Consider the following 45,447-nt stretch of genomic DNA (forward strand, 5'->3'; position numbering starts at 1 on the left):
GTTCGAGCCCAGTATCGCCCATGACAAAGGCCCCGGAAACGGGGCCTTTTTCGTGCTTGTGGGGCCAATTCGTGGGGCCAATTGTCGATCTGCCGGCCGTGGCGGGGGCGATGCCTCAGCTCTCGCGAAGCTTGGCGGCGATGGCCTGCATCTCGTCGGTGACCTCGCCTGCTGCCAATGCGCAGCGCAGCACCACTGCCCCGTCCGGGGATCTGCAGAAACTCTGTGGCATGAAACAGCAGCGCTGGCAAATCGTTGGCGGCCCAGTACCCCAGCCTCGTCTTGCCGACAGCGAGCGATACCTTCACATCGTCGAACGCGGCCCCGTTCGAGCGAGCGTGGAGTTTGAGTTCTCGGGCACGGTGATGGCTTGCGCACCGGAACTTCTCGCCTCGCCCATTGGTGATGCCGTACGCACGAGGGGCGCGGCGATCATCGAGGCTCATGCCACGGACGCTCAGCTCCCGGCTCGGATCAAGATCGGCACGTCGGGAATCCGGTTCCTCGCATGATTCGTACAGCGATGTTCGTAGAGACCATCGGCGACCTCAGCGCTCACGAGTCGGCTATCGAGCGGCATCTTGCGGAGCGTGGTGCCGAGTCCCATGGCGGAGGGGTTGCTTTTGGTATCGAGTCGATCTCGCTTGCCACGACCCAGGCGGCCGGCGACCTAGTCCGTTACTCGTCTGTCTTGCTGGTACAGATCCACGCCTAACGTGACGGCACCTTAGATCGGGCCGCGATGGCTTGCCCAGTGGTGCCGACATTGGCTCGCGTAGGCCAATCTGAGCGCAACGTGAATTCCTGACGTCGCCTCAGAGCGCCTCACCCGCCTGCAAGCACGGGTCGAATTACGGGCGCGACCGAGCTAGGCCGGGCCGGGCACTTGTCGTCATCCGAGCCGAATACAGTCGCTAGATGACGAGCCCGTTGATTGCAGCGATTGACGACCTTGCTAACGCAGTGGCGAAAGGGCGCCTCGACAAAGGCAATGAGGCGGCTTTTAGGTGGGCTACGGCGCTGGCTCAGGAAGTCAACCGACCCGAGGACAAGATCATCGAAGGAGGAACCAGCGGCTCGCATCTCGTGCTGTACCGGGTCGTAGGTGTCGATTGGCACCATTGGTCGTCAGGGGAGTCAATTGGTCCGACGACGTTGCATCTCTTCCGATCGTGGGTGAACCATCGCCATGACATCGACCCCCGAAGTGCCGGGCTTGTTGGTGTTCACCCCGCCCGCGCTCAACCTTGGTACCGCGTGGATCAAGGCGTTGAACCTCAGATGGTCTCCGAAGATTGGGTCATCGACGTGGCGGCCGAGGCGCCAAGACTCATGGAAGCGTGGGGGCTATGAGACCGCCAGCCTTCCGGCTCGGCCAGCGCATCGGCCCATGGGAGCTGTCGTCCTTTCTCGGGAGTGGAGGCAACGCTGAGGTCTGGGAGGCAGGACGCGTGGAGGATGCTGACGCGCCGCCGCTGGCGCTAAAGATCTTGAAGCAGCGTCGTGTGGACAGTGAGCCGTACGAGCGGTTCCGCCGCGAAGCTGAATTCCAGGCGTCTCTGGGCGCGCGTAGCGGCGTGCTTCCACTCCTCGAAATGTCCCTGCCATCCCAGCTGGAGAAGGGAGAACGTGCGTGGTTGGCGATGCCTATCGCCACACCCGTAACGGACGCACTCGAAGGCGCGCCGTTGAATGTGCTTGTCGAAGCTGGTGCGCGCTTCGCCACGACGCTTGCAGACATTGCTGACGAGTTCGATGCTGCGCACCGTGACGTCAAACCGGGCAACCTGTATGCCTATGCCGACGATTGGTGCGTTGGTGACTTTGGGCTCGTCGATCTGCCAAACGAGCAGGCGTTGACAGCCGAGGGAGAGACCATCGGGCCGTTGTACTTCCTCGCTCCTGAGGTTTTGCTACGGCAATCCAGCGTGGACTACTTCGCTGCCGATGTGTGGTCGCTGGCTAAGACGCTCTGGGTGTTAGCCGTCGGCCAGCGCTGGCCGTTGCAGACAGAGCATCGGGCCGATCAAGTGGGTCTGCGTGTCGCTGACCTTCGCCCTCATCCCAAGGCATTGCTGCTTGACCGAATCTTGGAGCAATGCACGACCATCGACTCAACCCGGCGGCTTTCCATGCGCGAGTTCGCTGCTGAACTGCGAACCTGGAGTGCCGTGATATCGGATCCTGGCCAGCCATCGTTCGATCTGTCTGAACTCGGAGCGAGGCTGCGACAGCGCCTTGCCTCCGAAGTTAATGCGCGTGAGACGCGCGAGTGGCAGCTCGAGCAGGCATACAACCTCCGAAGTGCGCTCGACGCGCGTCTCGAACCGCTCCATGTCCAGCTTCAGGGCAATTACGACGCCGTCGAGATCGCGACATACGACACCCTTGTCAACAACATCTTGAAGAGTATGGAAGCCGCAGGACGTCCGGAGGTGCTCTGGGCGGAGCCTGTGGCCGATCGCATCGTCACCGGCCCAGACTTCAACCCGTTTGTCTTCTACGTGGGCTGGATAGTCGAGCTACTCGATGACGGTAACGTGCGTCTGGCTGGTGTCATCGGATACGGCTGGGAACGTGCCGCTGGTGACGAGATGATGCTTGTAGATGAACGTGTTGCACCTGTCGGAAGCCTTCAGGCAGACCAGGCCGTCAATGCTTTCGCTGACGAGTTACTTGGCCTGGTGCCAGATTGGCTAGGGCGATTCATTGAACGGCTGCCACGCGGTTAGCACGGGCCCGGCGCCGTTGTCCTGCAACTATCGACGCCTGTGCTCCGGTGGGGCCAACTGTGGGGCCAATCTGAGCGCAGCGGCCGTACCTGATGTCACCTCAGGACACCTCACCGCCGCGAAGAACCGCGCGCTCACGGCTCGGCTCCGTGTTCGAGCCCAGTATCGCCCATGACAAAAGGCCCAGGAAACGGGGCCTTTTCGTGCTCGTGGGCCAATACGTGAGGCGACAACCGCCCTGCAAGCTTCGTCGCAACGCCGCTCCCATCTGCGGACGACGTGACCGCCGCGGGCGCCGGCGAGCAGCTCCGCTGACCGATGCGCCGGCTAGGGGTTGATGATCGCCCGCACGGCACCCGGCGACAGGGGCGGCGTCTTGCTGTGCACAAGGCGATGGCAGTTCGCGCAGACGACGGCGAAGTCCACCTTGTAGCTCAGCTTCCGCGGACCGGCGTCGAGCGGGGAGAACGGCTCAAGATGGTGCGCGTCGATGCAACGCTTTCCCAGCTCGCCGAGCTCTGCCACGAACGCTCGTGAGCAGATCTCACAGGTCCAGTCCTTGTGCTCCTTCGCCTTCCGAGCGATGACGCTGTTGCGCCCTTCGGCCCGCAGGTGCCAGCGGTAGCGCTTGGCCTCCGTGCCGCTTCGCGCTTCGTCTGGAGCATCGGTGCTGGCCTCGGCGTCTTCCTCATCGAGCCTCTCGATCGTCTGGCGGTAGAGGCTCAAGAACCGCTGAAGGTCTGCCACCAGAAGCGCGTCGTGCGGCATGGCGTTGGCGGGCATCCAACGGCCGACGATGTTCCCGGCCTCATAGTTGATGGTCCGCTGAGCGTTCCCACCGAGATCGAGAGGGGCGGTCTCGAGGTCGGTGATGGCGGTCGCGTCGAGGAACCTCCGGAATCGCTCGGCCTGGGCCAGCAGACGACTGCGTCCACCGGACCCTGTCACGGCTTGCATGAGCGTCAGCGCGACACCTGCGCCATCTTTGCGGAAGAGGTAGGCCAGATAGTGCCCCTTCTGCGCCGTCTCTGTGACACGACGGTCAAAGACGCTGATCCAGGGCGTTTCGGCCCAGGCGAAGTTCTGCTGGCCAGCGCTGCCGGCGACCTTGTAGATCGCCTCGTCACCAAGGATGCGGCGAAGCGTTGCCGGCAGGGTGTGGACCACGAGCCGCTGCAGCGGGTCAGCGGCGTCGGTGGCAGCTGTTGAGCGTGGAGCAGCTGCCAGGGCGCAGGCCTGTTGGAGCTGATCACGAAATGGCGAGGCGTTCGCGAGCCGGACGACTGTCGGCAGCCCGGACACGTCCGTCCCGGGCAGCGATGCGAGGACAGCCCCGATGAACGAGCTGCGGCGGTAGCGCCCGAACGTCTCAGGCGTGATTCGCACCTCGCCATCAGACGACAGGAGGTCGAGACCCTCCTGCACCTTCGCAATGGGCACCGGCTCACCCGCAGGTGAGGTCGTCGTACCGACGATGACGTTGGGGCCGTCAACACGGAGGACGATGTTGGGCGCATCGCGACCAGGGGTTGTGATGGTTGTACCTACGAGCTCTGAGATGACCCGATGAGCGTCGAACGTCCGAGGCATGGCCGCTGAGCTTAGGGCGTGGGAAGAGGCGTGCTTCAGGTGTGAGCAGGGGTGCTGCACATGCCAATGGCTTGGTCGTCTGACTCCGCGCCGCCTAACCTCTCCGCCCGTGTCGCCCTCCGTCGCCCTCGGACTGCTGCTCGCGCTCTGCTGCTCGGTCGTCGCCCTGCTGGGCTTCCTGTTCAAGCAGCGCGGCGCCGTCACCGCGCCCGCGGTCCAGTGGCGCCATCCCGTCCGCTCGACCGGCGCGCTGTTCGCCAACCGCTGGTGGACGCTGGGCATCGTCGTCGCCACGGGCGCCTGGGTCTTCCATGTGGCCGCGCTGTCGCTCGCGCCGATCAGTCTCGTGCAATCGGTCATCGCCGGTGGGCTGGTCCTTCTCACACCGCTGGCGGGTCGCGTCTTCAAACTCCCCGTCACCACGCGCGACTGGATCGGCGTCGCCGTCACGGCGGCGGGCCTCGCGCTGCTGGCCGCCACGCTCGGCAACTCCGGTGAGAGCGCGCATCGCTCCTTCGAAGCGCCGACGCTCTGGCTCTACGTCGGGATCCTCACCGTCGCCGCGCTCGCAGCCTGCGCCGCGGTCGTCAACGACACCCGCCGTGCCGGCCCGGTTCTCGCGCTCGCCGCCGGCCTCCTCTGGGGCGGCAGCGACGTGACGATCAAGGCCGCGTCGGGCGACCTCATCGACCGCTGGCTGCTCGCGCTCCTCACGCCCGAGGTGGCGGCGATCACGATCCTGTCGCTCGTCGGGCTCGTCGTCAGCGCGCGCTCGCTGCAACTCGGCCCGGCGGTCGCGGTCATCGCGATCACGAGCGCCGCGGCCAACGTCGTGACCATCGCCGCGGGGCCGATCGTCTTCTCCGAGCCGTTGCCGGACGGCACCGTCGCGCTCGTCGCCCGCCTCGTCGGCTTCACGGCCGTGATCGCGGGTGCCGTCCTCACGCCGGGGCCGGAAGTCGAAGAGGCGCTCGCGCCGGAACCTGAACCCGCGCCCGCCTGACGACCCACGCACGCCACCAACTGGACGTCGACACCCGCATCGTCCTCCCGTCCAGTCCGAATTCAGTCACCCGTACCCTCGCCGGTCATGCGCAGGCTCATCGCCCCGCTGGCGCTCGCTGCTGCCCTCGGCACAGCGGGCCCGGCATCCGCCGCGATCACGGTCGCCAAGACCGCCGCGGACACCATCACCGTCACCTCGACTGCGGAGACGCCGGCCGACACCATCGGCTACAAGCTGACCGCCGGCAAGCTCGGGATCGACCGGACCGCGGGGGAGAGCCTGGCGCCCGGCCTCGGCTGCACCGGCAACGGCAACAACGTGACCTGCGCGGTCGACTTCATCACCCGCCTCGTCATCAACCTGGGTCCCGGCGACGACCAGATCGTCGCCAACCCGACCATCCCCATCGGCATGCACGCCGAGATCCACGGCGGTCCCGGCCGCGACACGCTGCGCGGGGCCGACGCCAGCAACGACCTGCTCTTCGGCGACGAGGGCGACGATGTCCTAGACGGTGGCTTCGGCGACGACAAGCTCGACGGCGGCTCCGGTGACGACGCGCTGACCGCCAACCTCGGCGTCGACACCTACCGCGGTGGCAGCGGCATCGACGCGCTGAGCTACGCGGCCTACACGTCACCCGTCCGGGTGACGATCGGCGCGGGCGGTGCGGACGACGGCTCGGTCGGAGAGACCGACGACGTCGGCGCTGACATCGAGCGCGTCGACGGCGGCACCGGCGACGACACGCTGATCGGCTCGGTCGGCAACGACCTGCTCTACGGCAACGCCGGCAACGACACCATCGACGGAGGCGGGGGCGCCGACCTGCTGGTCGGCGGGGCCGACAACGACACGATCGCCGCACGCGACGGTGTCGCCGATCTGATCTCCTGCGGCGACGGCGTCGACGCTGTGACCACCGACCAGCTTGACGCCTCGGACTCGTGCGAGTCGGTGCAGAGCGAGACGGTGGCGCTCGGCGGTGGCGGGCCCAACACGGCCGCGACGACCGACGCCGACGGCGACGGCAGCCCGGTGGGCCCCGACTGCGACGACCACGACAAGGCCGTCCACCCCGGTGCGACCGAGATCCCCGCCAACGGCAAGGACGACAACTGCGACGGATTGGCGGCTTCGCTGCTCCTGCCGACGTTCACGCTGACGACCGCCCAGACCGCGGGGACCAAGACCACCATCTTCCGCAAGCTCGCGCTGGCCGGGGCGCCCGCCGGCGCGACCGTGACGCTCACATGCAAGACCCCCAAGAAGGCCAAAGGCTGCCCGTTTGCGAACAAGAGCGCGAAGGCGCGGGCGAGCAAGATGGTGTCCTTCGCCTCCGCGCTCAAGACCGCCAAGCTGCCCGTCGGGACGGTCCTGGAGCTGCGGGCCGAGGCCGGCGCTGCGACCGCGATCCGCGTCGAGCGGCTCACGATCCGCGCGGGCAAGGCGCCCAAGCGTCAGACCAGCTGCGTCAACCCGGTGACCAAGGCGACGCTGCCGAGCTGCTGAGCAAGCTCGGTGCGCCGCCCGACGTCAGCTGGACGACGCCGCCCGCCTGCTGAGCAGCAGCGCGCGGGCGCCGGCTACGTCGGCGGGCGTGAACCAGGGCGTGTCGTCGTCGTGGCGGCGCGTGCACAAGCGCACGGTCAAGCCATATAACAACCGAGCCGCGCCGAGCTCGTCCAACGGACCGGTGACGAGCGCGAGATCCAACCGCGGGTCATCCGCAAGCCCGAGCTCCTCGGCCAGCGCCGAGATCCGCGCGGCGGCCTCCTCGGCATCGAAGGTCGACGCGTCGACGGCGATCGTGACGTCGTCGAGATCGGCGAGCGCCGCCGCGCACGCCCCCAGGACGTCCGGATCGCGGACGACGTCATCGGCGTCGAGGCAGGCGACGAGCGGCCGCGCACCGCGCAGGGGGTAGGGGCCGATGCCGTCGGGCAGCGCCGCGCGTACCGCGCTGAGCACCCCGCGGGCCGCCCCGGAGAAGGGGTCGGCCGCCGCGGCACGCACCGCGGTTGCGAGAGATATGTGGAGATCTCGAGTGTCGAGCGACGACTGAACCGGCATATGTGCGGTTGATTCGTCCCTCGATGCCGAGGGCATGGGTGGCGACGATGAGGTAGCACCGACGAACTGCGCCTGTGCGTCAGCTGCCAGATCCTGCGCCGCGCGGGCGTCGTCCTCCGTCACGTCAACCAGCGCCACGAACGGCGTCCCCGCCACCTCCAGCGCCTCGCTCGCCAGCCGCGCAAACGCGTCCCAGCACTGCTCAAGCTCCCTGACCGTCATCTCCTCCGCCCGCACCCGGCGCAGGAACCACCGTTGCAGCGCCAAGCCCTTGCGCAACTCGCGCAGCTTCGCGGGCCCCTCGGCCCCGAGCGACATGTTGGTGGCGTGGAAGCGGTAGAGCGTCCGCGGGATCGGCAGGTAGGCGATCTCCGAGAATTGCGCCGCCCGCGCCGCCAGCCACCAGTCCGCCCACGCCATCTCGTCCGGAATGGGGAAGAGGACGTTGCGCAGCGTCCCGCGCACCACGATGGACGAACCCGTCACGAGGTTCTCGCGCAGGAACGTCGACAGCCCGTGCCCGGTCGGCGGCCGCGCGTCCGACAACCACGACTCCTGCAGCACCGCGCCGTCAGCGTCGATCACCCGCATGTCCGTGTAGACGAGCCCGACCTCCGGACGCTCCGCGAAGACCGACGCCTGTGCCACCAACTTGCCCGCCGGCCACGCGTCATCAGCATCGAGGATCGCCAGCAGATCGGCCTCGACCGCCACCCGTTCGGCCGCCGCACGGTTGACCGCGGCGACCGAGCCGCGGTTCTCCTGGCGCACCAAGGTCACCCGACCGGGATGGTCGTCGGCGATCCCTGCCACCACCGCGGCCGTCGCGTCGGCCGAGCCGTCATCAACCACGACAACATGCAGCCGGTCGGCCGGGTAATCCTGCGCCAGCGCTGACCGCACCGCCTGTCCGACGAACGGCTCGGCGTCATAGGCGGCAACCAGGACCGCGACGCTGGGCAACGCGTTGGACATCACCTACACGAGCGCCGTGAGCAGCCGCTGCACGTCATCCTCGTCATTCCACGCACCAACCGACGCGCGCAAGCGCCCGGTCCCCGGGAGGTTGCGGATCGTCACCCCGGCGGCCTGCAGACGATCGCGCACCGCAACCGCCGCTTCGTCGCCACCCTCCACCGTCCAAGAGACAAGCGTCGTCTCGCCACGTGGCAACACAGCAAAGCCGGCAGCAGCGAGCGACGACGCCAACGACGCCGCCAACCCGATCGCTCGCTCTTGCACCGCGGCCAACCCCGGCTCGGCGAGGATGTCGAACGCCGCCGTGGCCGCCGCGATCGTGGCGAGATCCTGCGAGGCCATGTCGTAGCGCAGCGCGTTCTCGACGAGCCCGGACGCCAGGCCCACGTCGTGGTCGGCGACCCCGCGATAGCCCGGCGCCGGCGCGGCGATCCGCCCTGCGAACTCCGGCGCGATCCACAGCATCCCGCAGCCGACCGGCCCGCAGAGCCACTTCTGGCCCGAGCCCGCGTAGGCCGCCACGCCGAGCGCGCCGACGTCGACCGGCACCGCACCAACGCCCTGAGCCCCATCGAGCAGCACCGGGATGTCGCGCCCGCGAGCGGCGGCCACGATGGCCGCCATCGGCGCGACCGCCCCGCTGTGCCACGACACATGCGAGCACGCGATCAACTTGGTGTTCTCGCTCACCGCCTCCGGGATCTCGGCCAGCGGTACGGCCCGCACCGTCACACCCCGTTGCAGCCGGGCGGCGATCAGCGGCCCCTGCAGGCCCGGGTGCTCGTCATCGGCGGTGACGATCTCGTCGCCGGGGCCGAGCGCCAGTCCGGCGACGACGCGCCCGCACCCGTCGCTCGTACCCGCCGTCAGCGCGACGTCCTCCGGCCGCGCGGCGCCCAGCAGGCCCGCGTAGCGCTCCCGCAGCTGATCGGACATCGGCATCAGCCGCTCGTAGAACGCGCCGCTGCGACCCTCCTCGATCCCGAACCGCCACGCCTCGGCCGCAGCGCGCTGCGCGGCGGCCGGCAGTGGCCCGCAGGTGCCGGCGTTGAGGTACGCGGTGCGCTCCAGGACCGGAAAGGCGGCGCGCAGGCGGGCAGCGTCCATGCACCGCACCTTACGAGAGCACCCGGCGGGGTGGGCGGGCTGGCATCCCTGCCAGCGGGCAGGACCGCCCGCCGCGGCGCGCTCGGACGTTCTCCTAGGATGGGCCCCATGAAGGTCACCCTCCCGGACGGCAAGGAGCTCGAGCTCGCCGACGGCGCCACTGGCGCCGACGCAGCGGCCTCGATCGGACCGGGGCTCGCGAAGGCGGCCCTCGCGGTGAAGGTCGACGGGACGACGCAGGACCTCTCCCAGCCGCTGCCTGACGGTGCGGTGCTGGAGATCATCACCGACCGGTCCGGCGAGGACGCGCTGGAGCTGATCCGCCACGACACGGCCCACGTGCTGGCCGCGGCGATGATGGAGCTCTACCCGGGCGTGAAGATCTCGATCGGCCCGGCGATCGAGAACGGCTTCTACTACGACTTCGACTTCCCGGAGGGCGCGCAGTTCACCGACGCGGACTTCGAGCGCGTCGAGGCCAAGATGAAGGAGCACGTCGCCGCCGACGAGGCCTTCGTCCGCGAGGTCGTCTCGGTGCCCGACGCGCTGGAGCGCTTCCGCGACCAGGGCCAGGACTACAAGGTCGAGCTGATCGAGGACCTGGTCAAGAACGAAGGCGTCGACACGGTCAGCCTCTATACCAACGGGCCGTTCACCGATCTGTGTCGCGGACCGCACGCGCCGACCACCAAGCGGATCGGCGCGTTCAAGCTGCAGTCGGTCGCCGGCGCCTACTGGCGCGGCGACTCCGACCGTCAGATGCTCACCCGCGTCTACGGCACCGCGTTCTTCAAGCAGAAGGAGCTCGACGCCTACCTCCACATGCTCGAGGAGGCCCGCGCGCGCGACCACCGCCGCCTGGGCAAGGATCTCGGACTGTTCACGTTCTCTGACCTGGCGCCCGGCATGCCGCTCTGGCAGCCCCCGGGCATGACGATCTGGAACGCGCTGACCGAGCTGTGGCGGACCGAGAACCGCCAGCGCGGCTACCAGGAGGTTAAGACGCCGATCCTCTGGGACGTCGAGCTGTTCAAGGCCAGCGGCCACTGGCAGAACTACCGCGACAACATGTACTTCACGGACATCGAGGACCGGCCGATGGCGCTCAAGCCCATGAACTGCCCGGGCCACGTCCAGCTCTTCAAGGACGTGCGGCGCTCCTACCGGGAGCTGCCGATCCGCTTCAGCGAGCAGGGCCTGGTCCATCGCCACGAGCCCAGCGGCACGCTGCACGGCCTGATGCGCGTCCGCCACATCACCCAGGACGACGCCCACATCTTCTGCACCGAAGAGCAGATCGAGGACGAGGTCGTCGGCTGCCTGGACTTCGGCTTCGACCTCTACCGGCTGTTCGGCTTCGAGCCCAAGCTGGAGCTCTCGACGCGGCCCGCCAAGCGCTTGGGCTCTGATGAGACCTGGGACCAGGCCGAACAAGCACTGGAGAACGCCCTCAAGCGCCAGGGTCTGGACTACGAGATCAACGCCGGCGACGGCGCCTTCTACGGGCCGAAGATCGACCTGCACATGCGCGACTCGCTGGGCCGCTCGTGGCAGCTGGGCACCGTCCAGCTCGACTACCAGATGCCCGAGCACCTGGATGCCACCTACATCGGCAGCGACAACGGGCTGCACCGCCCGGTGATGATCCACCGTGCGTTGTTGGGGTCCTTCGAGCGCTTCATCGGCATCCTCATCGAGCACTACGCCGGCGAGTTCCCGCTCTGGCTGACCCCGTCCCAGGCGATCGTGCTGACGATCGCCAGCCGCCACGAGGACGCTGCTCGCACGGCCACTGACGCACTCCGGGCCGCCGGCCTGCGCGTCAAGCTCGACGACCGCGTCGAGTCGGTCAACCGCAAGATCCGCGAGGCGGAGCTGGCGAAGATCCCCTACATGTTGATCGTCGGCGACCGCGAGGCCGAGACGGGCTCGGTCTCCGTCCGCCGCCACCGCGGCGGCAACGAGGGGACCTTCACCGTCGAGGAGTTCGTCGCGCGCATCGCGTCCGAGATCGCGGCCGAGCGCGACGCCGAGCCGGTGCTCAGCCCGCAGGCCTAGCCAGTCGCGCGGCGCTGCAGCCGCCGCGTGCGCAGCACGGCGACGGCGACGGTCCCGGGGGCCACGGCGGCGACCGCGATGGCGATGGGCGTCGCCGCGCCCGGACGGCCGATGACGCTCATGGTGATCGCAGCCAGGGGGAAGGCGCCCGCGAGCGCGAGGCGCGGATCGGTGGGCAGCAGGACCGCCGCGGCCATGAAGGTCGAGAGCGCCGCCAGCCAGACGAAGGCGACCAGCAAGCCGTTCTGCTCCCATGGCGGCGGGCCCAGCACGGCCGCCAGCGCAACGGGCAGCGCCAGCCATGCGAGGCGTCGCGCGTCAGGTCGCCGGCGCCGGGGCGCGGCGATCAGCACGGCAAAGCAGGCGACCGGCACGATCGTGGCCAGCAGCGCCTCGCTGACCGAGATGTCGTGCAGCAACGCTGGCGTGCGCGTCGCGATCCACACCAGCGCGCCGATCCCACCGAGACGGTCGAAGCCAACCAGCACGAGCCCTAGGACGACCGCCAGCAGCGCGATCGACCACGGCGCCAGCAGCGCGTCCTGCTCGCCGCGGACCCGCTGGCCGAGCAGCGTGGCGAGGTCCAGCGTGAGGGTCCACGCGGCGGCCAGGCACGCGCCGTCGGCGATCAGGCGCGCCGGGCCGACCCGCGCGGTGTGCACGGCGCGGACGCGCAGGCCGGCTCGGACGAGGTCGGTGATCTCGCGCGCGAAGTGCCATACCCGGCGACCGTCGGTCGCATCGAGCACCGTCGCGCGCAGCTCGTCGCCGCGTGCGTCGCGGAACGCCGGCGGATAGGCCGTCAGCGCCATGCACGTCACGCCGTCGCGTGTCATCGCGCTGCCACCCGCGCGGTGGCGCGCAGCCGTCGCGACACCGTCCGGGATGCGTGCGCCAACCGCTGGGCTTCGGCGTCCAGCGCGGTGCGGCCGGCGGGGGTGAGCGCGTAGTCGCGGCGCTGGCGACCGCCCTCGACGTAGGGCTCGCCGGCGGTGATCAGCCCGCCCTCCAGCGCCCGGTCCAGCAGCGCATAGAGCGTGCCGGTCGACAGGCGAACCGCGCCGTCGGACAGCTCAGCTGCGCGGCGGACGATCGCGTAGCCATGCAACGGCCCATCGATCAGGGCGGCCAGGGCGAAGTAGCTCGGCGTGCGGAACTCCATCCGCCCGATTATATGTCGATCATCGACAGGTCGTCAAGCGCGCGTGCCGGCCTTCGTGGCCAGCAGCGCGTCGTCGGCGATCGCCAGCAGGCGGCTGCCGCTCTGCCCGGTGGCGTGCTCGGCGGTGCCGATCGTGATGCCGATGGCCGTGCCGTCGGGGGCAAAGCAGCGGGCCGCGATGGCCATCGCGACGCGGGCGGCCACTTCCTGGGCCTCGGCGAGATCGGCCTCGGCCAGCAGGATCACGAACTCGTCACCGCCCCACCGGAAGCAGCTGTCGGGCGCGCGGACGACGTCGCGCATGACGGCGGCGACGTGCTGCAGGATGCGATCGCCGCCGTGGTGGCCGAAGCGGTCGTTGATCTGCTTGAAGTTGTCCAGGTCGCCCACGAGCGCCGCCAACGGGCGGGCGGTGCGGGCGGCCAGCGCCACCTGGGCGACGAGCGCTTCGTCCAGCGCGCGGCGGTTGCCCAGACCGGTGAGCGCGTCGACGCGGGCGAGCTCGTCGGCCTCGACGCGCTCGTCGACCAGCGTGCGGCGGATGCGCCGCATCCGCTCGGCATGGATCGCGCACACGCAGGCCAGCGTCCAGACGATCCCGATCGTCGCGATGTCCTGCACCACCACACTCGCATGGGTGCTGTAGAGGCTCGGCAGGAAGACGACCGTGGCATCGACGCCGGCGATGACAGCCAGGCGCAGCGGCGGTAGGACGGTCGCCGACCACAGCACGGAGAGGATCAGCAGCTGGGCGTAGGCGGGCTCGCCGTCGGTGAGCCACTGCAGCGCGGCCAGCATGACCGGCCCAGACAGCCCGGTGGCCATCAGCTGGTTGGTGCGCATCGTGCGCCGGTTGAGGATCATCGCCAGCCCGCTCACGAACGAGAGCAGGATGAGCATCGCGGCCGGCAGCCAACCGCCGTGGCCGGGCGCGTCCGGCGGGTCGAAGGTCAGCATCACGGCCGCCAGGACGCCGGCGCAGCAGAACAGGAATCCCGCCAGGTGGCCGGCGCGACGCTGATCGATCAGCGCGTAGTGGTCTGGGGCCTCACGAAGGGCCCGGACAGCCTGTCGCGCGCGTGTGCGGGCAGGGGGCGTGAGCAAGCGGGTTGCCACGTCCCGGATGGTCGGCATCCCAGGACGGTCCTGAAGGTCCGCGGACGACGGGTGGCGGATGCGTGGACGATCCGTCTATACTCGGTGTCGTTGACTTGCATCACGACATGGTCGGCGCCGCGGTCTTGATGACCCGCCGACAGAACAGCTAGTGCCGGTTCCGAGACGGTTCGACCGGCGCCCGCCCGAGCGGGACACGACGCGCGTCAACGAGCGCATCCGTGTACCCGAAGTCCGGGTCATTGGCGATGACGGCCAGCAGATCGGCGTCATGAAGACCGATGAGGCCCTGCGCTACGCGCAGGAGCGTGATCTCGATCTGGTCGAGGTGGCCGCCGAAGCGCGTCCGCCCGTCTGCCGGGTCCTGGACTATTCGAAGTACAAGTACGAGCAGGCCCAGAAGGTCAAGGCCGCCAAGAAGCACCAGCAGCAGATCGTCATCCGGGAGATCAAGTTCCGGCCGAAGATCGCGCAGCACGACTACGACACCAAGAAGGGTCACGTCGAGCGGTTCCTGCGCCACAAGGACAAGGTGAAGATCACCATCATGTTCCGTGGCCGCGAGGTGACGCACCCCGAGCGGGGGCGCATGATCCTGGACCGTCTGGCCGAGGAGCTCGCCGAGCTTGCGATCATCGAGCAGCGTCCGAACCTGGACGGTCGCAACATGACGATGATGCTCGGTCCCTCCAAGGCCGTGCTCGCCGGCACGATCGACGGCGGCACGGCGCCGCCGGCTGAGGCAGAGGCCGAAGCACCGGAGAACGGTGAGTCCGAGGCCGCCACGGCCCCGACCGAAGCCGCCGCTGCCGAGGTCACCGAAGAAGAAGCTCCCGTCGAGGCTGCACCCGCGGCTGCCGACGACGAAGCGCCCGCCGCTTCCTAGCGGCGACGACGCTCAGCTTGCAGCGAGCCCGAGGCGGTGTGCGACTGCCGCCGCCTCGGTTCGACTGCGCACGTCCAGCTTGGCCAGAATCCGCGAGACGTGGACGCTGGCCGTCTTCTCGGCCATGAAGAGCTCGGCGCCGATCTCGCGGTTGGTCGCGCCGCGCGCGACGAGCGTGAGGACCTGCCGCTCGCGCGGCGTGAGGCCGAAGGGGTCGAGGTCGTCCTGGGCGTCCGGCGGTGCACCGCCGGCGGCGCTCGCGCCGTTGCCATCGGGCTCCAGCGTCAGCCGTGCCCGCGCGATCAACCCCTCCAGCTCATCGACCAGCCAGACCGCGCCGATCCGCCGCGCGCCCGCCAGCGCGATCCCCGCCGCCTCGGCCGCGCTGTCGCGTCGCCCGCGCGCCAGGCACGCCTCGGCCGCGTGGCGCTGTGCGGCGGCGACCAGCAGCGGCCGCTCGCGCGCCGTCCACGCATCGGCCGCGGCGCTCCATGCCTCGCCCGGATCGTCGCCGGTCGCGCGCAGATGGTGGGCGACCGCCGTGGCCGCGTAGGCCGTCTCCATCGGTCGTCCCGCCGCCGCGGCGGCTTGCGCGCGCGAGAGCATGATCGCGGCGCGGGCGATCGCGTCGGTCTCTGCGTCGGCGTCGCCGAGGTCGCGCGCCCGCTGGGCCAGGTCGGCCTCGATCGCCACGCCCGTGGCGGCCAGCCGCGCGAGCCGGACCGTGTCGTCGCTGCAGAACTCCAGGCGCTCGAGCGCGCTCTCAACGGCCTCGCGCGCGCAGACCGGATGGCCGCTGCGGCGATCCAGCTCGGCGCGCAGCACGCCGGCGACGGCGACGAACTGCGGCTCCAACGAGTCGACCAGCAGCGCCTCGGCCTCTTCGATCGACGTCCGCGCGACCGCGTCGTCGCCCCGTCCCAGCGCCAGCTCGGCGCGGCGCAGCTCGACGTTGACGCGGCTGTTGCCGCTCGTGCGGCCCGTGGTGCGCAGGTAGGCCGCGGCGGCGTCGTACTCACCGGCGTCGATCGCCAGCTCGGCGGCGAAGGTCGGCACCCACGCGCCGCCCGGCACGTTGCCGTGAATCGCCGTCATCGCCTCGTCGATGACGGCCTTGGCCTCGGCCGGCCGGCCGGACAGGTGCAGGGCGTCGGCGAGGTTGACGTAGGAGACTGACAGCAGGACGTAGTCGTTCTTGGCCCGTGCGATCGCCGCCGCCTCGCGCAGGTTGGCCACGCCGCCCTCGTGATCGTCGGTCATGATCTGCGCGAGCCCGAAGTTGTTATAGGTCTCGCAGCGGAGGATCTCACCGTCGTGGGTGTCGGGCAGCTGGGGGAGGACCTCCTCGGCGAGCGCGATCGTCTCGGCGTAGCGCGACTGCAGCGTCGCGAGCTTCATGCGCGAGATCGTCAGGCTGATGCGCTGGGTCTGCGGCGCGTCGTCGGCGAGCAGCCGGCGGGCGAGATCGAGCGACTTGCGGCTGGCCTCCCCGCGGCCCAGGCCCCATTCGGCCATGGCGCGCTGCTGCAAGAGCAGCGGGACGCGGCGGTCGTCGGTGTCGGCCGCGCGCGCCTCGCGCAGCGCCTGGTTGAGGAGCGTGACGCGCCGCGCGTCGTCGGTGTTGCGGTGCGCGCGGGCGGTGCGCACTAGCAGGTCGATGTGGTCGAGGTGGTCGCCGTCGGTCAGCGCGTCAGGCTCGACGACGCGCTCCCAGAGCTCCAGCGCGCGCTCCAGCAGCTGGGCGGCGTCGGCTTCTGCGTGGGCGGCGGTTGCCGCGTCGGCCGCGCGGATCGCCGAGCGCAGCGCCTCGGGCTGGTCGCCGGAGCGGTGGAAGTGGTGGGCGATGGCCGACGCGAGCCCAGGGCCGCCGTCGCCGGGCAGCCGCGCTTCTAGAGCACGGGCGACCGCGCGGTGCAGCTCAGAGCGCTCGCCGGGGAGCAGGTCGTCGTAGACGACCTCGCGCAGCAGCACGTGGCGGAAGGTGTAGCGGTCGCTGTCGTCGACGGCGACGACGTGGCCGGCGATGGCGTCGCGCAGCGCCGTGCGCAGCGCGGTGTCGTCGAGGACCTCGAGCTCTTCCAGGAGCGCGTGGTCGGCGGGCTGGGCGACCGAGAGCGTGCGGACGACCTCTTGGGCCGATTGCGGCAGCCGCTCGACGCGGACCATCAGCGCGTCGCTGAGGCTTGGCGGCAACGGTCCGGGCCCGGCGGCCAGCAGCTCCTCGATGAAGAGCGCGTTGCCGTCGCTGCGGCGCACCAGCCGGTCGACCTGCTCGGGTGACGGCTCGTGGCCGGTGACCTCGTGGGCCATCGCCTTGATGTCGGCCGGCAGCAGCCCCCGGAGCTCGATCCGGCGCGCCTGGGGCGTGCGCTCCAGGACGGCGAGCAGCGGACGCAGCGGATGGCGGCGGTGCAGCTCGTCGGGGCGGTAGCTGAGGGCGATCAGGACGCGCTCGTCGGCGAGGTTGCGGCCGAGGAAGGAGAGGAAGTCGCGGGTCGAGCGGTCGGCCCAGTGGACGTCTTCGATGATCAGGACGACGGGCGCGTCGCGGCTGAGGCGGTCGATGGCGGTCAGCAGCGCCTCGAAGAGCCGCGACTGGGCTTGGCCGTCGGACTCGTTGCGCTGGTGATCGCCGGCGCTTGAGCCGTCGTTGCCATCGCCATTTGCCAGGCCTGGCAGCAGCGCGGCCAGCTCGTGGCGCGCGGCCGCTGGAAGCTCCAGCAGCGCTGGGTCCTCGGCGCGGACCAGCGGCCGCAGCGCGCCGACCAGCGGCGCATAAGGCAGCTCGCCGTCGCCGAGCTCGACGCACTCGCCGCTGAGCACGCGCGCGCCGTCCTCACGCGCTTGGCGTGCCAGCTCGCTCAGCAGTCGCGACTTCCCGACACCGGACTCGCCGGCCACGAACGCCAGCGTTGGACGGCACGCGTCGGCCTCGCGCACGGCCTCCACGAGCGTCGCGAGCTCGTCGTCGCGGCCGATCAGGCGGCTGCTGATGGTGGAGGCGGCCACATCGCTAGCCTACGGGGCGAGCCAGACCGCGCGTTCGCGCATGTCCTACTACACTGGCTCGCTCCGCCATGCCGAAGATGAAGACCCATTCGGGCGCCAAGAAGCGCTTCAAGCTGACCGCCAAGGGCAAGGTCAAGGCTCGTCACGCCTTCACGAGCCACATCCTCGAGAAGAAGTCGCCGAAGCACAAGCGGCACCTCGGCAAGGATTTCGTCCTGTCGCCCCATGACCAGCCGCGCGTCAAGACCCTCTTGGGAGCGAAGAAGAAGTGACCCGCGTCAAGCGCTCCGTCAACGCCAAGAAGAAGCGTCGCAAGACGCTGGAGCTCACCAAGGGCTTCCGCGGCGAGGCGAACTCCAACTACAAGCGCGCGAAGGAGGCCTTGACCAAGGCCGACTCCTACGCGTACCGCGACCGCCGCAACCGCAAGCGCGACTTCCGCCGCCTGTGGATCACGCGCATCAACGCGGCCGCGCGGTTGAACGGCCTCTCCTACGGCGAGTTCATCCACGGCCTCAAGCTGGCCGAGATCGACCTGGACCGCAAGGTCCTGGCCGACATCGCCGTGCGCGATCCCGAGACGTTCCGACGCTTTGCCGAAGCCGCCCGTGAGGCGTCGGCAGCCGCTGCGTAGCGACTCCGCCGACATCAAGCCTTACAGGGCGCCGCTCCTCTCCAGGACGGCGCCCTTTCTTTTGCCCGTTTGCCCGCCAGACCGTGATCACCTCCCACCACAACCCGCTCTTGAAGGACATCCGCCGCCTTGCCGCGCGGCGCGAGCGCGGGCGGTTCGTGGCCGAGGGCGAGGATCTGCTGGCGGCGGCTGAGCAAGCGGGTTGGAGCCCGGTCCATCTCCTGCGTGCGGGCGTGGAGGTCAGCGAGGACGCGCTGGCCAAGGTGTCGTCCTTGGGCTCGGGCACGCGCGCGCTGGCGGTCTTCGAGGAGCGTTGGGCGCCGGCACCTGTCGGGCCGCTGTGCGTCGCGCTGTGGGGCGTCAAGGACCCCGGCAACGTCGGCACCGTGCTGCGCGCGGCGCTGGCCTTCGGCGTCGACTCGGTGGTCCTCGGACCCGGCACCGCCGACCCTTATGGGCCCAAGGCGGTGCGGGCGTCGATGGGCGCGATCTTCGCGGTCTCGGTTGCGCGCGCGGCGTCGATCGAGGAGCTGCCGGGCGTGCGCATCGCGCTGGACGCGCGGCGGGGGGAGCCGCTGCGGGGGCCGGCCGGAGGAGACGTCTCGCTGGTGGTCGGTGCTGAGCGTGCCGGTCTGGCACAGGATGTCCTGGACGCCTGCGACCGTGCCGCCCACATTCCGATCGCCAACGAGTCGTTGAACGCCGCGATGGCCGCCACGCTGGCGGTCTATGAGTTGACTAGGGTCACGGACCCGGAGGCCCCGTGCTGACACGCATCGAAGAGATCCACGACGAGGGCCTCGCCGCGATCGACGCGGCGGCCTCGACCGAGCAGCTGGAAGAGCTGCGGGTGCGGCTGCTCGGGCGCAAGGCCGAGCTGCCGAACCTGCTGCGCGGCGTCGGCGAGCTGGAGCCCGCTGAGCGCGGTCAGGTCGGCAAGCGCGCCAACGAGGTCCGCAAGGCGCTGGAGGCGCGGCTGAGCGCGGCCGTCGAGCGCCTCGATGCCTCTGAGCTCGACGCCAAGCTGATCACCGACCGCGTCGACGTCACGCTGCCCGGCGACCCGCTGCAGCCGGTCGGCCGGCTGCACCTCATCACCCAGACGTGGCGGGAGCTCGAGGACGTCTTCGTCGGCCTCGGCTTCACGGTCATGGAGGGCAACGAGGTCGAGACCGTCCGCTACAACTTCGACGCGCTCAACCACGATCCGACGCACCCGGCGCGCGGCAAGACCGACACCTTCTACGTCACCGACGACACCGTCCTGCGCACGCACACCTCGCCGATGCAAGTGCGCGCGATGGAGGCGCACCCGCCGCCGCTGTATGTCGTCATTCCCGGGCGCGTGTACCGCAGGGACAGCGATGCGACGCACACCCCGCAGTTCCATCAAGTCGAAGGCCTTGCGGTCGACGAGGACATCACCCTGGCCGACCTGAAGGGCACGCTGCTGGAGTTCTCTCGCGCGATCTTCGGCGATGAGCGCGACGTGCGCCTGCGCGGCCACTTCTTCCCGTTCACCGAACCGTCGGTCGAGGTCGACGTCTCGTGCTTCAACTGCAACAACGGCTGGATGAAGGACGGCTCACGCTGCCCGCTGTGTCGCGGCGAGGGCTGGATCGAGATCCTGGGCGCCGGTGAGGTGGACCCCAACGTGTACTCCTACGTCGATGACGACCGCTATGACCCCGAGAAGGTCCAGGGCTTCGCCTGGGGGATGGGGATCGAGCGCATCGCCTTCCTCAAGCACGGCGTGAGCGACCTGCGGTTGTTCTATGAGAACGACCTGCGCTTCCTGGAGCAGTTCGGATGAGGGTCCCGTACTCCTGGTTGCGCGAGTACTGCGCGCCGGACATCACGCTGGAGGCGCTCGAGCAGCGGCTGACGCTGTCGGGCACCAAGGTGGAGGCCATCCACCATCACGGCGTCGGTTCGGCTGAGGGCTTTGTCGTCGGCAAGGTGCTGACCTGCGGCAAGCACCCGGATGCCGACCGGCTGAACGTCACGACGGTCGACGTGGGCGATGGCGAAGCGCCCCAGCAGATCGTCTGTGGTGCGCCGAATGTGGCTGCTGGACAGACGGTCGCCGTGGCGCGGCCCGGCGCGACGATGCCCGACGGCATGAAGCTCAAGAAGGCCAAGCTGCGCGGCGTCGAGTCGCTGGGGATGATCCTGTCTGAGGACGAGGTCGGCCTGGCGAGCGACCGCGCAGGCGGGATCATGGTGCTCGACGACGCGCTGACCGCTGGCACGCCGCTGGTCGATGTGCTGCCGATCTTCGACGAGGTCATCGAGTTCGAGATCACGCCGAACCGACCTGATTGCCTTGGCATCTACGGGCTGGCGCGCGAGGTGCACGCCGCGACCGAGGCGCCGCTGGCGCCGGCGCCGTGGGCCGATGACCTCGGCACGCCCGGGTACGTCCCGGGCGCGCACATCCGGATCGAGGCGCCGGATCTGTGCCCGCGCTTCACCGCGCGCGTCTTCGAGAACGTCACGATCGGGCCCTCGCCACGTTGGCTGAAGGCGCGCCTGATCGCCGCCGGCATGCGGCCGATCAGCAACGTCGTCGACATCACCAACTACGTGATGCTGCTCACCGGCCACCCGCTGCACGCGTTCGACCTCGACAAGGTCGCGGGCGGCGAGCTCACCGTGCGGCGCGCGACCGACGGCGAGCAGGTCGAGACGCTCGACGGCCAGACGCGGACGCTCGACAGCGAGATGCTGGTCATCGAGGACGCTGACGGCCCGACGTCGATCGCCGGCGTCATGGGCGGCGCGCGCTCCGAGGTGCAGGACGGCACCACGCGTGTGCTGATGGAGGTCGCCTCCTGGATCGGCCCCAACATCCATCGCACCTCCAACATCCTGGGGTTGCGCAGCGAGGCCTCCGGGCGCTTCGAGAAGGGCCTGGCGCCCGAGCAGGCGATGGACGCGCAGACCGCCGCGACCAAGTTGATGATCGAGCTGACGGGCGCGACGGTGGCCGGCGGCACGATCGACGCCGGGCCGTTCGCGGCCGAGCCGTGGCCGGACGCGACGATCCGCTTGCGCGAGCAGAAGGTCGCCGCGCTGCTGGGTCTCGTCATTCCGCGCGCGCGCCAGTGGCAGACGCTCATCGCGCTGGGCTTCGGCGTGGTTGATGCCGCCGACGGGCTCGACGTCACGGTGCCGGGCTTCCGGCGCAACGACGTGACGCGCGAGGCCGATCTCGTCGAGGAGGTCGGACGCTTTGACCTCGACAAGCTCCCGGCGACGCTGCCCAAGCGGCGCGGCACCGCGGGGCGGATGTCGAGCGAGCAGCGGCTGCGCCGGCGCGCGGTCGATGCGCTGATCGGGCGCGGCGCGTATGAGATCGTCGGCTGGAGCTTTACCGAGCCGGGCGTCGCCGATCGCTTGCGGTTGCCGGAGGACGATCCGCGTCGCAAGTTCGTCGCGTTGCAGAACCCGATGAGCGAGGATCACTCGGTCCTGCGCACGATGGTGCTCGGGTCGCTGCTGGATGCGACCAAGCACAACGTCGCGCGCGGCAACGCGGACTTGCGGCTCATCGAGCAGGGCGCGGTGTACCTGGCCCGCCCACCCGCCGAAGGTGAAGAGCTGCCTCACGAGCATCGCGCGCTCGGCGCCGTCCTGCACGGGCGGATGAGCGCGCCGTCGTGGGGTGACCCGGTCCCACCCACCCCGCCGAAACCGGTGGACTTCTTCGCGGCCAAGGGCCTGCTCGCCGCGACGCTCGACACGTTGCGCGTCGACTGGTCGGTACGGGCGGCGGCCCAGCCGTTCCTGCATCCCGGCCGTAGCGCCGAGGTCTTGGCTGGCGATGAGGTCATCGGCTGGGTCGGCGAGTTGCACCCGCTCGTGGCCCGGGCCTGGGAGCTCGACGGCGCGGTCGCTGGGTTCGAGCTGGACCTCGACCGCACCGTCGCCCACGCCGTGGCGGTCCCGTACTTCCGCGACCTGCCGAGCTTCCCGCCCGTGCGGCAGGACCTGGCGGTCATCGTCGCCGAGGATGTGGCGGCCGACGAGGTATTGACCGCAGTCCGCGGCGCAGGCGGCAAGCTGCTGCAGGCAGTCCGCGTCTTCGATGTCTACCGCGGTGCCCAGGTCGGCGACGGGCGCAAGTCGCTCGCGCTGGCGCTGACCTTCCAGGCGCCGGACCGCACGCTGTCAGACGAGGACGTCGCGCCGGTGCGCGACAAGGTCGTCGCGGCGCTGGGCAAGCAGGTTGGAGGTGAGCTTCGTGGATAGCGACGGCCCTTCCGTCCTCGTCGCGGGCGCGTCCGGCTTCGCCGGCGCATTGGCCGCACGACTCATCGACCGCCACCCGCACTTCCGGCTCTCGGCGATCACGTCGCGCTCGGATGCCGGCACGCCGCTCAACGCGCTCTACCCGCACCATCGCGTGCCGCTCGTGCTCGAGGAGCTCGACCTCGATCTCGACCGCCATGGCGAGGTCGATGCCGCGATCGTCGCCTACCCGCACGGGGCTTCGGCACCGCTGGTGGCCGAGCTGCTGGAGGGAGGGATCAAGGTGGTGGACTTGAGCGCCGACTTCCGGCTGCGCGATCTCAAGGTCTATGAGGAGTACTACGTCCCGCACGCGCATCCGGAGCTGCTGGCCGAGGCGGTCTACGGGCTCCCGGAGCTCTATCGCGCGGCCATTGCCGAGACCGATCTGGTCGCCGGCCCCGGCTGCTACCCGACCGCGGCGATCCTGACGCTGGCGCCGCTGGCGCGCGCCGGCCTCATCGACGACGTGATCATCGACGCGAAGTCCGGCGTCAGCGGCGCGGGGCGTGCCGCGACGCAGAAGACGCACTTCGTCACCGTCGACGAGAACGTCGTGCCCTACGGCGTCGGCACGCACCGCCACGCGCCGGAGATCGACCAGGAGCTGGCGGTGCTCGGCGCCGACGTCGCCGTGACCTTCACCCCGCATCTGCTCCCGCTCGATCAGGGCGAGCTGGTCTCCTGCTACGTGACGACCACCGACGTGGAGGCCGGCGATGTCGTCTCGCTCTACGAGGAGGCTTACGCCGCCGAGCCGTTCATCGATGTCGTCACGCGCCCGCCGGGCGTGCGCGACGTGCGCGAGACGAACATCTGCTCGATCAACGTCCAGACCGATCCGCGGACCGGCAAGGTGTTGGCCTTCGGGGCGATCGACAACCTGTGGAAGGGCACGTCGGCGCAAGCGGTCCAGTCGTTGAACCTCATGTTCGGCTTCGACGAGACGGAGGGTCTGCTGTGACCACGCCGCAAGCCCCGACCACCTTCTTCCGCTCCCGCTGGGTCGACGTCCCCGACGGCGTCCGCGAGGTCCCGGGGGCGCCACTGCCGCAGGGCTTTCGCGCCGCCGGTGCGGCGGCGGGGATCAAGCCGTCCGGCGGCCTCGACGTGGGGTTGTTGGTGTCCGACAGCGAAGAGACCACGAGCGCCGCGCGCTTCACGCGCTCCGGCACCGCGGCGCCGCCCGTGCTCGTCACGCGCGACCGTGCGCGGTTAAACGCGCTCAAGGCCATTGCCGTCAACTCGGGCAACGCCAACGCCGCCACCGGCGGCCGCGGCATGGACGAGGCAGCCAGGATGCAGGGCGCCGGGGCGATGATGGGGCGGACCACGGAGGATCGCGTCGCGGTTTGCTCGACCGGCGTCATCGGCGTGCAGCTCGACGGCCACAAGGTCGTCCGCGGGCTGCTGGAGGCCGGCAAGGCGCTCGCGCCCGAGGGCATCGACGACTTCCAGCAGTCGATCATGACCACCGACTTGTTCGAGAAGCGCGGGACGATCGAGATCGACCTCCCGGGCGGAACGGTTCGTCTCGCGGCGCAATCGAAGGGCGCGGGGATGATCCAGCCGTCCTTCGCCACCATGTTGTGCTTCATCGAGACCGACGCGATCGTCGCTGCCGAGACCGCAGAGCTGCTGCTGGGCGTCTGCGTCAAGCGCTCGTTCGATCGGATTACGGTCGACGGGCAGCTGTCGACCAACGACACCGCGATCCTGCTCTGTGGCGGCGCGTCGGGCATCGAGGTCGAACCGGAGTCCGAGGGCGAGCTGCTTTTCGGCCAGGCGCTCGATGCGCTGCTGCGCCAGTTGGCGATCGACATCTGCCGCGACGGCGAGGGGGCCCAGCGGGTGGGGCGCGTCACCGTGCGCGGTGGTCACGGGCCCAACGTCGAGCGCGTCGGCCGTGCCATCGCCAACTCGCCGCTGGTCAAGACGGCGCTTTACGGCGGCGACCCAAACTGGGGCCGGATCGCGCAGGCCATCGGCCTCGCGTTGCCCGATACCGCGCCGTTGGCCTATGACATCGCGATCGAGGGCGTGCAGGTCTGCGTCGCGGGCAACGCGGTCGGCCACGACGAGGACGACATCAAGGCGCGCGTCGCGCGTGAGGAGGTCGAGTACGCCATCGGCCTGCCCGGCGACGGCTTCGAGACCGAGGTCTTCTTCAGCGATCTCGGCCACGAGTACATCACCATCAACGCCGAGTACACCACCTAGGTTCAGGCTCCCCATGCGCGACGTCAGCACGCTCCTCGAAGCCCTCCCGTACATCCGTGAGTTCCACGGGCGCACCGTCGTCATCAAGTACGGCGGCGCGGCGATGGAGGACCCCGCGTTGCGCGAGGACTTCGCGCGCGACGTCGTCCTGCTCAAGTATGTGGGGATGAACCCGGTGGTCGTCCACGGTGGCGGCCCGGACATCACCGCCTACATGGAGCGCCTGAACATCCCGGTCGAGTTCGTCGGTGGCCTGCGCGTCTCCAGTGCGGAGACGGTGGAGATCGCCAAGATGGTGTTGATCGGCAAGGTCAACAAGGACATCGTGGGTCGCATCAACCGTCATGGACAGGAGGCGATCGGCCTCAGCGGTGACGATGGGCGGCTGTTCGTCTGCGAGCGTGCGTCGGCGCCAGGTGGGGAGGATGTGGGCTTCGTGGGGCGCATCACGCGGGTCAACGTCGACGTGCTGCACCACATCGCCGACGACTACATCCCCGTGATCGCCTCGGTCGGCTCCGACCGCGACGGCAACTCCTACAACATCAACGCGGACGAGGCGGCAGGCGCGGTCGCACGCCATCTGAAGGCCTACAAGGTGCTCTTCCTCACCGACGTGTCGGGGTGGCTGCGCGACCCGTCCAATCCCCTGTCGCGCATCTCGCAGGCCAGCGCCGACGAGGTCGAGGAGGCGCTCGAGCACGTCGCCGGCGGCATGCGGCCCAAGCTGGCGGCCTGCGTCGACGCGATCCACGGTGGCGTCACCGCGGCCCACATCGTCGACGGGCGCGTGCCGCACTCGATCATGTTGGAGCTGTTCACCGACGAGGGCATCGGGACGAAGATTCGGGCGGCATCGTGAGCGCCGAGACCGCCTTTGACGACAGCGGGCTCGTCCCCGCCTACGCGCGCCAGCCGATCCAGTTTGTCCGCGGCCAGGGCGCGCGGCTCTGGGATGCCGATGGCGTCGAGTACCTCGACCTCCAGACCGGGCTGGCCGTCAACTCGGTCGGGCACGCGCACCCGGCGGTCGTCAAGGCGATCACCGAGCAGGCCGCGGCGCTGATCCACGTCGGCAACCTCTTCCACAGTGCCCCTGGCGCCGAGCTGGCGACGCGCCTGGCGCAGTCCTCGCTCGGTGGCCGCGTGCACTTCGCCAACTCCGGGACCGAGGCCAACGAGGCCGCGATCAAGATGGCGCGCAAGGCCAAGCGTGGCGGTGACGTCGTCTCGGTCCACCGTGGCTTTCACGGTCGGACCTACGGCTCGCTGAGCGCGACGCCCCAAGAGGCCAAGCAGGCGCCGTTCGCGCCGCTCGTTCCCGGCTTCTTCGCGGTTTCTCCGACCGTCGAAGCCCTCACAGCAGCGATTGATGCGCAGACCGCCGCGGTGATCCTCGAGCCGATCCAGGGCGAGAGCGGCGTCTACGTCTTGGACGACGAGGTGCTGCGGGCTGCGCGGGAGGCCTGCGACCACCACGGCGCCGCGCTGATCTTCGACGAGGTCCAGGTCGGCCTCGGCCGGACCGGCACGCTCTGGGCCTACGAGCACTCCGGGGTCGTGCCCGATCTCATGACGGTGGCCAAGGCGCTGGGCGGCGGGCTGCCGATCGGCGCGCTGATCACCAACGAGCGCTTCGCCGAGGGCTTCGAGCCCGGCGACCACGGCTCGACCTTCGCCGGCGGGCCCGTGCAGTGCGCTGCGGGGCTCGCGGTCCTGGATGTCGTCAGCGATCCGGATCTCCTCGCGCGTGTGCGGGAAACTGGCGAGCGCGTCGGCCATTTGCTGGCCGAGTTGCCGGGCGTCGTCGAGGTCCGCGGGCGCGGCTTCATGCTCGCCGCCGAGTTGGACCCCGCGCGCGCCGAGCCCGCCACCGAGCTGGTCGGCCGCGCGCTGCGCGACGAGCGGCTGGTGCTCAACGCGACCGGGCCGACCACGCTGCGCCTGCTTCCTTCTTTGACCATCACCGACGCAGAGCTGGACGAGGCCCTCGCCCGGCTCGCGCGTCTCCTCGACCCCCAAGAGAGCCGATGACCGACGATCAGCTGCTGCACCCCCACGAGCCTGCCGCCTCCTACCTGGCCCGCCCCGACCAGGTCGGCCGTGTCTGCCTGTTGTACTCCGGCGGCCTGGACACGAGCGTCATGCTCAAGTGGATCCAGGATCAGTACGACGCCGAGGTGGTCGCCTTGACCATCAACTTGGGTCAGCCTGGCGAGGACTACGACATCGTTCGCGAGAAGGCGCTGCGCCTGGGCGCGATCGACGCCCGCGTGATCGACGCGCGCGAGGAGTTCGCCAACGACTTCATCGTCCCGGCGATCAAGGCCAATGCCATCTACGGGCTGAGCTACCCGTTGTTCACCGCCTTGGGCCGGCCGCTGATCGCCAAGATCGCCGTCGACATCGCGCGCGAGACCGGCTGCGACACGATCGCCCACGGCTGCACCGGCAAGGGCAACGATCAGGTGCGCATCGACGGCACGGTCGCGACGCTGGCGCCGGAGCTGAAGATCATCGCGCCGGTCCGCGACTGGAAGATGGGCCGCGAGGAGGAGATCGCCTACGCGCGCGAGCACAACATCCCCGTCAAGGGCGGGACCGAGACGGCGCCGTACTCGATCGACGACAACATCTGGGGCCGCTCGTCGGAGGGCAAGTGGATCGAGGATCTGTCGCACGCTCCCGATGACGACGTCTTCCAGCTGGTCACGCGCCCCGAGGAGGCGCCTGATGAGTCCGAGATCGTCACGATCACCTTCGAGGAGGGCCGCCCGGTCGCGGTCAACGGCGAGGCGCTGGGCATCGTCGAGCTGTTGGACAAGGTCGGCGCGTTGGGCATGAAGCACGGCGTCGGCATCGTCGACCACATCGAGGACCGGATCGTCGGCCTGAAGGTCCGCGACATCTACGAGGTCCCGGCCGCGGCGATCCTGCTCCCCGCGCACGCCGAGCTCGAGCGGCTGGTCGGCACGATCCACCAGAACCGCTTCAAGCCCTCGCTGGATCAGCAGTGGGCCTACCTCGTCTACGCGGGTCTGTGGTGGGAGCCGCTGCGGACCGACATCGACGCCTACATCAACGAGGTCAACCGCCAGGTGACCGGCACGATCGGCCTCAAGCTCTACAAGGGCATGGCGCGCGTGGTGACGCGTGAGTCGCCCAACGCGGTCTACGACGCGTCGCTGGCCTCGTTCAACGAGTCCGGCGGGCTCTTCTCCCAGCAGGCGTCGCCGGGCTTCATCGAGCTGTGGTCGCTGCAGTCGCGGCTGGCTTGGCGTCTGCGCAACGAGAAGCGCGGGTAGACCGGTCCGACAATGGGCTACAAGATCCTCGGTTACGTCGTCTGGCACGGCGGCAAGTGGTACATGAAGAGTCGGCTTCGCCTGCTGGTCTCACGCAAGGCGCTGGCGGCGGGTGCCGTCGGCGCTGGCATCACGGTGCTCGTGGTGCGCGGGAGTCGCGCCACGCAGCGCCCGTAGTCGTTCGGGGGCGAATTCGTCCGGACGGGGGCCTAGTCTCCCGCCCGGATGTCCCAGCCTCCTCCCGAGAGCGGCAACGTCGTCGACCCCGACGTCCTGGCCGCGCGGCGCGCCCGCCGCGCCGAGGTCAGCGAGGACGCGTCGCTGGAGCTGCGGCTCTTCGAGGCGGATCGTCGGCTGGGGGAAGTCGCGGCCGAGCGCGATGCGCTGCGGGCGCAGATCGAGGGTTTTGAGCGCGACCTGCGCGGCACGCGCCAGCGCGAGTGGTCTGAGCAGCAGCAACGGCTGGAGGCTCAGGGCGAGGCGGCCGCGGCGCGCGATCTCGCGGGCGCCCAGCTCGCCGAGCTTCGCGAGCGGCTGGCCGAAGCCGAGGCGGAGCTGGCGACCGTCGCCGCCGAGCGCGAGCGGGCGCGCACCGCGCTGCAGGATGAGCGGCTGCGCGCGACGGCCGAGCGCGAGCGGCGCGAGGCGCTGGAGCGTGAAGGCGTGCTGCTGCGCGCCGAGCTCGTCCGGCGCGAGGAGCTGACCGAGGCGGCGGCGGATGCCGTGGCGCAGGCGCGGCGCGAGCTGGCGGCGGGGCGCGCGTCGGTCGCCGACGCGGCGTCGCTGGAGCACCGGCTGGCGGTCGAGCGGCGCGAGTTCGCGGATCGGGTTGTCGCCGTCGAGCGCGCCGTTGCCGCGGTGCGCGAGCGGCTCGGCTCCGCGGCGCGCGTGCTGCGCGAGCGGCTGGAGGCCGAGCGTGGCGCGCGGTTGGCCGCCGAGGCGGCGCTGGGCGCCGAGCGCACGGCGCGGATCGCGGCCGACGCGGCGGTCGAGGGCGCGGCGGCGCGGGCGAGCATCGCCGAGGGGCGCGCCGCGGAGCTTGCCGGTGAGCGCGACGCGGCCATACGCGCTGTGGCGCAGGAGCGCGCGCGGGTCGGCGAGCTCGAGCGCGCGCTGGCGGCGCGCGTGGAGGTCGAGGCGCAGCTGCGCCGGGCGCTCGACGCTGTCAACGGTGAGCTGTCGGCGGTGCGTGCGGGCGACGGCGAGCGTGCGGCCAAGCTGGCGGCGCGCGTGGAGTCGGTGGTCGCGTTGGCGACCGGGCTGCGCGACGGCGTGCGCCGCGAGCTGGGCGCCGAGCAGGACGCGCTGACCGCGTCGCTGGCGGCCATGCAGGAGCGCGTGGCCGAGCTGCAGGCCGGCGTCGAGGAGGCCACGTCGCTGCGCGAGGAGCTGGAGGCCGAGCGCGCCGCGCGCTGGGTCGCCGAGGCCGAGCTGGACGCCGAGCGCCGCCGCGGCGACGAGGACCGCGCCGCGCGGGCGTTCGCCGAGCAGCGGCTGGCCGACGTGGAGGCAGAGCTGGAGGAGCTGCGCGCGCAGCCGCGTCCATCCGTGGCCGCGGCGCCGGACCCCACGGCGCTCGCCTCGCTGCGCGCGGCACTGGAGCATCTGCAGGCACCGGCCGCGGGGGAGACGAAGGGCGACGCACCCGCGACGCCCTCTCTCGGTCTCGATCTCGCCGCCGCCGCCGAGCGCCTTCGCGCGACCGTCGCCGCCACCGAGGAGTCCGCGTCGGAGGCTGAGGTCGAGCCCGCAGCCGAGCCCGAGGCTCATGAGACGCCCGCGTTCGACGCGTTCGCACCCACGTCGGCCGCTCCCGAGCCACCAGTTGCAACCGCGCCTGAGACGGCGCGGGTCGAGGTCGCACCAGCGGTGTCGAGGGACGATGCATGGTCGGTGAGCGACCAGGAATCGTCCCTCGACGCGCCGGTGGTGTCAGAGGCGCCGGAGCCGACCGATGCGCCGGACGTGGAGGTCGTGCCCACCGCGCGTCAGCCGCTCGCCGCGCGCGAGCCGATCACCAACCCCGGCCCATGGCTGCGTGACGCCCTGAAGGGGCTCGCCGTCGATGAGCCCGACATCGCCGAGCTGCTCGTCGTCTCGCTGCTGTCGGCCCAGGCCGGGCTGGTCAAGGACGAGCTGACCTACGAGCTGGCCGTGCAGGGCGGCACGACGCACCGCGTCGTCGTCGACCCCGATCGCGTGCGCGTGGAGCTGCCGGGCTCCGGACCGGCCGCGGTGCGCGTGGCTGGTCCGCTCGCCGCGCTCGTCCCGCTCGTCGCCGGCGGCGCGGGCATCGCCGGCCGGCGGCTGCCGGGCGCGCGCATCGACGGCCGCCGTCAGCTGCGCCCGCTGCTCAGGGCGCGCCGCGCGCCGATCGGCCTCTCCGAGCTGGCCGCCGCCGACATCGCGCCGTCGCCGGGTCTGCTGCTCACCGTCCTGGCCCGGGCCGTCGATCCGAGCTGGATCGCCCGCCCGATCACCGTGGACATCGCCTCCGAGGGCTCGGACCGCTGGCGCGTCGTGGCCTCCGGCAACGGTCCGTTGGCGATCGTCCCCGCCGCAGAGGACGCCGGCCCGTCCACCAGGCCGGCCCCTTCGGCCGTCCTGCACACCTCCGCGCACCGCCTCGCCGCCGTCCTCGCGGGGACCGCCGCACCCGGCGACGCCTACGTCGAGGGCGACGTCCGCGACGTCCGCACGCTGCTCTCCTGGCTTGACCGCGCGCAGCGCCACCAGCCCTGAGTGCCGTCCTGCAGTATCGAAATCCGCACCTTGCGGGGAGCCTGTGCGAGCCACCATCGCACCCCACCTCGCTGTCCGATCCGCCACCTATCCTCGACCTCTGCCCGTGAGCCAGTCGCCCGCCGTCCATCTGCACGTCCACTCCGAGTACTCGCTGCTGGATGGCGCGTGCAACATCAAGGCGCTCGCCAAACGCGCCGCCGAGTTCGGCCAGCCCGCACTGGGCCTCACCGACCACGGCGTGATGAACGGCGCGGTCGAGATGTACAAGGCCTGCAAGGACGAGGGCGTCAAGCCGATCCTCGGCTGCGAGATCTATCTCGTCGACGACCACGCCAACCGTGCGCCCGGTCGCGTCGAGCGCAACCACCTCACGCTGCTGGCCGCCAACGAGACCGGCTACCGCAACCTCGTCAAGCTCTCCAGCGCCGGCTTCCTCGAGGGCCTGCATCGCGGCAAGCCGTCACTCGACATGGCCCAGCTCGCCGCCCATGCCGACGGCGTCATCGCGCTGACCGGCTGCCTGGCCGGTCGCTTCTGCCAGCGCCTGATCGCCGACAACCCGGCCGAGGCGCGCGCGCACATCGACGATCTGCTCCAGGTCTTCGGCCCCGAGGACGTCTACTACGAGGTCCAGAAGAACGGCATCGCCGACCAGGACAAGGCCAACGAGGGCATCGTCAAGATCGCCCGCGAGCTCGGCGGCAAGCTCGTCGGCACCGGCGACGTCCACTACCTCCGCCGCGAGGACTACCACCACCACACGGCGCTCCTGTGCGTGCAGACGAAATCCACGCTCGCCGCGCCGAAGATGACCTTCGACACCAACGAGTTCTACCTGCGCTCGTCGGAGGAGATGGTCGAGAAGTTCGCCGAATGGCCTGACGCGATCCCGAACACCCTCGAGGTCGCCGAGCGCTGCAACGTCGAGATCGCCCTCAACCAGCAGCTGATCCCGCGCTTCCTGCCCGAGGGCGAGGACGAGAAGGCCTACCTCCGCGCTCGCGTCGAGGAGGGCATGCACGCCCGCTACGGCCTGCCGCTGCCGGCCGAGGCCGTCGAGCGCATGGAGTTCGAGCTCGGCGTCATCGACTCGATGGGCTTCAATGCCTACTTCTTGATCGTGTGGGACTTCGTCAAGTGGGCGAAGGAGCACGGCATCGCGGTCGGCCCGGGCCGCGGCTCGGCGGCCGGCTCGATCATCGCCTACACCTTGCGGATCACCGACCTCGATCCGCTGCGCTACGACCTGCTCTTCGAGCGCTTCCTCAACCCCGAGCGCGTGTCGATGCCCGACATCGACATCGACTTCTCCGTCCGCGGCCGCGAGCGCGTGATGCAGTATGTGGTCGAGAAGTACGGCCGCGAGTCGGTCGCGCAGATCATCACCTTCGGCAAGATGTTCCCGCGCGCCGCGACGCGCGACGCCGCGCGCGTCCTCGGCCACGAGTACGGCCAGGGCGACAAGCTCGCCAAGCTGATCCCGGACCCGATCATGGGCCGCTCGCCGAGCTTCGAGGACTGCCTCAAGGAGGGCGAGCCGCTCCGCGTCGAGTACGACAAGGACCCGATCGCCAAGCAGATCGTCGACGTCGCCAAGGGCCTCGAGGGGATCGTCCGCAACAACTCGATCCACGCGGCCGCGGTCGTCATCGCGGGCATGCCGTTGACCGACATCGTGCCGCTGCAGCTGGCCGACGCCAACGAGACCGACGCGTCGGGCAACAAGATCTACCGGCAGGTCACGCAGTTCTCGATGAAGCCCGTCGAGGAGCTTGGCCTGCTCAAGATGGACTTCCTGGGTCTGCGCAACCTCGACGTCATCGAGGACGCGCTGGACATCATCGGCCGCTCGACCGGTGAGCGGCCCGACATGACCAAGCTGCCGCTCGACGACGAGAAGACCTATGAGATGCTCGCCGCCGGCGACTCCGTGGGCGTCTTCCAGTTCGAGTCAGAAGGCATGCAGGAGGCGCTGCGCAAGGTCAAGCCGACGGAGTTCGACGACCTCGTCGCGCTCGTGTCGCTCTACCGCCCGGGCGCCATGGAGCAGATCCCGACCTACGCGCGCGGCAAGCGCAACCCGGATCTGGTCTCGATCGCCGACGAGCGCCTGGAGCCGATCATCGGCCCCACGTACGGGGTCATCCTGTACCAGGAGCAGTCGATGCTGATCTCCAAGGAGCTGGCGGGCTTCAGCGGCGCGCAGGCCGACGACCTCCGCAAGGCGATCGGCAAGAAGAACCGCGAGGCGATGGCCAAGCTGGAGCCGATGTTCCGCGCCGGCGCCGCCAAGAACGGTGTCGCGCAGTCGACCATCGACTGGCTCTGGGCGACCAACCAGAAGTCCGCCGACTACTCCTTCAACAAGTCCCACGCGGCGTGCTACGCGCTGATCTCCTACCGCACGGCCTGGCTGAAGGCCAACTACTGCGCGGAGTACATGGCCGCGCTGATCTCCTCGGTGATGGATACCAAGGACAAGGTCCCGTTCTTCGTCGGCCACGCCGAGCAGATGGGGATCTCGATTCTGCCGCCCGACGTCAACCTCTCAGACCACGAGTTCGTCGTCGTCGACGGCAACATCCGCTTCGGGCTCGATGCCGTCAAGGGCGTCGGGTTTGCGGCGGTTGAGGCGATCAAGCGGGCGCGCGGTGACTATGACCCGCCCGCCAGACCCTTCCGCGACCTGTGGGACTTCTGCGCGCGCGTCGACGGCCGCGCGGTCAACAAGAAGGCGATCGAGGCGCTCGTCAAGTGCGGCGCGTTCGGATCGACCGGCGCCTCGCGCAAGGGGATGTTGATGGTGCTCGAGCAGGCTCAGGGCGCGGGCCAGAAGGCGCAGCAGGACGCCCTGATCGGCCAGGGCTCGATCTTCGATCTCGGCGACCTGGGCGGGGCAGACACCGGCGCGGGAGCGATGACGGTTCCCAGTCACGCCCCGATCCCGATGATCGAGTTCGATCGCCACGAGATGCTCGCCGCCGAGAAGGAGTCGATCGGCCTCTTCATCTCCGCCCACCCGCTCAAGGACGTCAGGGCCGCGATGCGGGAGAAGGTCGACTGCTCGCTCGGCGAGCTCTCCGCGCGCCGCGACGGCGACTGGGTGACGGTCGGCGGGATGATCACCGAGACCAAGCGGATCCGCACCAAGAAGGGCGATCCGATGATGTTCGCGACGCTTGACGACCTCGAGACGTCGCTCGAGATGATCGTATTCGGCAAGCCGCTGCTCGCCTGCGAGGAGGCGCTTGCGCCGGACTCGATCGTGCTCGTCCGCGGCCGGGTTGACCACAAGGACCGTGAGAAGACGTGCCTGATCGTCCAGCAGGCCGACCGCTTCCAGCCGACCGAAGAAGAGGTCGCGGAGGCGCAAGAGCGCGAGGCCGTGGCTCCGTCCGGCCCCGATGCGCTGCGGCTGCGGCTCGACGCCAACGCGCTTCCAGCCTCGGTGCTCGGCGAGCTGCGCGAGCTGCTCACGGGCTTCCCCGGCGAGTCGGAGGTCGTGATCGAGCTGCGCACGTCGATCGGGGAGCGCCGCCTGAAGCTGGGCACCCAGTTCCGGGTGGAGCGCAATGCGAGCCTGCACGCCGAGCTGGATCAGCTGCTCGGGGCCGCGATCCTCGCCGAGGAGCGGATCGAGGCGGTACAGGCGCCGGCCAGCGTCGCCTGAGGGGTACCCTCCCCAACATGGAGAATCCCGATGGCATGGGTGCCGGGATGACCCCGGACGACGTCGACAGTCCACGCTCGTCCCCGACCGGGTTCGTGATCACGGTCGTGGTGCTCCTCGTGATCGGGTGCGCCGCGCTGTTCATCCCCTCGACGCACACGATCCAGGTGATCGGGTTCGCGATCGTCACCTTGGTCGCGATCGTCTGCCTGATCGAGTTTCGGCCCAAGCGCCCTGGTGGCCGCCGGATACCGCTTCGGATGCGCACCAACTACCTGCCGGGGACCGGACGCGTGGTGCGTCCCGATTGGAGCGAGGAGCCGGGTCCGGGTGACCAACCGGAGTCGCCGCCCCGGAGTCGGCGCCCCGGTCGCGGCGCGTAGGCACCGGGATCGCTCCCCGGGCACACCGGCGCATGGCGGGTTATGCACCCTGTCGCGACCCGGGAACCGCCGCCGTCCGTCCCTTCAATGGGCCGTTGCCGTTCGGCCGTCGGTCAGCCGCTGAGCCAGGGCCCGTGCCAGCCGCCGAACCCAGCCACCAGCTCGTCCGCCGCCTTCGGGCCCCACGATCCCTTCCGATAGGCCTGCACCCTCGGCGGTGACTGCAGCAGCGGCTGCACGATGCGCCAGGTCTCCTCAACTCCGTCCTGCCGCGTGAAGTGGGTGCTGTCGCCGATCAGCGCGGCGTGCAGCAGCACCTCGTACGGCGTGGCGCCCTCGCCGCCCTCCTGTGAGAACTCCATGTCCAGCTCGATCGCGCTGGCGCCGGCCTGGTCGGCGCGCTGGGCGTCCAGCACCAAACGGATGCCGGTGCGGGGGTCGATCCTGAACACGATCTCGTTGGGCTGGGGCCGGCGCCGGCTCGAGCTGAGGAAGTGGACCTTCGGCGGTTGCTTGAACAGCAGCCGCAGCTCGGTCTGGGTGACCGGCAGCTGCTTGCCGGTGCGGATGAAGAACGGGACGCCGGCCCAGCGCCAGTTGTCGACCTCGAGCCTCAGCGCGGCGAACGTCTCGGTCGTCGAGTTGCGTCGCACGCCGTCGATCTCGCGGTAGCCCTCGTACTGGCCCCTGACGTAGTTGGCGGGGTCGGCCTCCGGCATCGCCCTGAACACCGACGCCTTGGCGTCCTTGATTAGATCGGGGTCGCCGCTCGACGGCGGCTCCATCGCCGCGCTTGCCAGCAGCTGGAGCAGGTGGTTGACGACGACGTCGCGCAGCGCTCCGACCGGGTCGTAGAAGTGCCCGCGATCCTCGACGCCGAACTTCTCGGCCATCGTGATCTGCACGCAGGCGAGATAGTTGCGGTTCCAGATCGGCTCGAGCATCGTGTTGGCGAACCGCAGGTACAGGATCTCCTCGAGACCCATCTTTCCGAGGAAGTGATCGATGCGGTACAGCTGCGACTCGTCGATGTACTTGTGCAGTCTTCTGGCCAGCGCCCTGGCCGACTTGAGGTCGTGGCCGAACGGCTTCTCGACGACCACGCGCTGCCCGTTTGACACGAGCCTCGCTTCGGCCAGGCCCTTGACCACGGTTGCGAATAGCGAGGGCGGGATCTCCAGGTAGAAGACCGGGTTCTGCTTGTCGCCCAGGGCGGCGGCCACGCGCTTGTAGGTCTCCTGATCGGCGAAGTCGCCGCTCACGTACGAGAGCCGGTTTGACAGGCGCGAGAACACCCGTTCGTCGAGCTTCTCGCCGCTCTGCCGGACGGACTCCAGTGCCCGCTCGCGCAGCTGGGCGACGTCCCAGTCGTCGACCGCGACGCCGATCACCGGGCAGTCGAGCAGCTTTCGCTTCTCCAGCCGGTAGAGCGACCGGAACGTCATCTTGCGCGCCAGATCGCCGGTGATCCCGAACACGACCAGCGCGTCGCCGCTGCGCTCGCTCATCTGGGCAGTGAAGCTAGCGGTTGGCGGCGGATTTGGAGCCGCGCGGCTTGGAGGCGGACTTGGAGCGCTTGCGCGACGCCAGGCCGCGCTTGTGCAGCTTGACCGCGAGCGCGACGTCGTCGGCGCTGGGCGCGCCGCCGTCAGAGCCGGTTTCGAGCACGGACGGCAGCCTCTGGAACCGGGGCTCGGACAGGAACGTCGCACAGCCCTTCTCGCCGAACTCGCCCTGGCCGAGGAGCGCGTGGCGGTCCCGGTTGGAGCCCAGCGGGGTCATCGAGTCGTTGACGTGCAGCGAGCTCAGGCGCTTGCGTCCCACGATCGAGTCGAAGTTCTTCAGCGTGTCGCGCAGGCCTTCGACGGTGCGAACCTCGTAGCCCGACGCCAGCAGGTGGCACGAATCCAGGCAGATCCCGAGGCGATCGCCGCCGCCGGAGGCATCGATCAGAGCCGCAAGTTCCTCGAACGAACGTCCAAGCGTGCCGCCGGCCCCCGCGGTGTCCTCGAGATGCAGGTGGCAGCGCTCGGTCTCGTCGAGTGCCTCCTTGATGACCTTGCCCGCTCGCTTGATCGCCTTGCCCACGTCGCCCTGCTTGGCCGAGCCCGGATGCAGCACCACGCCGACCGCTCTGATCCCGGCGCCGACCCGCAACGACTGGATCAGCGACGTACGCGACTTGTCGCGCATCTCGCGATCCTCGGTGGCGCAGTTGAGCAGGTACACGGCGTGGATCAGCACCGCCTTGATCTTGGTCGGCTTGATCGCCTCGCGGAACTCGGCGAAGTCGTCGTCGGTGTAGGCGGTGGGCCGCCACATGCGCGGCGACTGGTTGAAGATCTGGATCGCCTCGCAGCCGCGCTCGATGCCCCGTTCCACTGCTTTTGGGAGTCCACCTGCGTTAGATACGTGAGCGCCGATTAGCATGATGCCTACGTCTCCATGCGCGTTCGATTTGCTCCTTCCCCAACCGGGGCATTACACATCGGCGGTGCCCGCACCGCCCTATACAACTGGCTGCTGGCCCGGGGCCAGGACGGCACCCTGGTGCTGCGCATCGAAGATACCGATCGCGAGCGATCGACCCCCGAGAACGTCGAGCAGATCCTGGACGCGCTGCGCTGGCTGAACCTCGGGTTCGACGAGGGGCCGATCTTCCAGTCAGAGCGCGCGGACCGGCATCGCGATGCGCTCGCCCAGCTGCTCGCCGACGGCCACGCGTATCACTCCGCGGCGACTGCCGACGACGTCAAGCTCTACAAGGAGCGCCACGGCTTCGATCGCGGCTTCCGCGGCGAGGCGGAGGAGTCGGGCGCGGTGCGACTGCACTACCCCAACGAGGGCGACACGTTCTTCGACGACATCATCCGCGGGGAGATCCGGTTTGCCAACGTCAGCCGCGACGACCCGGTAATTGCGCGCGCCGACGGCTCCGTGCTGTACAACTTTGCAGTCGCCGTCGACGACCTCGACGCAGGCGTGACTCACGTAGTTCGTGGGGAGGACCACATCTCCAACACACCGACGCAGCTGCTCGTGTTCCGGGCGCTGGGCGCTGAACCTCCGCGGTACGCGCACCTGCCGTTGCTGCACGGCCCCGACGGGCGCAAGCTGTCAAAGCGACACGGCGCCGCGTCGGTCCAGGAGCTACGCGCCGCCGGCTATCTGCCCGAGGCGGTGGACAACTACATCGCGCTGCTGGGAGCGGGGTTTGCTGCGGACGAGGAGTTCTTCACGATGGACGAGCTCGCGGAGCGCTTCCGCCTCGAGCGCGTGTCCAAGAACTCCGCGGTGTTCGACGAGCGCAAGCTCCGGCACCTGAACGGGCGCCACCTGCGCGAGCTCTCGGTCGACGAGTTGACGAGCCGGCTCGAGGAGTACACGGGTCGCACCGGGCTGCGCGGGGCGGTCGAGATCTCGCGCGAGAAGATCCAGACGCTTGCGGACTTCTGGCCGTTGGCCGGATTCTTCTTTGACGGCCCCGTCGACGACCCCAAGGCATTCGAAAAGGTGATCGGCCGCGACGGGGGCGTGGATACGTTGCAGGCGGCGCGCCAGGCGCTCGCGACCGCGGACCCGTTCACGTTCGACAACGTGGAAGCTTCGCTGCGCGAAGTCGTCGAGGCGAACGGCGGCAAGGCGGGCCGTGTTTTTCAGCCGATACGCGTGGCGATTGCGGGCACGACCGTATCCCCAGGTATCTTCGAAAGCGTGACACTGCTGGGGCGTGAGGAGACGCTTGCCCGGATCGACAAGGCGCTTGATCGGGCCCGGTCGTAGAAAGGCCTCAAAGCCATCGAACATCTGCCGATAAAAGAGGCTGAGCGGAAATCCCGCGAGGCGGAGCCAGTCTCCGCTGCGTCCGATCAACCGACCAATGAGAGCAAGGCTTTCGTGGCAACGCTAGCTGCAGTCAAAACATCAACTTCAGATTCCGTCGTCGCTGGTGAGCAGCGTCGTCACAACGAGGGCCACGGTCGCAGGCTGACCGCCGCCTTCGAGGCGCTCGAGGCCTTCCCGATGCTGGTCGAGTCCCGCAACCGGGTCATGCGCCTGTTCGAGCAGGGCGAGCCGCCGACCGCCGAGGTCGTCGCCGCCGTCGAGGCCGACGTGGCGCTCGCCGTCACGGTCCTGCGCCTGGCAAACCAGGTCGACGGCCGTCAGCATGGCCGCGTCGAGAGCGCCGTCAAGGGCGTCGAGGTCCTGTCACCGCGCACCGTCCACGCGATCGCCAGCCGCGCTCGCACGTTTGACTTCTTCGAGCGCACCGCCGTCTGGCAGGGTGTGCCCGAGCGCTTCCGTCTGCACGGCGTCGCCACCCAGCGGGTCGCCGACCGGCTCGCTCGCGAGCTCGGCTACGAGTCGCGCGACCGTCTGATGGTCACCTCGCTGCTGCACGACGTGGGCAAGCTGGTGCTCGTCCACGCGTACCCCGGCTACCCGCGTCAGGTTCACGCCGACGCGCGGACTCCGGAGGAGCGCATCCAGACCGAGCGTCGCGAGCTCGGCGTCGACCACGCGCTGGTCGGCGGCGTCCTCGCCCGCCGCTGGGGCCTGCCGAAGTCGATCGCCAGCGTCATCGAGCGTCACCACGCCGAGGACGCAGACGGCGAGGCCGCCCTGGTGCGACTCGCCGACATGCTCGCGCACTACGTGCTGGGCGGCGTGATCTCCCCGTCGGAGCTGCTGTCGGTCGCGCGCGTCGTCGGCGTCAAGCCGGCCGACCTGCGCACGGTCATGTACGAGCTGCCGCTCCCCACCGCCGGTGGCCGGCCGCGTCAGATCGACCCGTGCCCGATGTCCAGCCGCGAGATCGACGTGCTGCGTCGCCTCGCGCGCGGGATGGTCTACAAGCAGATCGCCTCGGAGCTCGGCCTGTCGACGAGCACGGTGCGCACGCACCTGCACAACGTCTACGGCAAGCTCGGCGCGATGGACCGTGCACAGGCGGTCCTGATCGCCACCGAGCGCGGCTGGATCTAGAGTCTGACTCCAAGCCAGCGCGCTTGGCCGGCGAGCGCCGGATCAAGCGGATCAAGGACGCAGGATCGAAGCTGTAGCAGCGCTACAGCGAGAGCCGAGGACGCTGAGTCCGCGCAGATCCGCCGCCGCCAGACGAGTGCGGGGGCTTGGACGGCAGGCTCTCATTAGTCGGACGCTTACCGGCTAGACGGTGGACTCTGCCGGTGGCGGTCGCATACGATCGTCCCGGTAGATGATTTCGATCACCACCAAGTCGCCGTACGCGCTGAGCGCGCTGGTCGAGCTGTACCACCACGGCGATCGCGGCCCCGTCCCGATCGCCGAGCTGGCGCGGCGGCGCGAGATCCCCGTGCAGTTCCTTGAGCAGCTGTTCGCGACCCTTCGGCGATCGGGGATCCTGCGTTCTCACCGCGGCGTCAAGGGCGGCTACACGTTCGCCCGGCCCGGCACCGAGATCACGGTGCTCGAGATCGTCGAGCTGCTCGACGGTCCCGTCGGCGCGGGCGCGACCGGCGTGTTCGCCACGGCCGCGTCGGCAGTGCGGTCGGTGCTCGGCGAGTCGACGGTGAGCGATGTGGCCGAGGCCGAGACGCGCGCGGCGACGACGCCGATGTACCACATCTAGGTAGCGGCGTGACCTCCGAGCGGTGTCGCGCAAGCGCACGGGGCGGCAAAACGTTGGTATCACGGGCGCTGTGAGGCGACGGCCGACATGTTCCCGGTTAGGAACGGGGATGGGGCACGAAATTTGGGAGCCTCGCAGCGCCATCCGCTATGTGGTGGCCGTGCTGGCACCCCGGGAACGAGCGGTCCTGAATCGCGGAAGAAGCGTTCCGATTTGATCGTTTCTTGAGCAGATCAGATCCCCGTGGGCGCGCAGCGCCAACAGCGGGCCCACTGGGTACCGCCACTGCGCCCCACGGCTGATCTATCGCCAGGCGCCGTTTCTCGCCCGACCGTCGGCGTCAGCCCGCTACGGGCTGTGGGAACCACTGGCTGGTCATCACACCGGTGGCCCTTGCGACCGACGGTGCGGAGCACCGTGCCAGTGCTCCGCTCAAATTTGAGTTCACGACTTGTCAGTAGTCCGCCGCGGGTGTCGAGAGGACCCGGCCTCGATGCGACCCGTTGCGACGACAGTGATCGTCCGTTCCCAGTTTCGTTAGTCCCGCGTCGACCGCTCACACGCCCCCAAACCGCGAGTTCGCCGCACTTCTCGTACCGTTGGCGGCCGTAATGGCCCCGATCGCAACCAACATCGCCGACTACGTCGGCCGCACGCCGATGCTGCAGCTGACGCGGGTGCTCGACGGTGCCCCCGCCGAGGTGTTCGCCAAGCTCGAGGCGCTGAACCCCGGCGGCAGCGTCAAGGACCGGATCGGCGTATCGATGATCCAAGCCGCCGAGGAGGCCGGGCAGATCGAGCCGGGCCGCACGACGATCGTCGAGGCGACCAGCGGCAACACCGGGATTGCGCTGGCCTTCGTGTGCGCCGCAAAGGGCTATGACCTGGTGCTGACGATGCCGCAGGGGATGAGCCGCGAGCGTGAAGGGCTGCTGCGCCTGTACGGCGCCAGAGTCGAGATCACCGAGTCGCTGGGCGGAATGAACGAGGCGGTCGACGCCGCCCGGGCGATGGCATCCGACACCGACGTGTTCCTGCCCGACCAGTTCTCAAATCCCGCGAACCCCGAGATCCACCGCCGCGCCACCGGGCCCGAGATCTGGGACGCGACCGACGGCCGCGTCGACGTGTTCGTCGCCGGCGTCGGCACCGGCGGCACGATCACCGGCGTCGGCGAGTTCCTCAAGGACCGCAACCCACAATGCCGCATCGTCGCCGTCGAGCCGGCCGCGTCGGCGGTGCTGTCGGGCGGCAAGCCCGGCCCCCACAAGATCCAGGGGATCGGAGCCGGCTTCATCCCGCAGGTCCTCAACCGCGAGGTGATCGACGAGGTGATCGCGGTCGACGACGAGGCGGCGATCGACACGGCGCGCATCCTCTCGCGACACGAGGGCGTGCTCGCCGGAATCTCCTGCGGGGCGGCGGTGTGGGCGGCGCTCGAGCTCGCACGCCGCCCTGAGCACAAGGGCGCCAGGATCGTCACGATCCTCCCAGACTCGGGCGAGCGCTACGTGTCGACGCCGTTCTTCGCGCCGGCGGGCTGATCGCCGGCGGCCGTAACCTGCGGGATCGCGACCCGGGCACCGCCACTAGCTAGGCTTTCCTCATGGTCGGCCGGATGATCGGGGAGATCCGACGCGATGTCGCCACGGCGCGCACGAGGGACCCGGCGGCTCGAGGCGTCGGCTCACTCCAGGTGCTGGCGACGTGGCCCGGTGTGCACGCGCTGCTCGCTCATCGTCTGGCGAACGCGCTGTACCGCGCCCGCGTGCCGTTCCTGCCGCTGGCGATCGCGGCGATCGCGCGGTCGATCACGGGGATCGAGATCCATCCGGCCGCGACGATCGGTGAGGGGTTCTTCATCGACCACGGGATGGGCGTGGTCATCGGCCAGACGGCTGAGATCGGCGACGACGTCACGCTTTACCAGGGGGTCACGCTCGGCGGCACCGGATTTGCCACCGGCAAGCGCCACCCGACGGTGCAGGACAACGTAACGATCGGATCGGGAGCCAAGCTGCTGGGGCCGATCACCGTCGGACACGGCTCGAAGATCGGCGCCGGCAGCGTCGTGATCCATGACGTCCCCCCGAACTCCACCGTGGTCGGCAACCCGGGACACCCGGTGCGCATCGAGGGGCGGCGACCGGAGGGACCAGACGCCGACTGGGTGCACCTGCCCGACCCCATCGCGGACGCCATCAAGGGCCTGTCTCAGCGGATCTCAGCGCTCGAGCAGCAGTCGGGCAACGGCTCGCCGGCCGCCGACGTCACCGAGGCACTTTACGGCGACGATCGCGTCAACCGCTCGCGCGGGCCGAACCCCGCGGGCGGCTAACCGGTCCAGCAGCGCTACTCGTCGAACCGGCCGGGCTCGAAGCCCACCGGCGCCGATTCGCCGAAGCGGCCGCCCTCGGCCGTGACCGGCGGCAGCGGCGGTGAAGGCGTCTCTGAGTCGGCGATGTTCACGCGTGACCGCACGAGATACAGGGGCCGGCCCTTGACCTCGTCGTAGATCCGGCCGACGTACTCGCCGATGATCCCGATCGCGATCAGCTGGATACCGCCGAGCAGCAGCACCGCGATCGTGATCGCGCCGAACCCCGGCAGGTAGGAGCCGAGGATGCGCAGCACGATCACGACGGGGATCGCGATGAACGCCAGCGTGGAGATGATGAAGCCGAGCAGCGTCGCCAGCTGCAAGGGCCGGTGGGAGAAGGACGAGATCGCGTCGAGCGAGAAGCGCAGCATCTTGGAGATCGTGTACTTCGTCTCGCCGGCGTACCGCGGGTCGCGGTGATAGGGCACGGCGGCTTGCCGGTACCCGACCCACACGGTCATGCCGCGCAGGAAGCGGTTGCGCTCGCGCATCGACAGGAGCGCGTTGAGCGCGGTCCGGTCGAGCAGGCGGAAGTCGCCCGAGTTGTGTTGCAGCTCGACTTGTGCGAGCTTGTCGAAGAGGCTGTAGAACCAGCGCGCGGTTGCGAGCTTGAAGGCCGACTCGCCCTCACGCTCCTCGCGCACGGCGTAGACCACGTCGCAACCGGCGCGCCAGTGATCGAGCATCCTTGTGATCACCTCGGGCGGATCCTGGAGGTCGGCGTCGAGCATCACGACGGCGTCGCCGCGGGCGTGGTCGAGGCCGGCGGTCAGCGCGGTCTGGTGGCCGAAGTTGCGAGACAGGTAGACCACGCGCACGCGCGGATCGTGCATGGCCAGTCGATCGAGCTGCGCGGGCGACTGGTCGGTCGAGCCGTCATCGACCAGCACGAGCTCGAACGGCAGCCCTTCGAGCGCCGAGCACACGCGCGAATAAAACTCCGCGACCGTCGCTTCCTCGTTGTAGATGGGAGCTACGACGCTGAGCAGCTCGAGCTTGCGCGGGCCGCCGTCGTTGACGTCAGGCGACACGCTCATGCGCTCATGGTACGGACGTCGCCGTTGCGGCGGAATCTCAGGTGGCCGGGCATATCTCGAGCTGGCGGGCTAGAGGAGCGGCATCGACAGGCCATGGGGGATGTATCCGAGGACCTGGACCGCGAGGAACACGCCGGTCATCGCGATCGAAGCGCGCCACAGACGTCTGTCGGCGGCGAGCGCTGCAAGCGGCATCAGCCAGGCCACGTACCACGGCAGCAGCGAGCTGGCGGTGATCAGCAGCGCGACGATCATCCAGCCGGCGCCGTCGATCCAGTCGAGCTCGCCGCGCCACACGTGCAGAAGCAGCCGGCAGAAGACGACGGCGAACAGAACCGCGAGCACGATGCCGGTCACATGCCCCGCCGTCCCGAGTCCCATCCGTGTCGAGATGAATCCGGGGATGCTGTGCCAGTCGCCCTGGCTCTGGCTCTGTGAGATCGATCCGAACAGGTGCAGCGGTCCGACGCCGAACACGGCGAACCCCAGCGCGACCACCGCGGCGCCGGCGACACCGGCGCCGACCAGCACGTCGCGCCGGCGGCTGCGCGACAGGCGGCCCCCGGCGCCTGCGAGCGTGAACGGCAGGAACAGGCCGGCGGTCAGCTTCACGCCGGCGCCGATGACGATCGATCCCGCTCCGAGACGGTCGCGATGCTGAAGCGCGAGCGCGATCCCGGCGACGGCCAGCGCCAGCATCAGCATGTCGTTGTGGCCGCCGCCGACGCCGTAGACGACGACCAGCGGGTTGAGGCCGACGAGTGCTGCGGCCTTCACCGGGTCGACGCCGCGAAGGCGCGCCGTGTTCCACACGATCGCGACGATCGCGAGACTCGAGACCGCTGCGATCGCCTTGTAGGCAAGCGCACTGGCGGCGATCGAGGCGGACGCCAGCGTGTAGCTCAGAACGGTGAACACCGGCCCGTACACGGTCGGCGTTGACACCCATTTGGCGCCGATGAACGGATACACCGGATCGAGGCCAATCGCCGACGGCCCGTGCAGATACGGGTTGGCGCCGTACATGCTTCCCATCCGCGCGTACGCCTGGTAGCTGAACACATCGGTGGAGACGAGCGGCGGCGCCAGCAGGACGAGTGCGTGCAGCGCCGCGATCGTCATCAGCACAGACCGCGCCGACAGGCGGTCGGCCGCTTGAACGGCGACCGCATAGGAGATGAACATCAGCGTCATCACGCCGATCAGCGCGCCGACACTGAGCCCTAGGCCGGTGGCGCCGAACGGGCCGGCGAGCCACTGGGGGACCGGCCGCACCGACTCCGGCAGCAGCGAGTCGGTCCCCGCCGCGGAGATCGAGACGATCAACCCGGTGCCGAGCAGCCCGGACAGGCCGAGCATCCCCACCCGCGTGCGCGAGGAGCCAGAGCGGGCGTTGAGCCGGGAATCCCGAAGCTCGAATGCGCCGGCTTCGGTGGCCCCGAGCGGGCCGTG

General features: G+C 69.7%; 37 protein-coding genes and 1 pseudogene. 27 read left to right on the forward strand and 11 right to left on the reverse strand.

From position 1 onward, the window contains the following. From VGO10_RS14115 to VGO10_RS14125, 3 genes are all read left to right on the forward strand, one after another. A partial coding sequence (locus VGO10_RS14115) for a hypothetical protein (RefSeq protein WP_327469373.1) occupies positions 1-512 on the forward strand: 512 nt, incomplete at its 5' end. Between the two features lie 406 nt (positions 513-918). Continuing rightward, positions 919-1,353 carry a hypothetical protein gene (locus tag VGO10_RS14120; protein ID WP_327469375.1) on the forward strand — a complete coding sequence of 145 codons (435 nt, stop codon included), beginning with the start codon at positions 919-921 and terminating at the stop codon, positions 1,351-1,353. After that, positions 1,350-2,732 (forward strand): protein kinase domain-containing protein, encoded by a 1,383-nt coding sequence (locus VGO10_RS14125; RefSeq protein ID WP_327469377.1) that lies wholly within the window; start codon positions 1,350-1,352, stop codon positions 2,730-2,732. Before VGO10_RS14120 ends, VGO10_RS14125 begins: the two co-directional genes overlap by 4 nt. A gap of 327 nt (positions 2,733-3,059) precedes the next feature. Here the strand turns inward: VGO10_RS14125 and VGO10_RS14130 are convergent, their stop codons facing one another. Next, the gene (locus VGO10_RS14130) at positions 3,060-4,322 is read right to left on the reverse strand and encodes an MrcB family domain-containing protein (RefSeq protein ID WP_327469379.1); all 1,263 of its coding nucleotides are present in this window, start codon (positions 4,320-4,322) and stop codon (positions 3,060-3,062) included. 109 nt (positions 4,323-4,431) lie between these two features. Here VGO10_RS14130 and VGO10_RS14135 point away from each other — a divergent pair, with 109 nt between their 5' ends. Together VGO10_RS14135 and VGO10_RS14140 are read left to right on the forward strand one after the other, a co-directional pair. Continuing rightward, positions 4,432-5,325, forward strand: a complete 894-nt coding sequence (locus VGO10_RS14135; protein WP_327469381.1) for a hypothetical protein — start codon at positions 4,432-4,434, stop codon at positions 5,323-5,325. Positions 5,326-5,412: 87 nt separating this feature from the next. Next, the gene (locus VGO10_RS14140) at positions 5,413-6,840 is read left to right on the forward strand and encodes a MopE-related protein (protein WP_327469383.1); all 1,428 of its coding nucleotides are present in this window, start codon (positions 5,413-5,415) and stop codon (positions 6,838-6,840) included. A 24-nt stretch (positions 6,841-6,864) separates the two neighbouring features. Here the strand turns inward: VGO10_RS14140 and VGO10_RS14145 are convergent, their stop codons facing one another. After that, on the reverse strand, positions 6,865-8,376 hold the full coding sequence (locus tag VGO10_RS14145; RefSeq protein ID WP_327469385.1) for a glycosyltransferase: 1,512 nt from the start codon (positions 8,374-8,376) through the stop codon (positions 6,865-6,867). A 3-nt stretch (positions 8,377-8,379) separates the two neighbouring features. Next, positions 8,380-9,486 carry an aminotransferase class V-fold PLP-dependent enzyme gene (locus VGO10_RS14150; RefSeq protein WP_327469387.1) on the reverse strand — a complete coding sequence of 369 codons (1,107 nt, stop codon included), beginning with the start codon at positions 9,484-9,486 and terminating at the stop codon, positions 8,380-8,382. Positions 9,487-9,594: 108 nt separating this feature from the next. On the opposite strand from VGO10_RS14150, the gene thrS reads away from it, so the two are divergent. Next, positions 9,595-11,544: a threonine--tRNA ligase gene (gene thrS, locus VGO10_RS14155; protein ID WP_327469389.1), complete on the forward strand. Its 1,950-nt coding sequence runs from the start codon at positions 9,595-9,597 to the stop codon at positions 11,542-11,544. Here thrS and VGO10_RS14160 read toward each other — a convergent pair. The 3 genes from VGO10_RS14160 to VGO10_RS14170 are packed head-to-tail and all read right to left on the reverse strand — an operon-like array spanning position 11,541 to position 13,822. Continuing rightward, entirely contained in the window at positions 11,541-12,380 is an 840-nt protein-coding gene (locus tag VGO10_RS14160) for a hypothetical protein (protein WP_327469391.1), read from the reverse strand. The two genes, thrS and VGO10_RS14160, sit on opposite strands and share 4 nt — an antisense overlap. Next, positions 12,377-12,706 (reverse strand): PadR family transcriptional regulator, encoded by a 330-nt coding sequence (locus tag VGO10_RS14165; protein WP_327469393.1) that lies wholly within the window; start codon positions 12,704-12,706, stop codon positions 12,377-12,379. The genes VGO10_RS14160 and VGO10_RS14165 overlap by 4 nt, the downstream gene beginning before the upstream one ends. A gap of 33 nt (positions 12,707-12,739) precedes the next feature. Continuing rightward, complete coding sequence (locus tag VGO10_RS14170; RefSeq protein ID WP_327469395.1) at positions 12,740-13,822, reverse strand: GGDEF domain-containing protein; 1,083 nt, start codon at positions 13,820-13,822, stop codon at positions 12,740-12,742. Between the two features lie 151 nt (positions 13,823-13,973). Here VGO10_RS14170 and infC point away from each other — a divergent pair, with 151 nt between their 5' ends. After that, complete coding sequence (infC, locus tag VGO10_RS14175) at positions 13,974-14,708, forward strand: translation initiation factor IF-3 (protein ID WP_327469397.1); 735 nt, start codon at positions 13,974-13,976, stop codon at positions 14,706-14,708. Between the two features lie 12 nt (positions 14,709-14,720). Here the strand turns inward: infC and VGO10_RS14180 are convergent, their stop codons facing one another. After that, positions 14,721-17,717: a helix-turn-helix transcriptional regulator gene (locus tag VGO10_RS14180; RefSeq protein ID WP_327469399.1), complete on the reverse strand. Its 2,997-nt coding sequence runs from the start codon at positions 17,715-17,717 to the stop codon at positions 14,721-14,723. Between the two features lie 68 nt (positions 17,718-17,785). Between VGO10_RS14180 and rpmI the strand changes: the two genes are divergently transcribed. The 14 genes from rpmI (at position 17,786) to VGO10_RS14250 (ending at position 34,967) form a co-directional block, all read left to right on the forward strand. Further along, the gene (gene rpmI / locus VGO10_RS14185; protein ID WP_349258945.1) at positions 17,786-17,989 is read left to right on the forward strand and encodes a 50S ribosomal protein L35; all 204 of its coding nucleotides are present in this window, start codon (positions 17,786-17,788) and stop codon (positions 17,987-17,989) included. Continuing rightward, a complete protein-coding gene (gene rplT, locus VGO10_RS14190) occupies positions 17,986-18,351 on the forward strand; it encodes a 50S ribosomal protein L20 (protein WP_324333719.1) in 366 nt (121 codons plus the stop codon). The genes rpmI and rplT overlap by 4 nt, the downstream gene beginning before the upstream one ends. 83 nt (positions 18,352-18,434) lie before the next feature. Next, on the forward strand, positions 18,435-19,121 hold the full coding sequence (locus VGO10_RS14195; RefSeq protein ID WP_327469407.1) for an RNA methyltransferase: 687 nt from the start codon (positions 18,435-18,437) through the stop codon (positions 19,119-19,121). Next, complete coding sequence (gene pheS / locus VGO10_RS14200) at positions 19,115-20,164, forward strand: phenylalanine--tRNA ligase subunit alpha (protein WP_327469409.1); 1,050 nt, start codon at positions 19,115-19,117, stop codon at positions 20,162-20,164. The genes VGO10_RS14195 and pheS overlap by 7 nt, the downstream gene beginning before the upstream one ends. Then, positions 20,161-22,605 (forward strand): phenylalanine--tRNA ligase subunit beta, encoded by a 2,445-nt coding sequence (gene pheT / locus VGO10_RS14205; protein ID WP_327469411.1) that lies wholly within the window; start codon positions 20,161-20,163, stop codon positions 22,603-22,605. Before pheS ends, pheT begins: the two co-directional genes overlap by 4 nt. Beyond that, a complete protein-coding gene (gene argC / locus VGO10_RS14210; protein WP_327469413.1) occupies positions 22,589-23,608 on the forward strand; it encodes an N-acetyl-gamma-glutamyl-phosphate reductase in 1,020 nt (339 codons plus the stop codon). Before pheT ends, argC begins: the two co-directional genes overlap by 17 nt. Further along, on the forward strand, positions 23,605-24,864 hold the full coding sequence (argJ, locus tag VGO10_RS14215) for a bifunctional glutamate N-acetyltransferase/amino-acid acetyltransferase ArgJ (protein ID WP_327469415.1): 1,260 nt from the start codon (positions 23,605-23,607) through the stop codon (positions 24,862-24,864). Before argC ends, argJ begins: the two co-directional genes overlap by 4 nt. A 13-nt stretch (positions 24,865-24,877) precedes the next feature. Beyond that, positions 24,878-25,726: an acetylglutamate kinase gene (argB, locus tag VGO10_RS14220; protein WP_327469417.1), complete on the forward strand. Its 849-nt coding sequence runs from the start codon at positions 24,878-24,880 to the stop codon at positions 25,724-25,726. Further along, positions 25,723-26,898 (forward strand): acetylornithine/succinylornithine family transaminase, encoded by a 1,176-nt coding sequence (locus VGO10_RS14225; RefSeq protein ID WP_327469419.1) that lies wholly within the window; start codon positions 25,723-25,725, stop codon positions 26,896-26,898. Before argB ends, VGO10_RS14225 begins: the two co-directional genes overlap by 4 nt. Next, the gene (locus VGO10_RS14230) at positions 26,895-28,169 is read left to right on the forward strand and encodes an argininosuccinate synthase (protein WP_327469421.1); all 1,275 of its coding nucleotides are present in this window, start codon (positions 26,895-26,897) and stop codon (positions 28,167-28,169) included. Before VGO10_RS14225 ends, VGO10_RS14230 begins: the two co-directional genes overlap by 4 nt. Before the next feature lie 12 nt (positions 28,170-28,181). Beyond that, positions 28,182-28,346 (forward strand): hypothetical protein, encoded by a 165-nt coding sequence (locus tag VGO10_RS14235; RefSeq protein WP_327469423.1) that lies wholly within the window; start codon positions 28,182-28,184, stop codon positions 28,344-28,346. A gap of 48 nt (positions 28,347-28,394) precedes the next feature. Then, positions 28,395-30,911, forward strand: a complete 2,517-nt coding sequence (locus VGO10_RS14240) for a hypothetical protein (protein ID WP_327469425.1) — start codon at positions 28,395-28,397, stop codon at positions 30,909-30,911. A 106-nt stretch (positions 30,912-31,017) separates the two neighbouring features. Beyond that, positions 31,018-34,584 (forward strand): DNA polymerase III subunit alpha, encoded by a 3,567-nt coding sequence (dnaE, locus tag VGO10_RS14245; RefSeq protein ID WP_327469427.1) that lies wholly within the window; start codon positions 31,018-31,020, stop codon positions 34,582-34,584. A 17-nt stretch (positions 34,585-34,601) separates the two neighbouring features. Then, positions 34,602-34,967 carry a hypothetical protein gene (locus VGO10_RS14250; protein ID WP_327469429.1) on the forward strand — a complete coding sequence of 122 codons (366 nt, stop codon included), beginning with the start codon at positions 34,602-34,604 and terminating at the stop codon, positions 34,965-34,967. A gap of 113 nt (positions 34,968-35,080) precedes the next feature. On the opposite strand, the gene zwf is transcribed toward VGO10_RS14250, so the two are convergent. Next, the gene (zwf, locus tag VGO10_RS14255) at positions 35,081-36,475 is read right to left on the reverse strand and encodes a glucose-6-phosphate dehydrogenase (protein WP_327469431.1); all 1,395 of its coding nucleotides are present in this window, start codon (positions 36,473-36,475) and stop codon (positions 35,081-35,083) included. A 13-nt stretch (positions 36,476-36,488) separates the two neighbouring features. Next, positions 36,489-37,397, reverse strand: coding sequence for a deoxyribonuclease IV (locus tag VGO10_RS14260; RefSeq protein WP_327469433.1), 909 nt, complete (start codon positions 37,395-37,397; stop codon positions 36,489-36,491). 15 nt (positions 37,398-37,412) lie between these two features. Between VGO10_RS14260 and gltX the strand changes: the two genes are divergently transcribed. The 5 genes from gltX (at position 37,413) to cysE (ending at position 42,916) form a co-directional block, all read left to right on the forward strand. Next, positions 37,413-38,750 carry a glutamate--tRNA ligase gene (gltX, locus tag VGO10_RS14265; protein WP_327469435.1) on the forward strand — a complete coding sequence of 446 codons (1,338 nt, stop codon included), beginning with the start codon at positions 37,413-37,415 and terminating at the stop codon, positions 38,748-38,750. A 114-nt stretch (positions 38,751-38,864) separates the two neighbouring features. Continuing rightward, the gene (locus VGO10_RS14270; RefSeq protein WP_327469437.1) at positions 38,865-39,953 is read left to right on the forward strand and encodes an HDOD domain-containing protein; all 1,089 of its coding nucleotides are present in this window, start codon (positions 38,865-38,867) and stop codon (positions 39,951-39,953) included. 232 nt (positions 39,954-40,185) lie between these two features. Then, the gene (locus VGO10_RS14275) at positions 40,186-40,578 is read left to right on the forward strand and encodes an Rrf2 family transcriptional regulator (protein ID WP_327469439.1); all 393 of its coding nucleotides are present in this window, start codon (positions 40,186-40,188) and stop codon (positions 40,576-40,578) included. Between the two features lie 611 nt (positions 40,579-41,189). Beyond that, the gene (cysK, locus tag VGO10_RS14280; RefSeq protein ID WP_327469441.1) at positions 41,190-42,122 is read left to right on the forward strand and encodes a cysteine synthase A; all 933 of its coding nucleotides are present in this window, start codon (positions 41,190-41,192) and stop codon (positions 42,120-42,122) included. Between the two features lie 74 nt (positions 42,123-42,196). Beyond that, positions 42,197-42,916, forward strand: a complete 720-nt coding sequence (gene cysE / locus VGO10_RS14285; protein WP_414642240.1) for a serine O-acetyltransferase — start codon at positions 42,197-42,199, stop codon at positions 42,914-42,916. Positions 42,917-42,930: 14 nt separating this feature from the next. On the opposite strand, the gene VGO10_RS14290 is transcribed toward cysE, so the two are convergent. Continuing rightward, positions 42,931-43,995, reverse strand: a complete 1,065-nt coding sequence (locus tag VGO10_RS14290; RefSeq protein WP_327469445.1) for a glycosyltransferase family 2 protein — start codon at positions 43,993-43,995, stop codon at positions 42,931-42,933. Positions 43,996-44,064: 69 nt separating this feature from the next. Continuing rightward, a complete protein-coding gene (gene mptB / locus VGO10_RS14295) occupies positions 44,065-45,189 on the reverse strand; it encodes a polyprenol phosphomannose-dependent alpha 1,6 mannosyltransferase MptB (RefSeq protein WP_327469447.1) in 1,125 nt (374 codons plus the stop codon). On the opposite strand from mptB, the pseudogene VGO10_RS14300 reads away from it, so the two are divergent. Beyond that, a pseudogene (locus VGO10_RS14300) lies at positions 45,173-45,447 on the forward strand (hypothetical protein); the annotation flags it as partial. The gene mptB and the pseudogene VGO10_RS14300 sit on opposite strands and share 17 nt — an antisense overlap.

The sequence above is a fragment of the Baekduia sp. genome (genome assembly GCF_035996765.1).
Lineage (GTDB): Bacteria > Actinomycetota > Thermoleophilia > Solirubrobacterales > Solirubrobacteraceae > Baekduia.

Excerpts from the sequence above, each read along its gene's own strand:
- VGO10_RS14240 (WP_327469425.1), top strand. The coding sequence starts at position 28,395 with ATGTCCCAGCCTCCTCCCGAGAGCGGCAACGTCGTCGACCCCGACGTC.
- pheT (WP_327469411.1), top strand. The coding sequence starts at position 20,161 with ATGAGGGTCCCGTACTCCTGGTTGCGCGAGTACTGCGCGCCGGACATC.
- VGO10_RS14125 (WP_327469377.1), top strand. The coding sequence starts at position 1,350 with ATGAGACCGCCAGCCTTCCGGCTCGGCCAGCGCATCGGCCCATGGGAG.
- VGO10_RS14130 (WP_327469379.1), bottom strand. The coding sequence starts at position 4,322 with ATGCCTCGGACGTTCGACGCTCATCGGGTCATCTCAGAGCTCGTAGGT.
- VGO10_RS14275 (WP_327469439.1), top strand. The coding sequence starts at position 40,186 with ATGATTTCGATCACCACCAAGTCGCCGTACGCGCTGAGCGCGCTGGTC.
- zwf (WP_327469431.1), bottom strand. The coding sequence starts at position 36,475 with ATGAGCGAGCGCAGCGGCGACGCGCTGGTCGTGTTCGGGATCACCGGC.
- VGO10_RS14120 (WP_327469375.1), top strand. The coding sequence starts at position 919 with ATGACGAGCCCGTTGATTGCAGCGATTGACGACCTTGCTAACGCAGTG.
- rpmI (WP_349258945.1), top strand. The coding sequence starts at position 17,786 with ATGCCGAAGATGAAGACCCATTCGGGCGCCAAGAAGCGCTTCAAGCTG.
- argB (WP_327469417.1), top strand. The coding sequence starts at position 24,878 with ATGCGCGACGTCAGCACGCTCCTCGAAGCCCTCCCGTACATCCGTGAG.
- VGO10_RS14260 (WP_327469433.1), bottom strand. The coding sequence starts at position 37,397 with ATGCTAATCGGCGCTCACGTATCTAACGCAGGTGGACTCCCAAAAGCA.
- cysE (WP_414642240.1), top strand. The coding sequence starts at position 42,197 with ATGATCGGGGAGATCCGACGCGATGTCGCCACGGCGCGCACGAGGGAC.
- VGO10_RS14165 (WP_327469393.1), bottom strand. The coding sequence starts at position 12,706 with ATGGAGTTCCGCACGCCGAGCTACTTCGCCCTGGCCGCCCTGATCGAT.
- thrS (WP_327469389.1), top strand. The coding sequence starts at position 9,595 with ATGAAGGTCACCCTCCCGGACGGCAAGGAGCTCGAGCTCGCCGACGGC.
- VGO10_RS14160 (WP_327469391.1), bottom strand. The coding sequence starts at position 12,380 with ATGACACGCGACGGCGTGACGTGCATGGCGCTGACGGCCTATCCGCCG.
- VGO10_RS14145 (WP_327469385.1), bottom strand. The coding sequence starts at position 8,376 with ATGTCCAACGCGTTGCCCAGCGTCGCGGTCCTGGTTGCCGCCTATGAC.
- gltX (WP_327469435.1), top strand. The coding sequence starts at position 37,413 with ATGCGCGTTCGATTTGCTCCTTCCCCAACCGGGGCATTACACATCGGC.
- VGO10_RS14140 (WP_327469383.1), top strand. The coding sequence starts at position 5,413 with ATGCGCAGGCTCATCGCCCCGCTGGCGCTCGCTGCTGCCCTCGGCACA.
- VGO10_RS14235 (WP_327469423.1), top strand. The coding sequence starts at position 28,182 with ATGGGCTACAAGATCCTCGGTTACGTCGTCTGGCACGGCGGCAAGTGG.
- VGO10_RS14290 (WP_327469445.1), bottom strand. The coding sequence starts at position 43,995 with ATGAGCGTGTCGCCTGACGTCAACGACGGCGGCCCGCGCAAGCTCGAG.
- cysK (WP_327469441.1), top strand. The coding sequence starts at position 41,190 with ATGGCCCCGATCGCAACCAACATCGCCGACTACGTCGGCCGCACGCCG.
- VGO10_RS14230 (WP_327469421.1), top strand. The coding sequence starts at position 26,895 with ATGACCGACGATCAGCTGCTGCACCCCCACGAGCCTGCCGCCTCCTAC.
- mptB (WP_327469447.1), bottom strand. The coding sequence starts at position 45,189 with ATGACGCTGATGTTCATCTCCTATGCGGTCGCCGTTCAAGCGGCCGAC.
- VGO10_RS14150 (WP_327469387.1), bottom strand. The coding sequence starts at position 9,486 with ATGGACGCTGCCCGCCTGCGCGCCGCCTTTCCGGTCCTGGAGCGCACC.
- VGO10_RS14250 (WP_327469429.1), top strand. The coding sequence starts at position 34,602 with ATGGAGAATCCCGATGGCATGGGTGCCGGGATGACCCCGGACGACGTC.